This is a genomic window from Pontibacter sp. MBLB2868 (genome assembly GCF_051904785.1).
Classification (GTDB): Bacteria; Bacteroidota; Bacteroidia; order Cytophagales; family Hymenobacteraceae; genus Pontibacter.
In genome coordinates, this window is sequence record NZ_CP196710.1 from 3,861,162 (window position 1) to 3,918,832 (window position 57,671).

Genomic DNA, 57,671 nt, shown 5'->3' on the forward strand with positions numbered 1-57,671 from the left:
GGCGTATCTACCTTAAACTGGTTGATGGCAATGAAGCTGTTGCGCTCGGGATGGTCAAAATCTATCAGCTTGACAGGACGCGGATCGGCGGGGTCGTCGTGGTAATCGGCGCGAAGGCTGTTGTTGAGCAGCGTGTGCGTAAAACTCTTGTTGGCCTCCAGCAGGTGCATACGCCCGAAGTCGCTGATCTCGTTGTAGAGCTCCTCTACCTGCTTCTCGCTCAGCCAGGACTGACCGTTCTCATCTAGGTTTATACTTTGTAGAGCTTTCATCACCACGCCGGGCAGTAGCACTTCTTTGAAGTTGGTGCGCAGCGAGAGTGTAGCATCTGTGGGTATACCGGCAGGCTGCTCATATACTTGCCAGCCGAGGTTCTTCAGCTGCTTCAGGAAGGGTTGCTCTACTAAAGTATGTTCTGTCATAGGAGTGGCGTATGCTATGCTAGCTGTGCGATAATGGGGCTGGTTTATAAAACATTTCTTCTTCCACTCTTTCTATTGAAAAGTATGGGTCTGGTTTAGCTTTAAAATCGTCGATAACCAAAACTCTAGTCTTATTTAAAAAGAAGTCACTCAAAATAATCTCCTTTGAATTTGGTTCACTCTCCTTTTTCCTAATTATTTCTCTTGTGAAGTTAACTATATCAAGAAGTTTGTCTTTTTCCGTGGATGTTTGAACAATGAAAATAATCTTAGAAAAGGCATGGTGTAGGAAGCCTTTAGGATGCTGAATATATAGAGGGAGCCCCTCTACTCCATCTATACGTAGCCCTTCTGTTGCGTCTCTTTTTGTCCATCTCCATTCTCTTTCATGTGTCCAGTCATTTAAGTCATTGATGCCAGTAAGCATATATCTGTATTGCTCATTTATAGGAAGTGCTGGATTGTACATTTCATCTGATTTCAATGCTTTGACTTCTATTTCTGAAGGTGTTGATGTGCCGTAGATTACATTCCGAGTGCCGCTTCTAAAAAGTTCTTGCTTACTTAAAGCTATACCATAGCAATCAATTTTATCTCTGTTCTTTCTGTTGCTTGCATACACATTTAGCGCCCATAAAGGCATTTCAGTAAAACAAACTGCTGGTTCAGGACCAAACACCGTGCGTTTCTCTCCTCTGTATGACCATCCACTTTTAATATACCCATCATATATTATTTGTTCAAGAACTTGATAAGCTGAACGACCGTTCGCGTTTCTAGTAAAGTGTATTAGGTAGTCTGTACAGTCAATCCGTCCTATCTTTAGTCGTCTTATAGTATCAGCAGGAGTATATGTCATTTGTTAAAGTAATTAACTGTTAAAAATTAAAGTGTGAAGAATACTTTTGAGAATTTTCTAAGTACCAAAACTTGAAAATTGTTTGAGCTTTGACTGATTAATAAATAGCCCGCTCGTCCACCTGCACACGCACTTTACCTGAAAGTAAATCAGACATTAAGCCTTTTTTCAGCAATTGTAGTTTAGATAAGCTTTCCTCTTCTGATTTTATCTTTGAAGCCATAGCTTCTAACTTTTCTGATATTGCTTTGATCTCTTTGTTTTCAATTTTCGGAAAAGAGAAAGATCGAATCTGCTGATAGTTCAAGCCTTCTCGGTTTCCGCCAGCATTTAACCTGTAGATTTGGTTCTGACCAAAATGAGAGTTGAGGAAAGTAGAGGCAAAAACAGCTAACTCATGAGAAACTTCATTAAATCTAATGATACAAACGTGCTGGTTAACATTTGCTTCTCCTAAACCTGAAGGGTAGTAAGCGCACCTGCCAATTGAAGCACCTGTAATGTTAAGCAGTACATCGTTAGGTATAACCTTCGAGCCAGCCATTTTCTCATTGATGGTTTCACTTATGTATGCAGCGTCTTCAAGAGATAGCTCCCCAGTAAGGACATTCTGACTTCTAATAAAGAGAACACCTTCATTGAGGTAGACTTCACTACCACCTGTTGGAGTAACTCCACTTCCAACTTTTTCAGTTAGTGAACCAATAGACTCAATATCCCAGTCCTTCGGAATCATACCCAGCGGAGAAGGTTTGTATAGCTCAGGAGCGTCTTGGTAGCGGGGGCGGAGTTTGCCTGTGGCCACGTCTATACCACGGGTGAAGAGATCTTGCATCAGCCCTTGCTTGATGGCTTTATACTTGGCAATGATGGCCTCCGTCTTCTCAATCTGCCCATCCACCGTCCGCAGAATTTTAGCTATTTTCTGCTGTTCAGCTTTTCTTTCCGGTAAAAAGACCTTTTCAGAAGATAAGTAGTCTTCAAGCTTAAAATTTATCAAACCAGTTGTCTGCTGCTGGTATTTTAAAACTTTAAGTTCTTGATAGTTTTGAAACAAAGTATAAAACAAATACCTACTATCTACTTCATCTATAGGTTCGAGTCTTTGTATGAAATTAGAGCACGTATAATTCCCAGAACCTTCCTCAAAGTATACAACTCTACCTACTGGTTGATCAGGGCTGCCACCAGACTTTTCAAGTAGAATATCACCCTTATTTAGCTTTCTACTTGATATTTTAGAAGCAGGAATATTTCTTAGAACAATATCTTTTGCATTAACTATTCCCTTGTTTGTGAAGTTAGTAGAGCGAAGAACAATAAAATCTAGTTCATCGCCTATTGGCTCACTTCCCCACTCACCAGGTACAGAAGTCTTAATTAGCTTGCGAATCTCTACTTTATTCATACCCTAACTCCACTAAAAATTCTTGTAAAATAGTCTGCTCTTCTTCTCTGCTGTTCAATAGCTCCTTCAGGTTCATCTGGTACTTCTCAAACAAGTTTTCTAGCTGAGCCAGCACCTCCATCTGGTTTTGCTTCAGGTGCGTTTGCAGGCCTGCCCATAGCACATTTTGCCAACGCTGTAGTATCAGTTTTTCGGCATCGGCAGGCGTTATTTTCTGGCGGGCCACTTCTACCAGCTCGTCTTTATTTTTCTCTATCGTGTTGATGTCGGTTTTCAGCGTCTTTAGCTCTTTTGTCAGGGCCTCGTGCTTCGCCACCAGCGCTTTTATACTTTTGTCGGTCTTGGCTTTTGCCTTTAGGTCTTTCAGCTGATTTTTAGGCAGGGCACCGCTTTCGCTGTTTTCCCAGTCGTAGTCTTCGCTTTCGGCTTCTTCCAGGGCGGCTTCTATCTCCGCTATGCGTGCCTTATATTGCCCTATCTTCTCCAGCTGCTCCGGAAACTGCGAGGCCAGTATATCGGCATCCGGTATAAGCTCTGGTCCCCAGCCGCTGGCCGCCACCGATTTCAGGTCACTGTTCAGGTCGCTCCAGAAGCCGGCAAAAGCACCGCGCAGCTGCGAGTCGCTAAGCATCGGCAAAGGCTGGAAGAACTCCACCAGCGACGTATAGCCCTGCTGCTTTACCTCGTGCAGCGGCTTATCGTTTGGCAGTTGCTGCAGCTCCTGCTGGTACTGGCTCCACCACAGGTTAAACATTTTGTCGTACTGCTGCAGTACTTCGGCTACACCTGTATGAGCCTCCACCAGCGGCTTTATACTTTCCTTTTCGGTTATGTGCTCCTGGAACTGCAGGTAGTTCGGTTTCAGGTCGCAGAACAAATCTTCTTTCAGGCCCTTGTAGTGCTCCATACCGTTCTGTTTCAACGCCTCCACCTCGCTGGCAGGTATGCCGCCATTCAGGTGCGCGTGCACGTCGTGCGGCTCCGGGGCAGGGGAGTTGTCCACGTAACGGCGGATGTTCAGGTTAAAGTCTTCCTGCGCCAGCTCCAGGTGCGAAACCAGCCTTGCGTACTTCTCCACCTGCTGGCGGTTATGGTACACGTAGCTGATCTTCTCAATATCTTCAGGGCGCAGCTTGTTCTGAGCCTTGCCCTCTTTGTATTCTTTGTCGGCGTTGATGAACAGCACCTCTTTGCGGTCCGTAGCATCTTTCTTATTTACCACCAGCACGCAGGCAGGTATACCGGTGCCGTAGAACAGTCCCGGCGGTAGTCCGATTACGGCCTCCAGCAGTCCGCTCCGCACCAGCCAGGTACGGCAGGCTTTCTCCTCACCGCCCCGGAACAGCACTCCGTGTGGCATCACCACCGCCATACGGCCTGTGGTTTTGAGTGTGCTTACCATGTGCTGCACAAACATAAAGTCGCCTTTCTTGCCGCTCTCCGGCATCCAGTACTTAAAGCGGTCTTTGTGCAGCATCTCTTTAGAAGTGTAGTTCTGGCTGAACGGCGGGTTAGCGATCACGCGGTCGTAGCGGCGCAGTTCCCCGTTCTCCTGCAGGTGCTGCGGGTTCTTCAGGGTGTCTTCGTTGCGGATGTCGGCAGAGTAGAAGCCGTGCAGCAGCATGTTCATGCGGCAAAGCGCCCAGGTAGTGCCGTTGAGCTCCTGCCCGTACAGCGCCAGGTCGCGGGTGTTACCGCCCATATCCTCCACATAGTTCTTGCTCTGGATCAGCATACCACCTGAGCCCACCGTAGGGTCGTAAATACTCATGCCCTGTGCCGGCTCCAGTATGGTTACCAGCAGGCGCACCACCTCGGCAGGCGTATAGAACTCGCCGCCTTTCTTGCCTGCACTGTCGGCAAAGTACTTGATCAGGTATTCGTAGGCAGCACCCAGCAGGTCCGGAAACTCAAAGTCAGAGTCCTTAAGCGGGATGTTCTCGAAGTGCTGGATAAACTCAACCAGCTTTGCATCGTCCATCGCCTTCTGGCCGATCTTCTTGTTGTAGTTAATGCCTTTCAGCACGTCCTGCAGGGTGTTCGGGTTTGCATCCTCAATGGCTGCCAGCGCTTTATTGAGTGATGTACCCACATCCTTCTTCAGGTGGCGGATGTTCTTCCAGAGCGACTGCTCCGGAATGTAGAAGTTATACTTGTTCGGGTTATCGAGCTGCTTCTGTATCAGCTCTTCGCTCCAGCCCTTCGCCTCGTACTCTTTCTTCAGGTTGGCTCTGTCTTCCTCAAACTTGTCAGACAGACGCTTCAGGAACAGCATCCCGAAGATATGCTCCTTAAACTCAGAGGCATCCATGTTGCCTCGCAGAATGTCGCAGGCCTTGAGTAAAAGGGACTCTAATTTTGGTAGGGTAAGTTTATGTTTAATCATTTTACTTTCACGCTTTATAGCGTGAAAGTACAGGAAATATAGGTGAATTAATAGTTGATATTTTTATAGTTTGTTGTATTATGTAGTGGCCTTAGCATAAAACTGACTTAGACATGTTAGGGTTTTTCTGATGTCTCAACCTAAATAGTAAATCATCAATTTGCTCTAGTTTTGATTGTATAAATTCAATGTTTTGATCTTTATTTATAAGGCTCTTAGATGGATGGGCTACTGAATTTCTTAGTTTATTCATTGAATACAGTTCTTCCCATTCTTCATTTGAAGTATACCCTAAAATAAGGTGAAGATTAAATTCTTTAATTATTTCAAAAAATTGCCTAAAGTATAAGCTTTCCGTTATACTATTTTCATAATCTTCGGATAGTAGCTTATTATAATTTTTTACTAATGATCTGATTTTATTATCATATTTAGCTTTCTCTTTTAAGTTTTCTAGTAGCACTCCTTCTTCTATATTATCCTGAATAAATTCACTTAATGTTCTTTCTAACTCGCACACCAGACTAAAAATATATACTTGTGCGCTCCTGGTGTTTAAATTACTCAGAGAGACCAAGCCTGAAACTTTTCCATTTAGGGTTAAAAAAAAGTGGCTTTTAGACATATAGCCAAACTTGAATATGAGCTCCTTTATACTTGTATCTAGCGTGATAGTGTCTTTATATGTAATGATTTCGCGAGTAGCAGCACTGTAGTCATTTAGTGATACCGATCTAAAGTACTCATATGCCTGACCATCAGATGAAATTATTGGGAGAATATTGAACCTGTTCTCCTGCATGATAGTGAGATAATTGTTACCATCAATTTCACTATCTTTTATTGCTACCCATTTATTTTTGCTAACACCTATCGTTGCAGCGGTGATGTTTGGATTTATTACGTCGTGATAGTAAAGTTCTTCAATCATAGCTTTATCTGTATAATTAAGTATCAATCTCTTAGTTGGAAACCATTGTTGTTAGAAAGCCATCAATATTACATTCTTCCAGATAGGCTTTTGCTTCACTCCATAGATCAGCTATATATTGTTTTCTAAAAGAAGGGTCTGCTATTAGTAAGGTTCTCTTATCAGAGAATGCTTCAAAATTTACAGGTTTACTAAAATACTTTTTTGCAACCCATCGTTCGTCTTTTCTTTCGATAGTCGATTTACACATTAATGCCAGTTGGTCGTACTCAGAACTGCTGCTTTTATGTCTGTCTTTGCCGTTGCCCAGCACAGTTATACCGCAGTATATGTTTCTAGTACCTCGTCTGATGTACAAGCAGATTATATCATCCTTATGATGCGCTAACTCAATCATAATTCCGAACCAAGGGTTACGGTTTCTATTTTTATGAATTACACTATTCAGCTTTTGTGCATCAAACTTCTCATTCGGGAGTATACTGAAGCCGTCATTGCTAATCTCAGCTTCGAGTTCATTCCAAAAGTCCCACTCCGTGTACCATTTAATGTGCTTCCAGTTCTTTACTATTTTAGAAGCTTTTAAAATGTTATCGTTTTCTGAAAGCAATTCTTTTATCTCAATTCGTTCTTCTGCAGGCATAGAGTTACCAGTAAGTTCTTCAATTAATTTTTTGTATTGGACGATAGTTTCTCTAAGAGTGGGCTTTGTAGAAACCTCCTTTAGGCATGAATCCAGCCAAGGGAGAATCTCATTGCCATAGGAACATAGAAAGAGTTTTTTATAAAGTTTAGGATCAGTCTTTAACGCACCAAGACTGAAGTCACTCGGCTCCTTTCCATCCAATGTGAGGTAAATAATCTTGATTTCCTGTGCACCTTCAGCTTCCATAATCTCATGATACCTGTCAAGCTGTCTCTTCTGATCTCTGGCCCAGATCTTATTCTCAATAATTATCGCCTTTATGCCACTTCTTATTAGGATGTCAATGTCGTTGTATTCCTTGTGTACTCGTGCATTTGGGTATTGAGTTACTGTCAAATTAAACAGTTCGAGAAAGCTTTTTAGGAAGGTGTCACCTAGTCTATGGCTACCTGTCGGATTAAGTAATTCTGCAATGAATCTCGAGTGAATCCTTACTTCATCAGTTTTACTCCTGAGTATGCCGAAAATATTAAAATCATCCTGCTCGCGCAGCTTTTTATATTTGAAATCTATTACTCCAATTTTATCTAGAAGTGTTTGCATGTAAATCAGCTTGTTTTCGTATCCCATAAAATTACAATATAAATTATGGCATATATAGTATAATATCAAAGTAATAGAAGATGAAAGAAGATAGCTTGTCAACGAAAGACATGTTGCTAAACATCGGCTCCATGAGAAATAAAGCCCATAGCCTAATCGGAAACGGAAAGGGATATGAGGACCTTCTAAAATGTATACTTGCAAGAGACTTTTATCATGACGAAGATATTCCGGTGCCTTCACTAAAAGAACTAAGTGAGGCGAGCGGGGTAAAGTATGGGAAAGTAAGGAAGCTTATAGAGGCCATATACGATGACCTTGTGATGAATTATGAGGCACGCCCGGTGTTTACCTTTCATAAATTCCGTTATGAACTCTTGATTAGAGGGTATAGTAAAAACAAGTTCTTAAGCATGGAGGTTGATCAGTTGCCTATCATGCCCAGAGTAGGGGAGGAGATTTCCTTACCATTCTTCTCGGCGTACCTGGAGACATCCCACTTCTTTGTCGAAAAGATAAGCTATGAGCTTGAAGAAGAGGTGCAAGTGGTTCAAATATGGCTACAGGCAGGATACTACAACTCCTATTGGCATTACAGGAAGGATAAAGCTAAAGAAGAGCATGAGCTTGGTTTGATGGACTTTTTCCGTCTGGATGAGTTTGAGTTAAAAGAGAAGCTGAAAGTTGGGTTGTATAGGTAAAGCCTTAAGCCGCCTGACTTCTATTTAGTAGAATTAACCTATTTTAGCTCTTACAAAGAAAGAACAGTTATGAGGTCATATACCCAATCATATACTTATTAAGCTTTAGCGGAATCAGCCGGATTGGGTGTTACAAGTTGTAACAAAAAGTAATAAACAATTATAACAGATGTGTGGCAGGTATTCCGTAACCATTACGGTAAAAGATAAGAACAACAAAGCTTCCCGTATAGCACGATTGCTGGAGAAGTTGAAGATGGATTCGTACTACAATGCCGCACCTTCCCAGCTGTTACCGGTTGTAACAGGGGATGAGCCGGAGAAAGCACAGCTCTTTTCCTGGGGATTGTTGCCGCATTGGGCTAAAGACAATAACTACAGAAATAAGGCAGTCAATGCTCGTGCGGAAACGCTTTTGGAGAAGCCAAGCTTCCGGGAATTGATCAACCGCAGGCGCTGCCTTGTTCCGGCAGACGGATTTTACGAATGGCGGAAAAATACCTTACCGCTTCCTCCTTAAGAGCGAAGAACTGTTCACTTTTGCCGGACTTTGGGATGAGTGGACGGACACCGAAACAGGTGAAGCACAGCAAACTTTCACTATCATTACTACGGAAGCAAACGATCTTGTAAAGCCGACTCACGACCGGATGCCGGTAATCCTTACGCCGGAAAAAGAAGAGGCTTGGCTTGATGTAACAAAAAGTAACAACTTGTTACAGGAAATCTTACAGCCTTTTCCGGTAGCAGAGATGAAGTCTTATGCCGTTTCTCCGCTAGTTAATTCTGTAGCTAACAATACACCTGCTGTTTTAGCTCAGGCGCCGGAACAGGGTAGTCTGTTTTAGAAGAGTTACTAGTTGTAACAAGAACATTCCATTAAACAAGTTTACTTAAAAAAAATAACTTCACCGCTATGCTTATATTACTTTAAGCAGCCCTACCATTTGATTTATAGAACTAATGATTTTAGTTGAAAATATCATCTATTTCTTTATTTGCAGATCTCCCATTTAACAAATTATCAAAATTTTGAAGCATCTCTTTATCACTAAATTCTATAAAAGTATCATAGCTGCTATTGTATGGCTTTATCATTAACTCAAAGGACCCATCTTCAAAGCCTTTGAACAACAACACTATTTCAGAAGTGATCTGATCTACATATCCATGGAATTTGTACTGTTCTTTATCCATGACTTTAAAGCGACAGATTTCTTTTTCGAAGGCTTTCTGATGCAATTCATTTAACTTGACCCATTCAAGAGCCTTTTTTATTCCTTGTTTAAGAGTTACCAGCGCACCTGGTCCTAGCCTGTAAGCCTTATCAAGTCTCAACTCGTCACCAAAAGACTTGCTATAAGTTTCTATGTAAGTATCTGCCCCGTTGATAGAAACGCTAATTTTCTCTTGTGAATAAACAAAGTGGATTTGAAGTAAAAACACGATTGTTATTGTTAATGCTTTTAAGTTCATGATGCTAACTTTATATGTTGGCGATAAGCTTTTATTAGTTTATTAAGTTAAAGTCATGCTTGGGTTACCTTTTGGAGTAACACATAATAATTACCAAATCCACTGTGGGCAAATAACTTTTCTGCGGTTGTTCAGTTTGAACCCCACAACAATTTCATGGCTATTGGCACTCACTCGATTAATATCAGACGTAGTAAAATCATAAGAATAACTCACATCAGCGTAATAGCCCAGATGCACTCCTGCCATTACTGAAGTCGCGTCTTTATGCCTGTATGAAAGCCCTGCCCAGACCCGCTCAACAAAGATGGCTTTGGCATTAACATCTACAGTAGTTAATCCACCCTCGGCCATTTTCACCAGAACAGAGGGTATTACATCTAAGCTATAGGACACAGGAATCCTGAAACCGCCCGTGGCATAAAAGTGTGGCTGCAATGAAGCACGCGGACTGTTATTCACCTCTATATCATTCTTGCTCTTCACCAGTTGAAGCCCGGAAGCCCCAACATAAAAGTCACGGCTGTACAGCCAGAGGCCGACCCCTAAATCAAGCTTATTGATACTCCCAACGTCACCTGCTAAGTAGGGGTCGTCTGGCGTGGTTAGGTCTAGGTCATTTTTATTTAGCCGGTACTGTACCAAACCAGTGGAAACTCCACTGGAGGCATACACCCCGTCAGCGATAGGTAAATGAAAGGCATAACTCACATTCACAGATGACGTGGTGAGCAGGCCGGAGCGGTCCATCTGGATTACAGCACCGACACCATGATGCGGCTGTTTATAAAATCGGTTGTTTTTATTTGATTTTGAAATTGGCATAAACTTACCAGCATTATATGCCCGAGCCTTACGTACAGGAACATTCCTATCATTCTTGTTAAGGGATGTATGGATGCTGGAATAGAAGGTCAAAGGAGCATCCTCCAGTCCAATCCACTGACTCCTGAACCCTAAACGTGCATCGGTGTAGCTCTCGATCCCACCTACTGCTGGGTTCAGCAAGTAATTATTTTGAACGTACTGACTGAACTGCGGCCGTTGCTGCCCAATCGCTGTTAAGCACATGCAGCAGAAAATTAAAACTGTAGTTAAAGACTTCATGTGCCGTTATTTAATAAGTGTAACACTGCCAGAAACCGGCTTCTCATTCGCTATTCCCAGATCAATGATGTAAAAGTAGGCTGCCATCGGCAAGAGCTTTCCGTTATGGGTCCCGTTCCATGGCTCCTTATAGCCATTTGACTCAAAGATCAAGGCACCCCAACGGGTATAGATCTGTACACGGCAGTTTGGATAATGCTCTATGTTTCGGATCTCCCACCAGTCGTTTATGTTATCACTATTCACGGTGATAGCATTTGTCGGGTCGATGCGTGGAAGCACATTGACTGTTACCTCATCGGTATAAGCACATCCTTCCTTCGTCGTGACAGTCAGGGTATAAGTGGTGGTCTCTTGTGGAGCTGCCACAGGGAAGGCAATGCCGGGATCAGACAAGCCTGTTGCTGGTGACCATTGATAGGTTTCACCTCCTTTTCCACGGAGGCCTGTACTCTGGCCTTTTATAATGGTCACATCCTGTCCTGCATTAGCAGTAGAGGGTAATACAGTAGCCGTTACTTTCACACGTGTATCACTGGCACAGCCAAAGTTATTTACCGCCTGCACATAATAATCAGTGGTAGTCGTTAGAGCATCCGTAACATAAGTGTTCCCCTTATGCAGCAGTGTACCGTCTGTAGGTTGGTCATACCATTCCAAACTTAAGTCAGCCGCTTTGGCTGATGCCTGGAGCGTAGCCGTGGAGCCAGGACAAATTGTAGCACCCGTTACTGTTGGCGCCTCTGGTAAAGGAATTACGGTAATGGCAATGGCTGTGCTTGTGTTGTCCGCACAAGGCAAAGAAGTGATCACACGTCTGAACCAAGTCGTTTGTGTCAGCGGACCGGGCTGATAGCTGGCTGTGCTGTTTGTGCCTGGTGCCGCCGTAAAGCCTGCCGTAGCGCTGGTAGTACTCTGTTCCCACAAGTACATATATGTGCCGCTTCCGCCGGATGGGGTAGTTCCCTGAAGCAGGGCCGGTTTATCACCGTAACAAACTTGCTGTGCCGAACCAATGGTGTTGTTGGCAATTGGTGCGTTTATGGTTACTTTAACTGAGTTACTTACTATTTCAGAGCAAGGAGCTGAGTAAACCACTCGACGGAACCAGGTAGTGGTGGTTAGCACACCAGGATCGTAAGCAGCGTTTTTGTTAGCCCCTGAGGCTGGAATGTAGGTAACGTTATCTGTACTTGATTCCCATAGATAAGTATAAGTACCACTGCCACCAGCCGGTGTTGTACCCGTTAAGGCAGCTGCCGTAGTACCCGCACACAAGACCTGATCATTACTAATAATGTTACCAGTGATTTGTGGTACTACAGTGATTTGTATAGCAACAGAAACATGTACACAGCCACCTGAGTACACTGCCCTACGGAACCAGGTGGTTGTAGGAAGCTGCTCAGGAGCATAGGTAAACTCATCATTTACACCATTTGCCGGAACAAAGCCAGTATTAGGTCCTTTGGTGCTGCTCTCCCACACATACCGATATTCGCCATTGCCGCCCGTTGGCTGTGTCCCAGTAAGCGGTGCCGGTGTTACTCCTGCGCATACAGACTGTGGCGTACTGATCTTGTTGTTTGCAAGCGGTGGCGTTACTTCTATTTTCACAGCATTGCTATAGCTCGGCGGGCAAATACCCGCTGTAACCACTCGCCGGAACCATGTAGTTTGAGTAATAGCTCCCGGATCATAATTACTTCCCTTGCTTGGTCCGGAAGCCGTTACAAAACCTGTGTTAGGACCTGTTGTGCTACTTTGCCATTGATACGTATAGTTACCGTCGCCACCGGTTGGCTCCGATCCGGACAGCTCTATTGGAGTGGCTCCAAGACAGATTAGTTGATCCTCTGAAACCATGTTGTTTGCGATGGGCTGGTTTACCGTAACTTTTACTTCCCCGCTCAGGGAAATACAGTTACCTGATGTCACCACTCTTCTAAACCACGCGCTCTGTGTCAGGCTAGTCGGCTGATATACCTGCCCATTGTTTTTGCCAGGCGCCACATCATAGGTTACTCCATCCTGGCTGTACTCCCACAGGTAAGCATATACACCGTCACCACCTTTTGGCTCGGAGCCACTGAATTGCGCAGGCGTATCGCCAGAGCAAACAGTCTGGTTACCGGCTACTGTGTTTTCAGTGATAACAGGGTTGACAGTAACTTTAATGGTGTTACTTATCAATGGAGGGCATGGAGCGGATAGAACCGTGCGCCTGAACCAGGTAGTTTGAGTGAGGCTGCCCGACTGATAGTTTTCGCCGTTGTTCATTCCAGTTGCTGCCTTAAAGCCACTTGTCGCGCTCTCGGTACTAAATTCCCACAGGAAAGTATAGCTACCACTGCCACCAGCTGGTGCAGAGCCTATAAGCGTTGCCGGAGCAGAGCCAGCACAAATAATTTGGTCTTCAGAAATGGAGTTGGCCGTAATGGCTCCATTTACAGTGACTTTGACAGTTGCGCTTGTATGCTCTTCACACGGGCCTGAAATAACACGCCTTCTGAACCAGGAGGTTTGCGTTAAAGCAGTCGGCGTATAATTCTGTTCCGTACTTGCTCCAACTGCCTGTGTAAAGCCCTCCGTCGCACTCAAGGTGCTCACTTCCCAAACATAGGTATATCCACCGTTACCTCCTGTTGGAAGGCTACCAGTGAGTGTTGCGGCACTGCTTCCATGGCACACAGTCTGATCAGCGGAGATGGAGTTATTGCCTATCTTCTCGTTTACTTTTATTTCAACAGTTGCTGACTGATCAGAGCATCCTCCAGAAATAACCACGCGCCTGAACCAGGTAGTGCGGGTAAGCGGCTCTGATACATATCCAGGTTGGTTGTTCTCTCCGGATGCCGGTGTGAATATTCCGGTTGAACCATTAATGCTAGCTTCCCAACGGTATGTGTAGCTGCCGTTGCCTCCCGTTGGTATAGTTCCGCTCAACGCAACAGGTGTTGCACCAGTACAGATAGTTTGCGGTGCACTGATGCTGTTGTTGGCAATTACACCATTAATCACAATCTGTACCGGGGCAGACACATCCTCACATCCCCCGGAAGTAACCCGACGTCTGTACCAGGTCTCCTGACTTAGAACAGAAACCGGGTAGTCGCGGGATGTATTAACTCCAGCAGCCGGACCATAGGTGATGTTGTCTGTACTCTGCTCCCACTGATAAGAATAACTCCCGTTACCTCCCGTAGGCACGGAACCGATCAAGTCAGCAGGCTTTTCTCCAGTACAAACCGCCTGACTTTCAGAAATGGTGTTACCTGCTAAAAGCGGATTAACCTTTACTGTAACAGCAGTTCTGGCGCTTGCACACCCTTTCTCGTCTGTTACCTGCACATAATAAGTAGTCGTGCTATTCAGCACAGGTGTCTCGTAAGTAACTCCAGTGTGCAAGAGATTTCCGGCTACTGCTTCATCGTACCATGTATAAGTACCGCCTTCATCCTTTACTGCAAGCGTAGCAATGCTGCCCTTACAGATTTCCTTTCCAGCCACTACCGGAGCAGCTGGAAGTGGTTTCACAGTAACTTTGATAGCCGGTGATACTATATCGCAAACACCTGACTTCACCACCCTTCTAAACCAAGTTGTGCTGGTAAGAGGACCGGAAGTATAGTCTTTTGCATCTTTTAATCCTGTTGCACTAGTGAATCCTGCCGTAGCGGAAGTAGTGCTCATTTGCCAGGTATACTTATAGTTACCATCCCCACCTTCCGGAGTGGAACCAGTAAGTTGAGATGGAGCGCTGCCGTAACAGACTTCCTGCTCCTGTCCTATGGTGTTGTTGGTTAGAGAAGGATTGGCTGTGATCAGCACAATGTTACTTTCACTCTGCTGGCATACTCCTGCCTTAACAATCCGCTTAAAGTAGGTATTTTCAATTAGTGCCGGTGGTGCGTAATCTGCAGTATTATTTGTTCCCGGAGCAGCTGTAAAGGTGGTGTTATCGTTACTCCAAAGCCAGGCGTAGGCGTAGTTGCCATCGCCGCCTGTTGGGGCAGTACCTGTAAGTTTGGCTGGTATAGCACCTGCACAAATTACCTGTGCCTCACTAATAACATTACCCCCTATAGGCTGCTCCACCGTTACCGTTACAGCAGCTCTGCTCGGGCTTGAGCAGCCATTCGTAACCGCCTGCACATAGTAGGTTTTTGTGGCTGATAAAATATCAGTTTCAAAGGTTGCTCCTGTGAACACAGCCGTGCCCCCTGTGGCGTCGGCATACCACTCGTAGTTATCGGCGGAACCGATGGCAGTAAGCGTAGCGGTGGAACCGGCACATATGGTCTGCCCGTTTGCTGTAGGCGCTGTTGATAGGTCTTTTACAACAACCTGCACGGCATCCGAAATTGAAGAGCAAGCGCCAGAGGTAGCTTTTCGGCGAAACCAGGTACTCTGTGTTAGGGCACCTGGGGTATAGTCCTTTAGCTTAGACTCCCCGGCAGCATTACCAAAACCGCTTGTGGCCGAAGTTACACTACTTTCCCATTGGTAACTAAACATCCCGGTTCCGTCTCCGCCTGTTGGTGTCGAGCCAATAAGTTGTTCCGGACTACTTCCGCTGCAAACAGCCTTTATGTCTGTGTTATTGATAGTGTTACCTGCTATAGGCTCGGAAACAGTAATTTTAACAGGCTCACTAAAGCTTGCATCACACTGTCCCCCGCTCACTTTTCTTCTGAACCAAGTAGTAACATCAACAGCTCCCGGACTATAGTTCTGGGTGGTGCTGGTACCAGTTGCTGTAGCATATGTGTTGCCGTCCGTGCTGCTTTCCCACGTATAAGTGTAGGCCCCACTGCCACCTGTTGGTATTGCTCCGTTCAAAGTTGCGGCACTGGCACCCTTACAGATAGTCTGATCTGCTGATATGGTATTGTTTGCCAGAGTCTTTTCAACTGTAACTTTTACGGTGTTACTTGTTACAGAACAGTTATTGGAAGTTGCTATCCGACGGAACCAGGTAGTCTGCGACATGGTACCCGGAGTGTACTCATCCCCACTCGCAGAGGTAACAGGCTGAAATCCTGTACTGGAGCTTGTAACACTGTATTCCCAGGTATAAGTAAAGCTACCCGTACCTCCTGTGGGGGCAGGGCCGGTAAGCTTAGCCGGAGCAGTATTTTCACAGATTACCTGATCACCTGTGATGGCGTTTCCTGTGATACTTTGTGTAACCTCAATTTTAATGGCGGCACTTTTACTTTCTGTGCACTGGCCTCCTGTCACCACTCTGCGGAACCAGGTCGTTTGTGCTACCGCACCAGGACTATAATCCTTACCAGTACTTGTGCCGGAGGCTGTTCCAAAGCCTACCGCTTCTGAGGTAGTGCTGCTTTCCCAACGATAGGTGTAGCTACCGCTTCCGCCTGTTGGAGTGGAGCCGGTAAGTGTTGCCGCTGACTGACCTAAACAGAGAGATTGTGCACTAGCTATAGTGTTTTGTTCTATTGGCTGCTGTACTGTTACAGTTACTTTAGTCCTTGTTGCGCTTGTACAACCGTCTACTTCTGTTTGTACGTAGTAATCAGTTGTTACATTTAGTACTGGCGTGGTAAATGTATTGGTGTTCTCAGCTACTTTATTGTTACTAGTAGCACCATCATACCAGGTATAGTTACCACCAGGTGCTGTTGCCGTTAGGGTTGCTGTTCCTCCTTTGCAGATGGTCTGCCCTGCCACAGTAGGCGCTACAGGAGCAGTCTTAACGCTTATCTCTACAGCTGTAGATTTAGAAGTACAACCGCCTGAGATAACTTCCCTTTGATACCAAGTTTTTACAGAAACTGCACCAGGATTTAAATTTTGAGCTGTCTCATTAGGGATTACAGTAAAACCACTTGTTGAATTTGTAGTACTCTTATACCACTTGTAACTGTAGGCCCCGTTACCTCCTTTTGGGCTTTCGCCTGTAATTGTAGCCCCATTGGCTCCGGCACAAATACTTTGATTAGCACTTAGGGTGTTATCAGCAATTGGCTGGTTAACTTGTACCTTTATTGTAGACCGAGTAGTACTGATACAGCCGGTTGTATTGATAGCTTCTAAGTAATAAGTTGCGTCAGTTGTTAATGTTGGAGTGGTAAAGCTCTGCCCTGTTTTTAAAGCTGTACCCCCCGTAGAAACGTCATACCACTTGTAAGTAACTCCAGAGACAACAGGTGCATTGAGTGTAGCAGTTGAACCTGAGCAGATTTCTGCACCTGCTACTGTAGGTGCTACTGGGCTGGCTTGAACAGTAATAGTAACATCATTACTATTACTCTCTCCACAAACTCCTGACTTTACCACCCTTCTAAAGGTGGTAGTTTGAGTTAATACCCCAGGAGCATAATCTTTTTCATTTGCTGTTCCACTAGCAGTTACATAGGCTCCATTACTACTTTTAATTTGCCAGGTATAAGCAAAACTACCATTACCACCTGCTGGAGTTGATCCTGTTAAAACTGGTGCTTCTGTATTAACGCATATGGTCTTAGCAGATCCAATAGAGTTACTTGTTACAGGTTGGTCTACTGTTACTGTAACAGCTGTTCGTGTAGCGCTTGGGCAGCCTGCGGCATTTGTGGCTTCTACATAATAGGTAACAGTAGTACTAACATTGCTTACATTGTAGGTATCTCCAGTATAAAGAGCTATACCCCCGGTTTCAGATGAATACCATCTATAAGTTGGTCCACTGCCAGTTGCTTTCAAAGAAGTAGAAGCGCCCTTACATACTGTAACTGAAGTAACAGTTGGTGCAGCTGCGGGATCGCTTATTGTTATAGTTTGTGTAGCTGCAGTAGAAGCACCACATTCATTAGTTGCTTTAACAGTAACTGTGTAGCTACCTGCTTTGGGGAAATTAATTTCTGGGTATTGAGATGCGCTAGTTGTACCTCCTGTAAATGCAGCTTCGCCAGTTACTGTCCAGGTATAGGCTGTTATAGTCCCGTTATTAACGGTATACATAGGCTTATGGAATGTACTGGCAGCATCAAACTTTATTGTTTGTGGGCCACAGTAAGATTTAGCACTAGGTAACGTGACAGCAGGTACATCTTTTACCGTTATTTCTTTTGTGGCCGTGCTAGATCCACAAGAGTTCTTTGCTACTAAACTTATGGTATATTTCCCTACTTGCGTAAAGTTAAATACCGGATTTGCGCTTGTAAGCGTGCCACTTGTTAATGAATAACCTGAAGTAGGACTTACAGACCAGGTATAAGTTAAACCTTCTCCCGTTGAAGTATTTATCGGAGTAACTGTTAAGCTTTTACAGCCTTCACCACTTGCTGGATTGACTGAGAAGGAAGCTTGTGGAGGCTCATTTATAGTTACAGTTTGCTCAAATAAAGTAGAACCACATGCATTCTCTGATTTTAGGCTAACCATATAAGTTCCTGCCTTCGTGAATACATGGGATTGGTTGCTCTTATCAAATACCTTCTTTTTAGCACTCCCATCACCAAAGTCCCAGGTATAGGTTGATGACTTACTACAATCAAAATTAGACCCTTCAACCGTGGTATTCTCGAAATTAATGGTTGTATTAACGCACAAAATGGTGGTAGTAACTTCAAACTTTGCTTGTGGGTTTGAATATACTTTGATACCACCAACGGCGGCAGGCGTTTCTCCACAAGCATTCTTTGCAGTGATTGTAAAGATATAAGCATCTGCAGGAAACGTTGGAGGACTTCCTGGTGATCCACAAGAAGACTTTGTATAAACGTGTGTTACACTTGGTGGCGCAGGATGGTTGAAGGTTTGTTTCGGTGAACCATCCCCAAAATCAATTGTATATACAGTTGATGGGTGGTTATCTGCAACATTAGTAATAGGGAAAGTAATTGTTAAAGGGCCACAACCAGTAGTATTTCCTGAACTTGTCGCAGAGACAGCTGGATTTGTGATGTTATAGACTGATATTTCTTTACTTACAACACAGTCATTTTTACCCTTAATTGTATATTTCAGCTTATAAATTCCAACAGGATAACTATGAGCTAAATCTATTGGGGCCACATTTGATTGATACGGCGCTGTACCATCCCCCCAATCTATCGTGTACTCTTTCGCATCTGGTGATGCTGAGTTATCATCAACAACCAAGTTAAAGGTTTGACCAGTACAGTTCCTGAAGTTTTGAACATTTCTCAAATCAATTGCAGGAACTTCCTTTACCTTAACTGACTTAGTGATGACATGCGAGCACCCTTTATCTGTTGTTACAGTTAAAGAAACGTTGAACGTTTTTGTCCCAGATCCCTTCGCAGTAAAAACATGAGTAGGTGATTGAACAGTACTTTTAGTGCTCCCATCTCCAAAGTCCCAGCTATAGGAAAGCCCAGTGCCTGAAGAGGCGTTTGTAAACTTTATCGTTGTACCAGAACAATCATTGTCATTTGTGAAGGTAAAATCTGCGACAGGGTTTGGATAAACAGTAATGGTAATGTCTACTTCATCTGACTTTACATTGTTCTCCTTACATTCATAGGCATTATCTACTATTACTGCGTATTTCCCGCTTTCTTTAACAGTAAGCGAACTATTTTTCTGGCCAGTTATCTCTACATTGTCTTTATACCAAGTGTAAGTATAACCTGCACCTGTTACACTGGCTTTCAACGTCACACTACCTCCAGGACAAAAAGAAGTCGAACCAACGACTTCTATAGCAGGCTTACAAACTGGATCTGCTGCAAGAACACTAAAAGAAAAGTTTCTATACTCTTTTGTCAGTGCTAGTACGGAAAAGAGAGACAGTAGGAAAAGCGTAGTGGTGAGAACAATTCTGTGTTTCTGTAAACGTATACCCATAAATGGCCCTTTTGCTAAGTTTGTTTTCTAAAAAATCACACCAGAACATGAAAGGACGCTTTTCCAGCAGGTCTTCTCCTCGTATGTCCGGTGTTAGAAATTGAGCACAAAAATAACTATATATAGTTAACTTTATATACAGTCATAGCAAAACAACTCAAAAAGAGTACAAAAAATTTATCCCTTAGTCCTGTACAGGCGCTGCATATCTTTTTAGCGTTTTTAACTAAAAAAGGAAGAGCTATTCTACTATCAGATGTATAACTACCTATTGAATAGCTGACAAATATTTCTTGCTTACATACCCCTCCTTAAGCACCACAACACCGTTCACAATGGCCATGAACTCTATTCGTACCCAGGAAGAAGACAAACTGGAGGCAACTTTTACTGTTTGACCTTTGGCGACCCTCTCTATAACAGCATAATCAGATCCGGGACCGCTTCTTACGTTTAGCTGGTCCACAATAACCACATAGCTTCTGTATGTAGAGATTGAGCTGCTTGAATATGCTGTATTAGTTGCTGATGTAGAGTAAGAATTACTCTGTGAAGAACTTCCCCCTCCACACACTCCACATGAACCGCCACTGTTACAGTGGTTGCAGTAGTTACAACTTGAGCACGCTGTGCAGTTTACTTTGCCCGTACACCTTCCCCTATGCCCTTCTCCAATACCCGCCCTGGAAATATTGAAGGCAACTACAACTATTATGAGGCAAATGACTGTTTTAATGCGAGAGGTCATTTTATTAAAATGCTAACTTAAACATAGACTTAGAAGCCTCACAAAGCTAAGAAATACAGAGTTATCTTAATATTTTATTATGTTAATATTTGCTGAGACACTGTCCTGTCTTTCACAACTTTAAAAGAAACAGGGAAACGCATGTTTTATTTATTATCTAAAGTTCTCCTGCCTTACTTCTTGACGCAATTGTGCCTGAAGGTTTTACCATCACAATTATTAATGCTGTTGCATAGCCACATTTGTTCCAATACTTATCAAAGCTTCAAGTCTATTGTAGTATTGCAATAACCATTACTCATTATTAAAAGGAGAGGCGTAACGACATATTTGCAACTAATGCAATAAAGTTTATTAAATTTTATTTTTAACATAATTTGCATGTAATAAAAAGTTGCATACCTTTGAAACCAATGAAAGACATTAACAGCAAAATCAAATCAATTAGACTCCTCAAAAAGCTTAAACAAGAGGATGTAGCACAAGCTCTAGGCATGAGCAAGGCGAACTACAGCAGAATAGAAAAGGGAGACGTAAATCTTTCTCCAGAAAAGCTCGAGGCCTTGCAGAGTGTTTTCGACATGAGCAGCGAAGAAATTTTCAATCATGAGACAGCAGAAGAAAGATTAGGGCTATCCAATCATGGTGTTCTGGAGGAAGTTGTAAAGCAGCAAGCCGCTCAGATTGAGAGGATGCAATTGAACACTGAACGATTCTTAGAGGCATTGATTAAACACCAACAAAAGCCTTCAAGTGATACTTTAGCGGTGAATGACACGAATGTGGCTGATGCCATCGCATCAGTGTTTGCCATTGATGGCGTGGACTACCTTTTGAACAAGGAGAACTTAAGAGAAGACTACCCCTTGCTGGATGCTTACAAAGATTTTAGAACCAGCACTCTCGCTTATGGCATTAGTTTATTCATAGATGCTCTTACCAAGGAAACGACTAAAGCTTTAGGACTAAACAAGAAAAAATAAACCTAATGAAAGACATGCACTCAAGCCCTTCATACTTTTTCCCAAAGAATAATGTCAGAGAGTACTTAAAAAGAACTTCTCTTACTTTGGCTAGCATAGGGGTTGATCCGGACTTTTATAAACTACTACAGAAAAACAAGATAGTGTCTTCCAAAGAAACTTTAACCATCTCAGACGCTGCCTGGCTGTACATCATAGCTCATCTGTTATTAACAAGCTATCCAGTCAAAGACATCCCCAAACTTAAAGGCCTTCTCTTCGCAAAGCTTTACAGAATGAATGACTCCTCTCAGATGGATGATATTAACTGGAAAGGCGCTCCATACTTTATTGATGAGATCCTTCACTACATTATCACAAATCATGAGGACATTCTTATCAATTTGTATTCAGAAGGCAGTATAGAATTTGTGTGCACCAATACTGATCTCACAACAGCTAAGCCTAAGAACGAACACATTATTAGAACATTCTCATTTCATCAAATTTTAACAGAAATCCCTTCGCTTAGAAATGTACCAGCGCTTAAATCAAACCAAACAGTAATAAGCAAAGCAGAGGCTGAGCTCCTGAACTTTCTCAGATCCTCTGACTGGACAAACTGCAAATTAAGCAAAGACAAAATTCACTGGCAGCTGGAGGCAACCATTAATAAAACCATGCCTAAAGCAGAGGCAACCAGCTTAGTCGCTCGAATTAACAAGAACTTGGAAGTAAAAATCAAAGGTATTGACCAGTTGAACCAAGTATCTTGCTCAATCACTAGAAAAGAAAGAGTGCTTCTGTAGCACCCTTTGACCAAGTCTGACAACTTCAGATTTGCATATTTCGATTAGGCAAACAGATAGAGAACCTATCCCGCTGCCACACCTAGTAATTAATTGAAAAAATCAAATCAAAAAGAAAAACAACATGAACCATTAACAATCGACTGGTTACGCACCTACCCAGGATACGAAAACATCTCCGACGTCGAGGCAGAAAACACCATCCTGACATTGAGAACGCTTGCGCAAGCAGCAGTTAGAACACTTAAGGAAAAGCAACATGAATAATCTAGAGCAGTTCAAGCGCTTTACTAAAAACAAGGCTACAAACACCACAGATAGTGATAACAATTATGCCGTTATCTATACCAGGGTCTCTACCAAAGAACAGGCAGAGAACAACCAAAGCCTTACTGTCCAAAAGAAAGTGTGCGAGGAGTTCGCCAAAAGCAAAAGCTTCCGCATCGTAGAATATTTTGGAGGAACCCATGAGAGTGCTAAAAATGATGAAAGAGCCCAGTTTCAACAAATGCTAAAGTATGCCCGAAGTAAAAAGGTTGCCAACATCATTATATACTCAATTGATAGATTCTCAAGATCTGGCCCTGAAGCTGTAAAGATCATGGAGGACCTTAGGAAGGTTGGCATTTATGTATGGCCAGTGATGCAGCAAATAGACCCAAAATCAAACAGTGGAGCCTTACACCAACTTTTTCTTCTCGGCTTCAGCCATTTTGATAACCAGGAGCGAAGAGACAAAACAATGGCGGGCACTAAGGAGCGCCTGGAGCAAGGGTATTGGGTAACCAAAGCACCTCTCGGGTTTAGCCATACAAGGAAGAATGGAGAACAACATATTGTCGTCAATGACACAGGCCGTCTTATTCAAAAAGCTTTTCTCATGAAAGCCAATGAGGGACTAAGCAATGTTCAAATAGTAGAGAGGTTACGGAAGCTGGGACTAAAGATTTACAAGCAAAAGTTATCTGAAATTTTCAGCAACGTTTTTTACTGTGGCCTCATTTCGCATCAAATGCTGGGAGATAAGATTGTACAGGGGAAGCAGGAAACACTCATTTCTCAGGACATCTTTCTCAAGGTAAATTCGCTCCAGTCCAAGAACAACAGCGGCTATAAGCACAAGCAAACCGATGAGGCCCTGCCCTTAAAGCGTTTTGTCAAATGCGCCAAGTGCGGCACCACCATGACTGGCTATGAGGTCAAGAGCAAAGGCAAACACTATTATAAATGCAACAAGAAAGGGTGTGGCAGCAACAAAAGCGCCAATCACATGCATGCAAAATTTTACCAGCTCTTGAGCAGCTTTGAGATCGAAGACAGGGCTGTTGCACCTTTACGCGATTCAATAAAAAAATTACTAAAAAGTGTCTCAGAGCAACAGCAGGAGGAGCGAAAAGACTTTAAAAAGGCAATCAAGGAGCTTGAGCAGAAAATTGAAAATGCTCAGGAAAGACTTTTTAACGGCAGCATACCTCCTGAGGTTTACAACAAGTTTATTCGCAAGTATGAGCAGGAGTTAGAGGAAATAAAGGCTGAATCCTCCAAAGAGGCTTTAGAATTATCGAACTTGGAAAAATCCATTGACCTAGCCCTTTCTATTTCCGTAAACATCTCTGAATCATGGGTTTTAGGAGATTTCCACACCAAGCAATTGTTACAAAAGATGCTGTTTGAGGAGGGGATAGCTTATAATACAGAAAAAGACGACTATCGAACCGACAGAACCAATCCAGTTTTCACTTTAATTCACACTATGTCAAGCATTTACAGCGCTAAAAACAAAAGACCGACCAGCAAAAAAGCTAATCGGTCCTATTTGGTAGCGGGGACAAGACTCGAACTTGTGACCTTTGGGTTATGAGCCCAACGAGCTACCAACTGCTCCACCCCGCACTGTAATACTCTCTAAGAGTATGATGCAAAAGTATACTTTTGTTTTATACCATGCAAGCTATATTTACTATAAAGCGCAAAAAAAGTTACTTATGCCTAAAACTTACTGGTTATACCAAAGTGTATCTTTGAATACTTAAAAGATAGGGGCTGCTGCTCTGATTTACCCAAAGAATAGACCAACTGAAAAATACCGACCCCGGTGCTGAAGCTGATACCACCTCCGATGCCAAAAGGGAAATCCTGGACCAACGTGCTTTCCAGATCGCTACGGTAGTATCCCTGATCATAAAACAAAAGCACAAAAGAATCCTGCGCTGTAAAGAGGCGGTACTCCAGCGTGCCCACAGCGTATGAGGACGCATAAAAGAAATAATCGTCGAAGCCGCGCAATGTGTTCAAGCCACCAAGGCGGTACATATCATTCAGAAAGATCTGGTTGTTGAGCAGCGCTTCTCCGCGTACACGCGTTAGCAGGGCACTGCTTTTACCTACCCTCAGAAAATTCTCCAGGCGCAGTCCCAGGCTTAGTTGGGTTGTTTTGATATCCAAAGTATCATAAAAACTCTTCTCTAAATCTGCATTGCGCAGCAACTTTTTGTTTCCTGCAGCAAGTTGCAGCTCGACCAGCCTGCCACGTTTGGGAAAGTAGAAGTCGTCCAGGTTATTCCAGAGGTAGGTAAAGCCATATGTATTTGTGCGGGCATCAGCCAGGTCCAGTTGCTGCAGGCTCTGTGTGCTGGCCGAGGAAAGTACGCGGGAATTACGCCATTCCGTAAAAACACTTACCCTGCCATACTTTAAAGTATGATAAGCCAGTTGCAAACGAGGCTGTATGGTAATAAAGGAGGAGTCCTGCTTCAGGAGACTAAATTTGGCCCCAACCTCAAAAGGAGTTCCAAACAGGTTAGGGTGGAGGTACTCGCCGTTAAGTATAACGGAGCCTTTATTTACCCGCCGCCACTGTAGCCCCAGCTGCTTACCGGTACCCTGTATGTTTCGGATGTTCAGGTTTGCCTCCCCTGTAATCAGCAGTTTGTCCTTGCGTGCAGGATCTGGTAAAAACCCCACTACACCATCTATCTGGTTAGCCTGCCGGTCTTCCAGGAAGTAGTATACTTTAGCTTTATCCCTGGCAAAACGCACCTGTGGCGATCGTGTAGACCTGATGTATGGCAGCTGCGTGAGCATGCGTTGCGAAGCATTTATCTGGTCCTGGTTATATATCTGCCCCGGCAACAACTGCAGGTAGTGCATCAGGAACTTCGGCTGCGTCTTTGTATCACCTACTATCGCCAGCGAATCATAGGTAACTACAAAGGCTTTTTCTACCATTAAGGCCGCTGTTACTTTGTTTTCTTTTACCTGAATGGAATCCAGCCACACGGATGCAAACGGATACCCGTTGCGCTCGGCATAAGCCAGGATGCGTTGTTGCAGTTTAACATACTCTGACGGCTTAAAGGGCACATTATGGTAAAACTTTTCCCTGAACCCTGATTCAATAAGGATGCCTTCACTTAGGTTGCCATTTCTTAACTGAGCCCATTCAAACTGCTGACCTGTATTTAGTTTCACGTGGAGCGTGTCGCGGTGCAAGTATAAGCTATCTGCTGATGCCAGTAAAAAAGCATCCTGCTGCAGTTTATACACGAGTTGCAAAGCTTCCTTTGCCGCCGCTGCAGAGTCCGGAAATGCAGTGCGGTAGCTATATCCTTTTAGCAGCTGTTGACTGTAAGGCTCCCGGGCGTCCACTTGTAGTATGACCTTATTCTGGACCTCCGGTACCTGCCGCGCCTGTGCCTGTGCAGCCACTAGTAAGAGCCACAACAGAAAGCAAAAGGATAAGGCAGCTATTTTGTACATTTGTGGGATGAACTGTTAATGGGCTAAATTGTTAAGAGGTTGAGAGGCTGCAAATAGAAGCAACAGCGTTTGCACATATGTTTAAACCGATGAACAAGTTAACTATTCAACCTTTAACAAAATAACTATCAGCAATTAAATTGGCCGGAATATACCTTCATATCCCTTTTTGCAAGCAGGCTTGTCACTACTGCGACTTCCACTTTAGCACCTCCATGGGGCTAAAGGAACAAACTGTGCATGCCATAGTACGCGAACTGGAACTCCGGCAGCACTACTTGCAGGGGCAGCCTGTACATAGTATTTATTTTGGAGGAGGAACCCCTTCATTGCTAAACCAGGACGAACTGCAGCTGCTTTTAGCAACAACTAAGCGACTATTTAAAGTTTCTGATGATGCAGAGATCACCTTGGAGGCAAACCCGGATGACCTGACACCAGATAAGCTACAAATGCTAAGAACAGCCGGCATAAACAGGTTGAGCATTGGGCTCCAGTCTTTCCATGAGCCGCACCTGCAGCTCATGAACCGCGCACATAACGCTACAGAGAGCCTGCAGTGTGTAAAAGATGCACAGCAGGCTGGGTTTGATAATATAACCGTTGACCTGATTTACGGCATACCAGCGCCCGACCACAGCACATGGCAACAAGACCTGAGTACCCTCTTTTCGTTGGGGGTGCAGCACGTTTCCTGCTATGCCCTTACCATTGAACCTGATACTGCTTTAGGTCGCTGGAGCAAAAAAGGGAAGTTTATCCCCGCAGAAGATGAATTTACAGCACAGCAGTTTGAGATGTTACTGGAGCAAATGCGGCAACATGGCTTTGTGCAGTACGAAATATCCAACTTCTGCCAGCCCGGGTATGAATCCCGGCATAACAGTAATTACTGGCGTGGCGTATATTACCTCGGCGTGGGGCCAAGCGCGCACTCTTTTAACGGTTCTTCGCGTCAGTACAATGTGTCCCATAACAAGAAGTATGTAGATGCCGTTCAGGAGGGCATTGTTCCTTTTGAGAAAGAGGAGCTTACCCTGGCAGACCAGGCGAATGACTATCTGCTTACCAGCCTGCGCACTACCTGGGGTTGTGATCTAAAAAGGATGCGCGAGGAACATGACTATGATCTTACACTGGTGCACAAACCGTACCTTCTGCAGTTAAGTGAAAAGGGGTTGGCTAAGATACTGGATGATACGCTTTACCTAACAGACAAAGGCAAATTATTAGCTGACCAGATCACACTGGATCTGTTAAAATAGAGGCTTCGTTAATGAAGTTCTGAAATTTGCTTTAAGTCTTTATATTTACACAACCCATGTCTCTCATAAAACAGAATTGCTGTTTATAATCACTTTGTAATTCCGAATGCTAAAGCTAGAAACTATTTATACCTCTGAATTCTTTAAAATTGAAGTAGATACTGCCAAGGCTCTGGCTAAAACGGAGTGGTTACGGCATGTAACTGATGAAGAGTTAAAAGAGGGGGCAATGCAATTAAAGCAAGTCCTGATTAATCATGAGATAGAAATGGTGCTGGCAAATGCAAAAAAGTTAAGCGCGCTTAAAACTGAATCAAAAGAATGGCTTGCTACTTTTTATTATAACACCTTATCACAGACTCCTGTTAAGAAATTAGCACGCATATTACCTGCAAACCTTTTTCATCATATAGCCTTAGAATCTGTTATGACAAGAGCAGAAGCTATGGTTCACTTAAATTACTCCTTCAAGAATTTTGCAGAAGAAGAGGAGGCTTTAAACTGGCTGTTGACTTCGTAAAAATTAATTTAGCACGCCTGTATGACATCAGCTTCTATCACTTACAACAACAGAACTTATACTTTTAACCCGCTCGAACCACTCGACATCTCCATGCCGCTGCACGACCAGCCCCTGCAACCGGAATGCTTCTGGGCTGAGCCTGCTGAGTTTGAGACAATAAGGGTAGGTGATTTTGTTGGAAGTGTAGCAGAAGGGGGATCAACCAATTATAAGCGGATTCATGTAACACCGCATGGCAACGGCACCCATACCGAGTGCTACGGCCATATAGCCGCTGATCCAAACGCCACCATTCATAATTGCCTGAAGCGCTTCCTTTTTGTTGCGCAGCTTATAACCGTACAACCGCAGGGGCTTGAAAACGGAGATGAGATAGTGGTGCTGGAAGACGTGCAGCGGCATTTAACGGGCATGGTACCTGAGGCAGTCGTTATCCGTACATTACCAAACCCGGACCACAAGCTTACAAGGCACTACTCCGGAACAAATCCTCCTTACCTGGACCACCGCATCGGTGCTTTCCTGGCAGACCATGATGTGGAACACCTCCTGCTCGACCTGCCTTCCGTTGACCGGGAATCGGATGAAGGTAAGTTACTGTGCCATCACGCTTTCTGGCAGTATCCTTACAATACCCGCTACGGCTCAACTATTACGGAACTCCTCTTTGTGCCAAACCATATTTCGGATGGGCTTTACCTGCTCAATATCCAAATCACAAGCCTGCAGCTGGATGCCAGCCCCAGCAAGCCTGTCCTGTATCGCTTACACTAAAATTTAGGCTGGAGCTAATGCCCCAGCCTTCGGTTAGTTAGGTTTAGTAGTAGTGTAAGTGTAGGAAGTAATTCTTTAAAATAGCGCCTGCGCCACTTTTCGTACCGATTCAGATTTTCCCATTGAGTAATAGTGCAGGCAGGGCACGCCAAATGCCATTAGCTCTTTAGACTGCTGTATGGCCCACTCTACGCCAACCTGGGCAGCCGCTTTGTTATCAGCACAGTCTTCTACAGCTTCTGCCAGTTCGCAGGGGATTTCTATATGAAAAAAACTTGGCAGAACAGTAAGTTGGGATTTAGTAGTAAGTGGCTTTATGCCCGGAATAATAGGCACGGTTATACCTTCTTCCCGGCAGCGATGTACAAAGTCGAAGTATTTTTGGTTGTCAAAGAACATCTGGGTAACAATGTATTCAGCACCCAGATCGATCTTCTTCTTAAGCCAACGCAAATCGGATTTCATGTTCGGCGACTCAAAATGCTTTTCCGGGTAGCCCGCCACGCCTACACAAAAATCTGTGCCGTTATTAAATGCCTGCTCATCGTCCAGGTAACAACCATTGTTCATGCGCACTACCTGCTCAATTAACTCTGAGGCATAGTTGTGGCCGCCTGGCTCCGGCATGAACCGCTGCTCGCTCTTCACACAATCGCCGCGCAATACAAGCACATTATCAATTCCTAAAAAGTGCAGGTCTATCAGTGCGTTTTCCGTTTCCTCTTTGCTAAAGCCGCCACAGATCAGGTGCGGCACCGTGTCTACTTTATAGTGGTTTTGTATGGCCGCACAAATCCCCACTGTGCCAGGGCGTTTGCGCGTAGTGCGTTTTTCAAGCAAACCATTCTCACGCTGCTTATAAATGTATTCTTCCCTATGGTAGGTAACATCTACAAAAGGAGGCTTAAACTCCATCAGCGGATCAATGTGGTTAAACAGACTCTTCAGGTTTTCTCCTTTTAAAGGCGGCAATACCTCCAGGGTAAACAAGGTCTTGTCGCTGTTCTTGAAATGCTCTGTTACTTTCAAATTTATATATTGATTAAGTGCTTCAACTATCCAGATGTTGGTTTTATTGCCGGGTCCAACTACCCTTTTTGTAAGCCTGTCAGCCTTTTGGTAAGTATAGTGCGGTAATTAAACTGCCTGCTGCGTTACCGGTTTTGGCTCGTAATTCAGGTTCGGAGACAGCCAGCGCTCCAGCCCTTCTTTTGGCATATTCTTGCGCTGTGCAATATCAGCCACCTGGTCTTCACCAATCTTGCCCAAACCAAAATAGCGCGACTCAGGGTGCGAAAAGTATAAGCCGCTTACTGAGGCCGCCGGGTACATCGCCAGGTTTTCGGTAAGTATAACCCCTGACGTTCTTTCTGCATCAAGCAGGTTAAACAGCGTAACCTTTTCGGTGTGGTCCGGGCAACCCGGATAACCCGGTGCCGGTCGAATCCCTCTGTACTGCTCCTTTATCAGACCTTCATTGTCCAGTTGCTCTTCCGGTGCATATCCCCAGAGCTCACGGCGCACCTTCTGGTGCATCAGTTCTGCAAATGCTTCGGCCAGACGATCTGCCAGCGCTTTTACCATAATGGATTTATAGTCATCGTGCTCGGCTTCATATTGCTCCAGCAGCTTCTCGATGCCAAATCCAGCCGACACGACAAAGCCTCCTATGTAGTCTGGCAGGTCTGTGTCTTTAGGGGCTATAAAATCAGAGAAGGCCAGGTTAGGCACATTGCCCCCCTTCTTCCCCTGCTGCCTCAGCGTATGAAACTCAGTGACAACGTTTTCACGTGCATCATCAGCGTATACTTCAATGGTGTCATCAGCCTCTACGTTGGCAGGGTAAAACCCAACGACGGCACGCGCTTCCAGCAACTGCTTTTCCACAATATCTTTCAACATTTCCTGCGCATCAGCAAACAGTTTGGTTGCTTCTGCACCCAGCTCAGGGTCGTTAAGAATTTTCGGGTACTGCCGCTTCAGCTCCCAGGTATGGAAGAACGGTGTCCAGTCGATGAAAGGAATGATCTCAGAGAGCGGATAGTTCATAAATGTTTTGTTGCCGATAAAGCTTGGTTTTGTTGGCTGTGTAGTTTGCCAGTCTACTTTAAACTTGTTCGTACGAGCATCTTTTATACTTACAAAAGCACGGTCTTTGGTTCGGTTATGGTGATCTTCGCGCAGCTTCTCATACTCTGCTTTTATCTCAGCTATGTAGCTTTCTTTGTTACTGCCAAGCAAGCTGCTCACTACCGTTACACTACGTGAAGCATCATGCACGTGCACAACCGGCCCACTGTATTGCGGCGCTATTTTTACAGCCGTATGAACCCGCGAAGTAGTAGCCCCACCTATCAGCAACGGAATTTTCATGCCTCGTCGCTCCATCTCCTGCGCCACATACACCATTTCATCCAAAGATGGCGTGATCAAACCACTTAAGCCGATAATATTTACCTGCTGCTTTTGGGCTTCCGTCAGAATCGTATCCAGGTGCACCATCACGCCCAGGTCTATTACCTCATAATTATTGCAAGCCAACACAACACCCACAATATTCTTCCCGATATCGTGTACATCACCCTTTACAGTAGCCATCAGTATTTTACCTTGCGAAGAAGAGGAGGAGCCGGCCTTCTCCGCCTCCATGTACGGCAGCAGGTAAGCTACAGACTTTTTCATGACACGGGCACTTTTCACCACCTGCGGCAGGAACATCTTACCTGCCCCAAACAGATCTCCGACAACAGACATCCCTGCCATCAGCGGACCCTCGATCACATCAAGGGTTTTGGCAGCTTTCTGACGGGCTTCCTCAGTATCCTCTTCAATGTACTCTACAATACCTTTTACCAGCGCATGTTTTAAACGCTCTTCCACAGGGGCCTCGCGCCAGGCACTGTCAGCTGCTGTAGCTGTTTTACCTTTTCCTCTGATCGTTTCAGCGTAGGCCACCAGTTTCTCGGTAGCTTCAGGATGACGGTTAAAGATGACGTCTTCAATAAGATCACGGAGTTCTTCCGGAACTTCTTCATAAATGCCAAGCATGCCTGCGTTCACAATTCCCATGTCCATACCAGCCTGGATCGCATGATACAGGAAAACGGTGTGCATGGCCTCACGTACGGCATCGTTACCCCGGAAGGAGAAAGACAGGTTACTTACACCGCCGCTTACCTGTGCGTGCGGCAGGTTGGCTTTTATCCACTTTACCGCCTCAATGTAATCAACGGCATAGTTATTATGCTCTTCTATACCTGTGGCAATAGCCAGTATGTTCGGGTCAAAAATGATATCCTGGGGCGGGAAGCCAACCTCATCAACCAGTATGCGGTAAGAGCGCTCGCAGATCTCAATGCGACGCGGCAGCGTATCTGCCTGCCCCTGCTCATCAAAAGCCATTACTACCACAGCGGCTCCATACTGCCGCACCTTGCGGGCCAGTTTCCTGAAAGCATCTTCGCCTTCTTTTAAGCTGATGGAGTTAACAATGCTTTTTCCTTGTACACACTTCAATCCAGCTTCGATCACGCTCCATTTAGAGGAGTCGATCATAATTGGCAACCTGGAAATGTCCGGTTCGGAAGCTATCAGGTTAAGAAAGTTCGTCATGGCCTGCTCCGAATCGAGCATCCCTTCATCCATATTCACATCAATGATCTGCGCCCCGCCTTCTACCTGCTGCTGCGCTACCGATAGGGCTTCTTCAAATTCTCCATTCACGATCAGGCGCGAGAATTTTTTAGAACCTGTCACGTTGGTTCGTTCGCCAATATTTACAAATAGTGTTTCAGGGGTGATGGTGAGGGGTTCGAGGCCGCTGTAACGTGGGAGAGGGGGAACCGGGGAGGGAATGTGCGGCTTATACTTTTGAACAAGATCGGAGATAACTCTGGTGTGCATAGGCGTAGTGCCACAACAACCACCAAGAATGTTTACCAGGCCTTCCTTCAGGTACTCCTCCACGATACCCCCCATCTGCTCGGCTGTTTCGTCATAGCCGCCAAAGGCATTGGGCAAACCGGCATTTGGGTAGGCGCTGATGTAACAGTCAGAGATACGCGCCAACTCCTGTATATGGGTTTTTAGTTGGCGGGCACCCAGTGCACAGTTAAAGCCAACACTTAAGATGTTTGCATGCGCGATAGAGTTCCAGAAGGCTTCCACTGTTTGGCCGGACAGGGTACGGCCACTGGCATCGGTAATAGTACCGGATACCATGATCGGAAGCTCTTTACCACCATCCTGCACGTACTGCTGTATGGCAAACAGGGCGGCTTTACAGTTCAGGGTGTCGAATACTGTCTCTACCAGCAGCAGATCGGCACCACCATCAACTAAACCACGCACCTGCTCATAGTATGCCTCTACCAGCTGGTCAAAGGTAACGGCGCGGTATCCGGGGTTATTTACGTCCGGAGAGAGGGAAGCGGTCCGGTTTGTCGGGCCAATGGCACCTGCCACAAAGCGGGGTCTGCCAGCCACTTTTGCCTCTATTTCATCTGCTGCCTCACGCGCTATTTTTGCTGATTCGTAATTCAGTTCATACACCAGGTCTTCCAGGTGATAATCGGCCATGGCTATACTGGTGCCGCTGAAAGTATTTGTTTCTACAATATCAGCTCCGGCCTCTAAATACTCGGCATGTATGGATTTAATGATATCGGGGCGGGTAATTGAAAGCAGGTCATTGTTACCTTTCAAATCACCTGGATGATCATTAAAACGTTCGCCCCTGAAATCTTCTTCTGTTAGCTTGTAACGCTGAATCATGGTGCCCATAGCGCCGTCAAGCACTAGGATGCGTTCTTTCAGCAGTTGATGAATAGGATGGTTGTGCTTCATGTCCGGTGTCTTTCTTCTCGTAAGTCTTCTGCATTAGCTTATCAAGAAGGACACCCTGCCGGGAGGATGGACATTCTTATCTTTTCCAGACGCTTTTTGCGATTGGAAGGGAATTAGCACCAGGCTTTAACAAGGTTGCTAAGACGTCATCGGGCCCTATCCCTCGGTCTTTCTTGATAAGAAGCTGTAAATTATATACATATCCGGTAAATACAAAATTTTGTTGCTCCGGACGCCTTTTTTCATGCTATAAGTATATATAAACAGAAAGGGACACTATAAGTGTCCCTTTCCTATAGAATCTTTTTCGCTTATTAGCGAATCCGACCCTATGATAGTATATACGTCCTCTAAAAAGGGCGGTTGCAGTAAAACCAACTTTAAATAAAAAAAGGGACACCTTTCGGCATCCCTTTTTTATTGCATCAACAGTGCCTGGAATTAAGCTTCTGCTTCTACCTTAGGAATTACAGAAACGTAAGAACGGTTCTTCTTACCTTTTCTGAAAGATACGATGCCATCAACCAACGCAAATAGTGTGTGGTCTTTACCCATGCCTACGTTAGCGCTTGGGTGATGCGCAGTACCTCTTTGTCTTACAATGATGTTACCAGCGATGATATCCTGGCCACCGTAAATCTTAACACCTAGTCGTTTAGAATGCGACTCGCGGCCGTTATTAGAACTACCAGCTCCTTTTTTGTGTGCCATTTTTTTAAAATTTAGTTCAGGTTAGCGGGGGCGTCCCCTGAAAAGATTCTTCGATTAATTTCTTCTTACTGCTTAACCAATGCTCTCGATCAGGACCTTTGTGAAGTGCTGGCGGTGACCATTCTTCTTACGGTATCCTTTTCTTCTCTTCTTTTTGAAAACGATCACTTTGTCGCCTTTCACGTTGCCAAGGATTTTACCAACCACTTTAACACCGCTAACGAAAGGAGCACCAAGTGTTACAGTGCCATTATCATCAGTAAGAAGAACATTGGTGAACTCAACGGCGTCACCCTCATTGCCGGAAAGCTTGTTAGCGTAGATGAACTTGCCGTTCTCTACTTTGGTCTGTTGACCTGCGATTTCTACAATTGCGTACATCAGCTTCAATGTATAATTTAAAATTAGTCTGCAAAAGTACGGTACATATTTTAATTATGCAAAGGCTTGTTTTATAATTTGTAAAAACAGAGCCAACACTTACACATATTTATGTGGATAACATTGTTGACATCTACATGCATATTTGAAGCACCTGTTAAAAAACCACAGAAACACCTCAGGATTAACACGATACGGCGCCACTTAGTAATCCACATTTTCCACACCACCTGTGTAAATCTCTGGGTGCATTTACATTCCTTACCCATTGCGCCTCATTAAAAGCAAAATAAAACTCCTGAATCGCAGGCAAATCTGACACAAAACGCTTATAACACACCAAAAAAGGCATCTAACATATATTTAATAGTTTCTTAATAATATAATAACAAAACTATATAGTTGATAACTCATGTGGATAACCATGTTTATACACGCGTAATAATCAAACAGCCAATCAGTTAACCAAGTGTGCATAAATTGAACAACTTTAACCCCTGAAATCAAGTTCATTTCTATATATTTGAAGTCATGATATTCTGCTACACTTACCAGGTGTTACCCAGAACAATTGATCCCATGGGGTGTTTTCTAAGCAAAATGCTTACCCCTTCAACCAATAAAACGCTTATTTAATTGATTATGGAGCCAATTTTACAAGAGAACCCAAACCGCTTTGTCTTATTCCCGATTCAGAACGATGCAGTGTGGCAGATGTATAAACAAGCAGAAGCCAGTTTCTGGACAGCTGAAGAGATTGACCTGAGCCAGGATCTTAAAGATTGGGAAAGCCTTAATGATGGTGAGCGACACTTTATCACGCATGTACTTGCTTTCTTTGCAGCCTCTGATGGCATTGTAAACGAGAACCTGGCCATTAACTTCATGCAGGAGGTGCAGTTACCGGAGGCACGTTGCTTTTATGGCTTCCAGATCATGATGGAGAATATCCACTCTGAAACATACTCTCTCCTTATAGATACCTATGTAAAGAAGCAAAGTGAGAAAGACCACTTGTTCAATGCTCTTGAAACGGTGCCTTGCGTGAAGAAAAAAGGGGAGTGGGCATTAAAGTGGATCAACAGCGAGAATTTTGTAGAGCGTTTGATCGCTTTTGCGGCTGTGGAGGGTATCTTCTTCTCGGGCTCTTTCTGCTCAATCTTCTGGCTTAAGAAACGTGGCTTAATGCCTGGTTTAACATTCTCTAACGAGCTTATCAGCCGTGACGAAGGCCTGCACTGCGATTTTGCCTGCCTGCTGTACTCTATGCTGCAAAACAAGCTGTCGGAAGAGCGCGTGCATGAGATCATTCGCGATGCCGTGAGTATTGAGCAGGAATTTGTTACAGATGCTTTGCCAGTAGATCTGATTGGTATGAATTCTAAGCTGATGAGCCAGTACATCGAGTTTGTGGCTGACAGGCTTATAGTAGCGCTTGGCTATCAGAAGATCTATAACGCTACAAACCCATTCGACTTTATGGAAATGATCTCGCTTCAGGGCAAGACAAATTTCTTCGAAAAACGCGTAGGCGAGTATCAGAAGGCTGGAGTTTTAGGAGACAAAGACAAAAACGTTTTTTCTCTGGACGAAGACTTTTAACATATATAGAGAATTCGTATGTTTAGGTAGCCAAAGGGAAAAAGCTCATCTTCTTTCCCTTCCTTTACCTAATTATATTTAATAGCCTACCGCTCGGTCTACCACCAAAATGCACGGTTTAGCAGCCTGAGCGTAATCTTAGCTGGCACCTCGCCAACTAAAGGGGTAACTCACTCCCCTATATAGTTAAAGCATTTAGCTTTACTTACAATCATTTGTACTACAACGGTTTATGCTGCCAACAGCGTATTGCCTGCTTGTATACTTCACTATAGAACAACCGCCTCCTGCAAAGGCAGGGGCTCCTTATATATCCTATTAATAAACCGGGCCCTTGACACCCGCTAAATGTATATGCTATGCTAGTAGTAAAACGAGACGGCCGCCGCGAATCCGTCAAATTTGATAAGATCACTGCAAGAATCGAGAAGCTGTGCTATGGCTTGCACATGGACTATGTGTCGCCGATTGAGGTAGCCAAAAAGGTGATTGATGGCATCTATGATGGCGTTACCACTGTAGAGCTGGATAACCTGGCCGCTGAAACAGCTGCTTCGCTTACAACCAAGCACCCGGATTATGCTACACTAGCGGCGCGGGTAGCTATTTCGAACCTGCACAAGGTTACAAGCAAGTCGTTCTCTAACACCATGAAGCGCCTCTATACCTATGAGGACCCTAAGACAGGTGAGAACGCATCGCTGATAGCCAAAGATGTGTATGAGATCATCCGTAAGCACGCGGCCCTGCTCGATTCAACCATCATTTATGACCGCGACTACAACTATGATTACTTTGGATATAAGACACTGGAGCGCTCTTACCTGCTTCGCCTGGATGGCAAGATCGTAGAGCGTCCGCAGCATATGTTGATGCGTGTGGCCGTGGGTATTCACAAGGAGGACATCGAATCTGCCATCGAGACTTATAATCTCATGTCTGAAAAGTGGTTTACACACGCCACACCAACATTATTTAACGCAGGTACACCAAAACCGCAGTTATCATCGTGCTTCCTGTTAACCATGAAGGACGACAGCATACCGGGCATTTACGATACCCTGAAGCAGTGTGCACAGATATCGCAGAGTGCCGGAGGCATTGGCCTGAGCATCCACAATGTACGTGCAACCGGTTCTTATATAAAAGGCACAAACGGCACGTCCAATGGTATCATCCCGATGCTGAAGGTGTTTAACGACACGGCCCGCTACGTGGACCAGGGTGGTGGTAAGCGCAAAGGCGCTTTCGCGATCTACCTGGAGCCCTGGCATGCTGATATCTTCGATTTCCTGGAACTGAAGAAGAACCACGGTAAGGAAGAGAATCGCGCCCGCGACCTGTTCTATGCACTCTGGACGCCAGACCTGTTTATGCAGCGCGTAGAAGAGAACGGCGACTGGAGCCTGTTCTGCCCGAACGAAGCACCCGGACTGGCTGAGTGCTGGGGCAAAGATTTCGAGCGCCTGTACAATAAGTATGAGCGTGAGGGACGTGCCCGCAAAACAGTAAAAGCGCAGGAGCTGTGGTTCCATATCCTGGAGTCGCAGATTGAGACAGGTACTCCATACATGCTGTACAAAGACCACGCAAACCGCAAGTCTAACCAGCAGAACCTTGGCACGATCAAGAGCTCTAACCTGTGTACGGAGATCATGGAATATACCAGCGAGGACGAGGTGGCAGTATGTAACCTGGCTTCTTTAGCACTGCCTCGTTACGTGAAGGAAAATCAGGATGGAAGCAAGGAGTTTGATCACCAGAAGCTATTTGATGTAACATACCATGCTACTGTTAACCTGAACAAGGTTATCGACATAAACTATTACCCGGTAAAAGAGGCGCAGAACTCTAACATGCGTCACCGCCCTATTGGTTTAGGTGTGCAGGGCCTTGCAGATACGTTTATCCACCTTCGCATGCCATTCGAAAGCGATGAAGCACGCGGCCTGAACAAGGATATCTTCGAGACGATCTATTTTGCAGCCATGACGGCTTCTAAGGATCTGGCGAAGAAGAATGGTGCATATGAAACGTTCAAAGGCTCTCCGCTGTCAGAGGGTAAATTCCAGTTCGACCTGTGGGGCGTAACGCCTGAATCTGGCCGTTGGGATTGGGAAAGCCTGCGCAAAGATGTAATGGAGTATGGTGTACGGAACTCACTGTTAGTAGCGCCTATGCCTACTGCTTCTACGGCACAGATCCTGGGTAACAATGAGTCGTTTGAGCCTTATACTTCTAATATTTACCTGCGTCGTGTATTGTCTGGTGAGTTTATGGTTGTAAACAAGCACCTGCTGAAGGACCTGATCGCGCTAGGCATCTGGAACGACAGATTGAAGCAGGATATCATAGCAGCTAATGGCTCGATTCAGGATATACCGAACATCCCGCAGCACATCAAAGACCTGTATAAGACAGTGTGGGAGATAAGCCAGCGCACAGTAATAGATATGAGTGCTGAGCGTGGTGCTTACATCTGCCAGAGCCAGTCGCTGAACCTGCACGTACAGAACGTGAACTTCGGCAAGCTGACCTCCATGCACTTCCACGCCTGGAAGACCGGCTTGAAGACAGGAATGTATTACCTGCGCACTAAGTCTGCCGTAGATGCCATTAAGTTTACTGTAGAGAAACAAGCCGCCGAAACCCTTTCGCCGGTATACAACCAAGAGCAGAATCGCAGCGACATGAGTTGCAGTCTGGATAACCCGGACGCTTGCGAAGCTTGCGGATCGTAAATAACTAAAGAAGGAGGGCTGATTGTCCTCCTTCTTATTTTTCCTACCTATAAAACACCTCTGTGACTGCAGGCGTCCTGCCAGCGGATAGAATACTGTTGCTTATACTTTGTCTGCTCACAATGTCTTTCTTGAATAGCAGATACTATAATCTATCAAAAACAAAAAATGAAATTTGATTCTCCTCGACTTGCAGAAAGAAGGCAAGGACAGAACACTCTAACATATTTACTACACCAACGAACTAAGATTCGTGTAATTCACTATGCTTGTGAAGCCTTCATAAACCCCTATAATAGAACCCCTAGAATTACATCAATATCTGTTTATGATCTTGACAAAAAACAAGTTGAATCATTCTCGCTACACCTTTCGGCTCAAGAAATGGGGCTTATAGATCAAGAGTTAAAGGAACATGAGTTAGATATAGTAGAAAAAGATTTCCTTAATAAATTCTTTAAGTACATAAGATCTAACAAGTCATGTAAGTGGGTTCATTGGAAGATGAAAGACTTCACCTATGGGTTTCAAGTTTTAGAGTTACGATTCAAGTCATTAAAAGGGAAACCTGCGAGAGTTCAACATGAAAGTAAATATGATCTTTCAGAAATTTTGAAACAGCTTTATTCAAATAAATATGAACCAAAAGGGGATATAGGGAAACTGTTATCACTTGCTAAAAGGAATGGGTTTAAGCCTGTTAGAGCGCTTACAGGAATAGAGGAGGCTGAAGCATATATTCAAAAAAATTATCATTTACTACATCACTCTACACAGAAGAAAGTTGAGTGCCTAGCATTCATTTTGGAGGAAGCGGCCTGTGATAAATTAAAAGTAGCTGCACGTTTTTACCACATTTATGGCTCTGATTTTACGGGCTTTGTAAAATGCGCTATGGAACACCCTACTTATTCTGTACTTAGCATGCTGGCTACTTTTTATCCATTCTACTCTAACTTACTTCCGTCTAAGCAAATTTTAGTTTCAGGTGTAACACCTGTTTTAGGAATTATGAAAGAGCTTCTTGGTTTGTGAAACCATACCCTAAAACTATTTGTAAACAAACATTCATGACCTCGCGGCGTCTTAATGCCCCGCGAGTGTCTTGCTTTTCTGCTACGAAACATAGCCTTTATACCATCTGCATGAACTGCAGTCTAAATTTGGCAATTCTGATTATACTCTACAATAGCGCCAAAATAATCTCCCTTGCTCAGGGCTTCGTTTTAACTGTCTTGGTCTCTAACAAATTCCAGAACATTAGTTGAGTTGAAGGGCAGAAGTTCCCCATCTCCCTTCTGTATGTATAGCAGCGATTTACCACCTGTAGCATTGGGTAGTTTACTATAGCCATTAATGCTACCTACAATTGTCTGAAAAAAACCAATGATCACCCTTGGGCTCCCCCTTTATCTCAAACTCGCCCCATAACCGAACAACAAACTGGGTCTGGATAAACCGTCACTTTTTCGCCGAAGACTTTATAGCTAAAGTAATGCTTGCCTTTATCTGAAAGTATACGTGTTTCAGCTATATCCTCGGAGCCATCTTTGAAAACAATTCTGTACATACCCTTAACAGGCATTTTCCCGCCGTAGTTGGTGTTCTCACCAACTACTAAGTTGTAACAACGAAGCAGCAAATATCTACCCCCTCAACGACTTGTTATCCACAGCAAGAGAAACGTAAGCTACTGCTAGTAACAAATCTAAAGAAGTTGTTGGTGAGAACACCAACAACGGCAGAATAAGTGAAAAAATAATTGATTCTTTTTCAGCTGATTAATAAATCATCATAGTTGCTATATAAGATAAGAAGCGTAACGGCGGATAAGAAACAAGCTAAAGAAAAGCCGCTGATTCACCATCAGCGGCTTTTCTTTAGATTGTTTCTTATTTATTGCTCACGGGTCACTACCACAACCGCTACACGGCGGTTTAGCTGGCGACCTCTGGCTGTTTCGTTTGTAGCTCTTGGCGCTGTTTCACCCATTGCTTCTATTGATAAACGGCGGGCATCAATATTGCCTTTGTTCTGCAACCAATCCTTTACAGCATTGGCACGCTCTGCAGAGAGTTCTTTGTTATATTCGTTACTTGCACGGGCATCTGCATGGCCAAATACCCGAATCTGACCATTTTTAGGCAGGTCCTTTATTTCGTTTACAATTTCCTGAAGCTTCTCTTCGCCCTCAGGCCTGATCTGAGCTTTATCCGTGTCAAACAGCAAGCGGTCATCCATGGTGTAGATGTTATACTCATTATCGGAGCGCATTTCTACATTGGCAGCTGTCATCTCCGGATCTTCTACAACCGGAGCGTCCCAGTTAATGCCGGCCCAGAAGTCTTCTCCTACATCTACTATCTCGGCACCGTCTGCCTCTACTACTCCACGTTCATCATCATACATCACAGCCGTATCGGCAGTAGCGTCAGAGAGTGAGTCGTTTTCTACAGTCCCTTGTGGGTCGTTGCAGGCACTCATTACGCCAACACCAAGGATCATTATTATTGTACTTTTTTTCATAGTTGGTTTGTTAAGTTTCATACTAAGAGGTACGGAGCAGGCCAATTGCGGTTCTACATCTGCTACCTGGCTGCAAACAGAAGAGAAATAGACATCTAACCATACCCTTAGCTGTTTCTTACCAGGCTGGCAACGCAATAGCAATAAAAAGAGGATCAAAGCCTCTCTTATCGGAGGCAACGAAGCAAAAGAATCTATAGACTCAAAAAGACTAAGCCTGGCACCAGTTGAACCAAAGCTACTCCTGAGGCTGACCAAACAGGATATCGTTGAAAACAACATCGGCTTGCACGATAAGAACTTTAAGGAAACTAAAAAGCCATTGAAAGTATATCTCAACGGCATTTCATATATAGGTATCAATGTGAAATAAAAACTAGAGTGGCTCCATTAACCATGCTACAGCTTCCTCCTCGCTTCCAAAATCCTTAAAAGTGAGATGGACTTCACCAGCCTGCCCTTCACGTACCATCCGGTCTACAGCCTGCCGATTTTCCATAAACTGTGAAGGGAGCCGTGCTAACCTGCGCAGCGAGCTTTTTGCAAGGCGTGGAACAAACACCTCCATACTCCAGGCCAGATCATCAGGGTCAATGGATTCCATCAACCGATCATCTCCCAGCCAACGGGTTAGGTAAAACCGATCGATCATGTCCAGAACTAGCAGGTATGCCTCCCTCAATTCTGCCCCACGCAGTTGCCCCTTCCAAACCGCTTTGCCTAACCGCAACTGCTTGTCGTAATAAAAAGCAACAAAGCTATTTTTGAAGTAAACTTCCATCACTAAAATGCTTTGTATAAATCTTTAAAAACCATCGCAAGCCTAAAGATAGTTCTAATTTAATAGCTTTTAAAGCCTCTTTTCTTGAAAAAGTTTAATTCCCACAGTCACTTCAAGTTATGAACGCAGTAGTTATATCTGCGGCCAGGTATCAGCACCGTTGATATCCAACAAAGCGCATTTACTTTGTATCTGCGATGCTACCGCTAACTATATTCAGGCTCAGAACAAATAAAATTTTCAACCAAAAAAAAGCAAGCTGACAAACACATAAGTGCAGGCCAACTTGCTTTGTAGCTTTTAACTAAATCTATTCGAACGCGGCATGCCAAATTAACGGTCTTCCACGCCTGTTCATGTAGTTTTACTTTTTCACAACTACAATCTCTACTCTTCTGTTTTGTTGCCTGCCACTTGCTGTTTCGTTTGTTGCCTCAAACATATGTTCACCTACAGGTACTAATTTTAAACGAGTAGTATCTATTCCGCTATTGTTACGCAACCAGTTTTCAACAGCCTGCGCTCTATCCATGGCAAGTTTCTTATTATATTGGTTACTTGCCAGTGAGTCAGTAAAGCCATACACTCTGATTAAACCTTCCGGATTTTGCTTTTTAATAGTATTTGCAATTTCCTGTAACTTCTGCTCTCCACTAGGGCGAATCTGAGCTTTATCAAGATCAAACATTATATCTTCGCCTACTGTGTAAATACGGTAATCATCTGTACCACGCACTTCTATTTCTTTTGCACGCAAAGATGGTTCCTCCACTACAGGAGCGTTAAAATCAACTTCTTTAAATTCTTCCTCATCTGCCTCAAGTACACCTCCTGCAAGGTTATCTTCACTATACATTACCGCTGTATCTTCAGTGGCAATTTCGCGTACTTCGGCGGCGCTATCTACATTATCTTCTTTTACCTCGTTACAGCTTACCATCAAGCCTGTTGCTGCTAACATGGCTACTACAGTTAAGTTTAGTCTCATTTTCATTCATATTTTGGTTCAATAGGATGTACGGGCATCAGAAACACATCGTTTTTGATTTACTAAAATAGCAGGTTATCTTACTAGTAAGCACGATAGTTTTAAAGGTAGAACAGGTACACAGGATCATAGACATACTCAACTTGCCAGTATCTTTTACAAAACTGTAATTGCCAGCTCACTCATATGTTTTATCCAGCTGTGCGGACACTTTAAATAGTACTTTAAAGTGCTCGGACCAGCCTATTTACTGTCATTTTGGCTAAATATTTACTTCTACTAAACACTCCTACGACAATATGTCTCACTAAATAAGCATGTATAAAAGCGATTTGAATTGAAGGTGGTTTGGCACTTCATTTGCACTATTCCATATGAAAAAGATAGAGGAGATAGAAAAATGAAAATAATAAAAGATAAAAAGTTTTTACGCAATATAGCGCAGCAGCTCGACCTGTTTAATACAATAGGCGGTGGAGTAAGTGAGACTTATGTGGATGTAAAGAAGTATAAAAAAGGAGCAGTAATTAATATCTGGGCCGCAGGAGTAAACCCTGAAGCTTTTAAAGTTGTGTTACATAACAATCAGCTTACAGTTTATTCTGTGCTACACAGCGAGCATAATCCGCAGCTAGCAGCTCCCTTGTTCAATAAGGTATTTATGTTGCCTCCGGCAGTGAACTTAGGCAAGATAGAGGCATTGTACCAGGAAGGGCAATTAAAAGTTAAACTTCCGTACTACGAGTCAGTAGGAGAGCCAAGAGAAATAGAAATTAAGCAGCTGTAATACAAAAGAGGCACCGTAAATGGTGCCTCTTTTGTATTACAGTATTTTTGCCTGCCCTATCCAGAACGCTTGAACGGCTATTTAAAAAATTTAGCCTTTATAATGGAGGTGAGGAAGTCATGGACCTCAACTGTTTCCTTATCATAAATAAAGGTATTATATATTTCGGCTGAAGTTTGCTTAATCCGGCAGTCGTTTTGAATCATCATAAAAATCAGTTCCCGCAACCGGTAAGGGTGACCAGCAATGTTTATCACACACTCCATGTCACTGCTCTCTACATGCAGAAACATGTGTTGCACATGATTCACATCTGTCATTACATTTTGATCAGACATAAGTATAGCATTTGTTCTTTGGCTAATATAATGCCTGTTACAGCTAAAAAAGTGCCAAACTGCTTATTAAAATTGTTGCTTTTAGTCAAAAAACACACAATACTTCATCCCATACTTGGATTGGTACAAAATAAGCAGCGCTCTTATCGCCTCGGATGCTCCTTGCGCCAGCCTACAACAAAGATTATTATCCAGATGGGGTAAAGAGGAGACAGAACTGATGCAAAATAAGGATCTACAGCAAAGAAAAGGATCACTTGCAGCAGTAAATTAATTACGAAGCCAACTAAAGCGATAGCATAATACTTGTTCCGAATATTCATGTAAGAACTATACGACCCGAGGGTAGCTTTTGGGAGTTAATTGGTACGAAAGGTGGGCATGTGGGTAATGTGTGAGGTTTGAAGCAACATCCTGCGCCCTTTCGTTAATGCTAACCAGGCAAAGAAAGAAGAACAGGAGTAAAAGTGATCAAGGAAATTTAAAAATAGAATTACCGCAAAAAAAATACCCGGTTAAACTTTACAACCGGGTATTCATTAATCTGAATGCTTCAGCCCTGGAGATATTCTTTTCGAGTATCAACGGAGGATCATCGTCTTTTGCAACAACCAGCGTGTAGTTGTTATCTGTATCCTGATAGTATATGAGAGTCGTCAGATCTTCGTAACCTATGCTGAAGATCTTTCTGGGCTCTTTACCATGATAGTACTTATAATTATCTAATTTTATGTTCTTCAATAACCTCATATCCAACACCTTTCTCGTATTTTAACGATAAGGCAGCCTAAGAATGTTTCAAATTTCGGAGTTATACAGCTAGATTCTTATAATATTCATAGGTTCATTACCCTCATAATTAAATTTTATTCTCCTTATATTGTAAAAGTGTTTACCTGTAGCCTTATATATTTATCATAAAAAAGGCCTTAAAGCAGAAATCAGCATATTATAAAAACCCTCGCACCATGAGCAGCAACGGGAAGAGCAACTGGATAGCCTGGCTACTGTATTTTATACTTTTTGAAGTTGTGGTATTCTTAGGGCTACAATGGCTGCTATCGGGTATGGGTATGGGAAACCAGCTACAACCAGAAAACACTGTTGTGCCCAATTGGGTTAAGGCGGTAACGTTTATTCTGCTATACATTTTGTGCCTTTTATTCGTTGTGATGTTAATCAGCAGCTTTGTACCCAGCAAACACCGCGGGCAGCTTATGCGTTGGGTATATCTGGCACTTGTGGGCATGGTTATAATGCTTTTCATGCTATTTTAAATATCCGCAGGCAAACCTGCTTCTACTTAATAAATCAATAAGAAATGAAACGTAATCTTCTCTCTTTGCTGCTTTGCCTCCTGTTAGGCACTACAGCAGCGTTTGCGCAAATCGGAGATAACCAGCCGGCAAAATATTTTCTGCAGTTACAGAACGGAGAAATTGTATATGCCAGGAAGTTGCAGCTGAAGTCACCGCTTTTTAAGTCAAACCACTTCCTGGTAAACGACTCGTTGAAGTATAACCCGAGTATGGTGGCAGCTTATCAAAGCGATGAAGGTTATTTTGCCCGCGTAGAGGCCGGCAACAGCTACGACGACTTTGCCAAACGCGTTTTGGATGGCCCCCGCATCGACAAGTTTTACACAACGCGCACTATGTATGATTATAGCTACGGTTACTCGCCTTATGGATATGGTGTGCCACGCTCCAACCGCAAGCGGATCTATTTCTTTTCCAAAGACAATGGCCCGCTTTACCTCATGGACTATAACAACCTGCAGCAGGCGCTGGCTGATAATGCAGCAAGCATGGACCTGCTAGGCAAATACAAGCGCGACAAGCTGATAAACACCGGGGTATCCATTTTAGGTGCGGGCTTGTTGGCAGCAGGAGCTTTAGTGTCTATTGATAACTCACAGGATCCGAATACAGGTGTTAAGGTGTCTCCGCTGATGTATGCGGGTGTTGGAGTGCTTGGTGCCCAGTTTGTTATAAACCTTTTCCAGAAGGATAAACTGACGCAGGCCATGGAAGTATACAACTACCAGATCAGGCAATAACCTTTGCTGCATAAGGCATTGTAAAACACCTTCATGCATTATCACATAGCTTTTGGGCCTGCCTTACCCGGACATATATGGTCGGGTAAGGCAGGCTCTTATCTCAATACCTAAAAACACCCCATGGAAAACCTTTTACTTTTACACGGCGCTTTAGGCTCTGCTGCTACTTTAGATGCGCTGAAAAAGGAGCTACAGGCCCAATACAACGTCTTTACGTTAGACTTTTCAGGGCATGGAGGCCGCCCTCTTCCGGAAGTACCTCTAACTATGGATCTTTTTGCTGGTGATATTTTAAAGTTGCTGGAGCAGGAGGGGCTTAAACAGGTACACATTTTTGGTTATAGTATGGGCGGTTATGCTGCGCTTCATTTTGCGTTGCATCACCCGGAAAGTGTAAAAAGCATTTTTACCCTGGCTACTAAATTTGCCTGGTCTGCTGAGGCGGCCGCCCATGAAACAAAGCTGTTAGATCCGGATAAGATTGAGCAGAAAGTACCTCATTTTGCCCGTTCTCTGGCTGAACGCCACGCCCCTCAGGATTGGAAAAAAGTGATGCACCAAACAGCTGCATTGATGCGGCAGCTCGGAGATGCCCCTGCGTTACATGAACAAAACTTACTAGGGTTAGGCCTGCCTGTGCAGGTGGCCATCGGCGACCATGACACAATGGTAAGTATAGAAGAAACTATCTGGGCCTACCGCCTGTTACCCTCGGCCAGTTTACTTGTGCTTCCAAACACGAAACACCCCCTTGAACTCGTTCCTACAGCAAGATTAGCCTATGAGATCAGTCAGTTTATCGGCACAACCACATTATAGCCCTGAATTTATATTTATGTATTTTACTTTCACTTCTTTAGGATCATTTTCTTATTACTGGTTCAAGCGTAGCATCGTAGCAATAGCAGTGGCTATCGTTTTAACGTCTTGTGCCGGCTCTTCGCCAGCGTTTGGAGAACGGGGCTACACAGAAGAGGGAAAGGCATCCTACTACAGCCCAAAACTACAGGGGCGCAAGATGGCAAACGGGCAGCCTTACCGACGTGGTAAATTAACGGCAGCACACAAAAAACTTCCGTTTGGCACTAAAATCAAAGTTACCAACCTGCAAACAAATAAGTCGGTGAAGGTGAGGGTTACCGATAGGGGGCCATTTGTTAGAGGCAGAGTGGTAGACTTATCTGAAGCCGCAGCAAAACGCATCGGATCCAAGCAAGCCGGGGTTGTTCCTGTTAAGGTAAAGGTGCTGCGATCAGCAACAAAAAACTAAATATATAATTCTTACTATACAACATATAAGATATAGTTACGTTCACCTGATAAGATCAGCGGTTCTCTAAATTATACAACTGATTTCTTGATTTTTATAAATTAACCAGTTACTTTTGGGTATGACAATGTTGTGGCAACACGTACGTGGATTTATGCTTTTAGCGGTTATAATACTGCTAAGCAGCTTTGCTATACCTGCTGCCCAGGCAAATGGTAACGGCAATGGCAGCACGACCACTACTACTGTTCAGCCACAATCTACGCAGCAAAGCAATGCAACTGCAGTAAACGCTGGAGACCAGAAAGGCACTAAGCCTAAGGCTAAAGTCACTACCAAGCCACGTAATAAGTCTGTTTTGGATGCTGAGGTGCTGGATAGCCCGATCGCTTATTTCAAAAATGCCTTTACCGCTGAAGAAGATGATTCAGAGGCTGCACCAAACTCCGGTGCTGTCATGATCACAGTGAAAGCTCTGATTGCCACGCTGCTTTCCACTATTATGTAATCTCCTCTTTCCCGTAGTTTAATACTCTTTTTGTACATCCCACTTTTACACTTCGCTTCTGAAGTGTTGTTTCCCGCGCAGTATATCAAAGAAAAGCTTAAAGTCTGAGGCCAGGCTATAAAAAGGGTATTTGAATGTAGCAGGCTTGTTGCGTTCAAAGAAAAAATGCCCGACCCAGGCAAATCCATATCCAATAACAGGCACCAGGATCAGCCATTTGTAAGCACCCGCCACCAAAGCTGTGATCGCTACTATAATTAACAACCCTGTTCCAATAAAATGTAATATCCGGCTGGTGGTATTCTGGTGTTCTGAGAGATAGTAGGGATAAAACTCTTTAAAAGTAGTATAGCGGGGTTCTGTCTGCTTATCCATATTTATGTGTCGTTTAGCTACATAAGTTAAATAAAAGCTATTCCATTATCAATTACTAAAACATCTTTAAACAAAAAGCATGTTCAGTAGTTTACTAGTTACCAAGCTGAAAAGCTTACTAACTATTTCCCCGTGTTTGTGTTTAAGGTGTTGAAACAGACCAGTGTATAAAGCACTGGTCTGTTTTTTTATGTATACTCCCATAAGAAAACAGCTTAGCCCCTTGCCGTGCTGTTACTGTTTTTATATATATTTATACTTACTGCAGACATTACCGGAAGTCAGCATATACAAACTTAGATATTATATGAAAAGCATTTCTTTACTAGGCTACTTGCTGCTGCTTTCCAGCGTTGCGATGGCACAGGAAGCCTATACTATAAACCTTGACCTGAAGAATGTATCTGAGGACAAAGTAAAGGTGGTTGTGAATACACCGGAAGTTAAGGAGAACAAGATCACTTATATCATCCCGAGTGTAATACCAGGCTCTTACGCCCAGAAAGACTATGGCCGCTTTATCAGTAAGTTTAAGGCTTATGATGCCAAAGGGAGACGACTAAAAACCAGGCAACAGGGTAAGAACCTTTTTGAAATAGAGAAAGCGCGTAAACTAGCCCGCATTGAATACCTGGTAGACGATACCTGGGATGTCAGCAAGGATAATAATTACATCTTTCAGCCTGGCGGAACAAACATTGATGCCGGCAAGAACTTTTTGATCAACCATTTCGGGTTCTATGGCTACCTGGAGGGTTACAAGATGCTGCCCTATACGGTTCAGGTAGACAAGCCGGAGCAATTATATGCAGCGACATCCCTGCCTGTAAACCATGTATCGCCAGAGCGTGATGAGATAAGCGCTACTGACTATGTGCGCCTGGCGGATGCGCCAATCATGTACAGTCGCCCAGACACAGCCAGCTTTCGCACTGGCAATACCACAGTGGCTGTATCTGTCTACTCTGAAACAGGAATGGTAAGGGCCGGGGAGGTGCGTGAAATGATAAAGCCCCTGGCATCTGCTTTAACTAATTTCTTCGGGGGTATGCCAGTAAACCGTTACCAGTTTATCATGTATTTCCCACAGATGGCAGATAACAAGGTTACCAGATTTGGTGGTTTTGGGGCACTGGAGCACTCTTACAGTTCTATGTATTTCCTGCCAGAGCAAACAGGAGAAGACCTGCGTAGCATGGTGTTGGATGTAGCTTCCCATGAGTTCCTGCACATTCTTACCCCCCTGAATGTGCATAGCGAGGAGATCGAGTATTTTGATTTTAAAGACCCTAAGCTTTCACAACACCTCTGGCTTTATGAGGGTGTAACAGAGTATTTTTCACAGTTGGTACAGCTGCAGGAGGGATTAAAAACATACGACGCTTTCCAGGAGGAAATAATGGGAAAGATGCGCGAGGGCAGCAGCTATAAAGACGTGTCTTTTACTGAAATGAGCCGCCGTATTATTGAGCCGGAGTACCAGGAGATGTATAACAATGTGTATGAAAAAGGAGCCCTCATTGGCTTTATGCTCGACATACGACTGAAGGAGCTCAGCAACGGGAAAATGGGTCTACGTGAACTGATGCTGAACCTCTCCAGGAAGTATGGCCCAAACAAGCCGTTTATTGATTCGGAACTGATAGATGTGATCGTTGCGGATACATATCCTGAAATGCGACAGTTCTTTGATGACTACGTTATTGGTGACACGCCTTTGCCTTACCAAGAATACTATACCAAAATAGGGTGGAGCTTTACTGATAAAAAGCCTGGCACAAAGTATACTTTTGGCGAGTTCAGGCTGGGTTTCGAAAAGATGCGAAAGTTCTTCTGGATTGCAGAGCCTATGAACAATGCCTTTGGCCTGCAGAAGTATGATGTGCTGTATGCTGTAAACGGCGAGGTACTAACCGAAGAGAATATTTACCAGCTCCTGAAGGCTGTGCTAGAAGTTAAGTCAAAAGACGCGTTGGAAATTTCATACATACGCCAGAACAAGATGTACAAGAAGGTTTTCTCACCGAAGGAGGAAAGTGTTGAATTGAAATTTGTAGTGGAGGATAATGCCAATGCTACTCCCGGGCAACAGCAACTGCGCAGGCAGGTGCTTGAGGTACAAAAGGAAAAAATAGAGGCAGGGCAGTAGATAGATTAAGCCCTTTTACCAGCTATTTGCTTAAGGTCAGATTAAATAAAGTCGCTGATCAGTGCCAGTACCAAACCCAGGAGTGTGGCCACCAGTTTGTTGCGGTTAAAACGATGGTCCGGGCTTGTCTCAAACAGTATCGTTGTGGAAATGTGCAGAAAGTTACCTGCCACCAGCCCTGTTAATGCTGTATAGATAAGCCCGTTCGGTGCTTCTTGCGCCAATACCGTATTACTAAAGATTATACCCAGCGGAGAACCTAACGCGAAGATCAGCAGCCACAGAAAAGCCTTTTTAAAGTTTTCTAAACGGAACAGCAGGACAGACATTAGCGCAAAAGCTGCCGGTATGTGATGCAGAGTAACCCCTAGCAGCACCAGGTAAAAACTATCGCCACCGTGGGCGTGCCCGGCCACAGCAGGGTAACGCTGCTCCACCAGTATACTGCCCTCTAAAAAGGAGTGTACAAATAAAGACCCGAGCAGCAAAAATGGCATTGAACCTACGCGTCCATGGTCGTGGTGATGTATATGCCCATGCTCTACACCATGTGAGAAAATCTCCAGCACCAGCTGCAGAAAGAAACCTGCCAGCACCCAATACCCAACGCCATATCCGCTACCGTTGCTTTCCATCAGCACATCGGGCAGCAAATGAATAATGGTAATAGTAAACAGGTAAGCGCCACTAAAAGCCAGCGCCATTTTAAGCCACTTGGTATTATGCGGCGGAAAAACTTTTACCAGGAAACCGGAGAATACTACGGTAAAGAATAAAGCAAGTATAGCTATGATCATGCGCGCTGCTTATTTCTTTAGGACAAAGATCATACGATCACTTTTTTCACGATCATAAGGGTTCAGGTTATAATCGCCCAACACTTCTACCAATCGTAGCTGTGTCATACGGAAATACTCCATAAAGTCCTCTTCCCGTAGCGCCCTTACGCGCTCTTCAAAATGATAATCCTCCCCTTTGTCGCTAAAGCGGATCGTTTTCACGATAAAGTCGTTCTCCAGTTTGCGGGTTATTCTGAACCTTATCCCCTGTACCACTTTTTCTTCCTCCGCCACAAGGTGCTCAATAGTCTTATCGGTGTTCATAAAGTCGATGACAATCTTTCCGCCGTGCTTCAGGCTTTCAGTTGTGGCGCATAAGGCCACTACGTTCTCTGTCTCGTTCTCGAAATAGCCGAAGCTGGTAAACAGGTTAAGTATAAAGTCAAAATACTCTGGCTTGTACACCTGCCGCATGTCATGCACATCAAAATGTAGCCTGTTGTTTTCAAACTTTTTTGCAAAGGCTATACTTTGCTCCGAAAGGTCTAAACCAGTCACGTCATATCCGTTCTGGTTCAGGTATACAGAATGGCGGCCTTTGCCACAGGCAAGGTCCAGGATCTTCTCGTGCGGTTTCGGGTGCAGGTATGTCAGCAGCCTGTCCATGAAGCGCTGTGCCTCGTCCAGATCACGATCTTTATACAAAATGTGGTAGTATGGTGAATCGAACCACGTACTAAACCACTCTACTTCCTGTTGAGCCATTAATTTCATAAAAGCAATAATGTTGCAAATATAGCCGAATTATCTGAACACGACTAAACACGCGGGAAAGGCAGACACACAAAAAAACCTGCCGCTGATGCTATGCACAACAACGGCAGGTTTACTTATGTTGTTTTATACTAGTGGCGGGTTGCGCCTGCTTCAGTATTGGTTTCAGTTACTTCTAATACACTGTCACCTTTTTGTATTGTGTTACCACCCAGGTCACGATCCGGCATTACCTGCTCGTGCTCTACTTTGCTTTGCTGTACTGCACCATGAGCTACCTCCGGAGAGCCTGCATCAGAAACATTGTACGTATCGCGTGTTCCCGGAGGCACCATCTCTGTTGATACTTTTTCACCTGGTCTTAGATCTTTTGGCGTATCGCACGAAGCCATTGCCAAACCACATACAGCGGCAAATACTACTATTACGTTTTTATTCATTTTTGTACGTTTTTTACTTTTTATATAGCCACTTCGCATTTAAAAAAAAACACAAAGCATTATCTATTAATATTTTACGGAGCAAACTCCGACTTCGGTTTTGTACTGCTAAGATATAAGATTCTTGCGGCGCATGATGCTCTCCAACAATTTTATATCATTCTGGGTGTTGAAGATGCGGTATGGCAGAAGAATAAAAATAGGCGCCTGGAACGTGCGGGCAACCCACCCTTTCCAACCTCCTGGCATTTGATCAGCGGACGGCGGCTGCAGCCAAAGCATAAATGCATCTTCCTTTCGCTGTACTTTCTGGATCATGTCCCAGGTAAGCGCCATTCCTTCGCGCTCATTGCGTTTCATCAGAATCTGGCGGTTATCGATCTCATACAGCAGTTTCTCGAAAAGCACATTACCCTGCTCAACACGCGTTACACCCATCACCTGCGCCGAACGAAGCAGCACGAATAATAAAGTTACCACTACCGCAATCGCTACCCACCACCACGAAAAGTCGAAAATAGCCGGTATCATAAAAATAGCGAAAGGGATCAAAGCATACCACCACTCTTTCTTCCATACCTGGGTGACAGCTATGCGCGTGAACATGTCTTTATCTAACTGGTATTTTTTTGTGCGAATAGCTCCTGGGGCTGCGCCCTGTTGCATCCGGTGACCTCTTTGATTTGGTTGCTGCATAATAATTAAAAATAAAACTCTCTGTTCTCCTTCTGCTCTCCGGCCATGCCTGTTATGAGAGTATAAGAATATAATAATCTCCTGCCGGTAAAGCAGAAGCACATTTAACTTTAATAAGCCTTCAGGCTCAGGTCCATACTTTTGATGGAATGTGTCAGGGCACCTACCGATATATAATCTACGCCGCATTCTGCCACTGCACGAATAGTTTCTTCGGTAATACCTCCGGAAGCCTCCGTTTCATACTTGCCCCCGATCATCGTTACAGCCTCGCGCATCATGGCCGGTGTCATGTTATCCAGCATAATACGGTCTACACCGCCAGTATCCAACACCTGCTTAACTTCTTCCAGGTTGCGGGTCTCTACTTCTATCCTCAGGTTTTTTCCTTTTTCCTTTAGGTAGCGCTTTGTAGCCTCAATTGCCTCACGAATACCACCTGCATAATCCACGTGATTATCTTTCAGAATGATCATATCAAACAGGCCAAAGCGGTGATTATGGCCACCTCCGATCAGCACAGCCCATTTCTCCATAATGCGGAAGTTAGGGGTGGTCTTGCGGGTATCCAACAGTTTAGCGCCAGTACCTTCAATCAGGCTAACCATATGGCTGGTATAAGTGGCAATGCCGCTCATGCGCTGCATACAGTTTAGCACGAGTCGCTCTGCAGTAAGTATAGACTGCGCCTTGCCTTTCACGGTTAAAGCCACATCCCCATATTTTACACGGGCACCATCCTGCAACAGTACTTCTACCTGCAGGTTTGCATCCACAGCTTTGAAGATATAACCTGCGAGCTCTACACCCGCCAATATGCCTTCTCCTTTTACCAACAGGCGCGCCTGGTTTTGCGCGTCCTCCGGAATAGAGGCAAGAGAGGAATGATCACCGTCGCCAATGTCTTCGGCCAGTGCCAGCGAGATAAACTCGTTTATACTTTTTTCGGTTAGGTATGTCGGTTTCACGGTGCAAAAATAAAAAAAGGCTCGGTATAAACTCCGAGCCTTCTTAAAAATCTCATTATTATCTGCTTAATCTTTGATAAAGTTCATGGATTGTATCAAATACTTGCCTCCGGACTCCTTCATACGCACCAAAACGGTGTAGCTTCCAGACTTTGAGGTGTAAGTACCGATCGCATAACGCTGTCCTTTATCAGAAGCTCCCTGGTGGCTGTAAGAAAAATCCACCGGGGGGTTCTTGCTAAAGAAGTTCTTCATCACGAACTCAGCTTGTGTGCTGCTGTAATTCGTAGCCTCGCCACCATCCAGGGTAATTTCTACTACACTGCTGAAGTTACGGGCAAGGTCTTTAGATGAGCCTACTTTGATAGCTGACTTTACGCCACCCATAGCATCGCCCTGAGCTGCAGCGCTACCCGCAGTAAAAAACACTGCCATTAACAACAACGAAAATACTACTGCAATCTGTTTAATGTTTTTCATAAAAGATATTTGTGATCTCGTCCTTGTATTAGCTAAAACTATGCCACATAGTACAGGGCGCGGAATTACAGCTACAAAGTTAAAAGTATCTTCTAAAGATAATAAAATTGCCCTTATACTATTAACATAAGTTTTGCTTTGGCGTGTTAAAAACTAAATAGATGTTTAATCAGTAGCCGTATAGAAGCATAGCCGGCACAAGCTATAAACTGCCATTGAAAGATTATACCTATATTTGCACCATGAATAAAAAGGTTCTCTTAGTGATTTTAGATGGGTGGGGAATTACCACCAACCCAGAGGTTTCAGCTATAAAAAAAGCTAATACACCTTTCATTGACTCCATTATGGAGAAGTACCCTACTACGCAGCTCCAGGCATCCGGGGAGGCTGTTGGCTTGCCAGAAGGACAAATGGGCAACTCTGAAGTGGGGCATATGAACATTGGCGCCGGGCGTGTAGTGTACCAGGACCTGGTACGTATAAACAAATCCATCGCAGACCATAAAATGCGTTCCATGCCAGCTCTGGCTAACGCTTTTAGCTATGCCAAAGAAAATAAAAGACCTGTACACCTGATCGGCCTGTTATCAGACGGAGGTGTTCACTCGCACATCAACCACCTGAAGGCACTTTGTACCGCCGCTTTCGACCAGGAGCTCAACGAGGTGTACATCCATGCGTTTACCGATGGTCGTGATACAGACCCGAAGGGAGGCGTAAAGTATATAAATGAACTGGAAGAGCACCTGGAGAATACCACTGGCACGATTGCCTCTATAGTTGGCCGTTACTATGCCATGGACCGCGACAACCGCTGGGAACGCGTTAAACTGGCTTACGACGTGATGGTAAAAGGAGAAGGTAAGCCTTCGCAGAACCTGATCAAGTCAATGCTGGAGTCTTACAACGAAGGGGTAACCGATGAGTTCATTAAGCCAATTGTTAAGGTAAATGATGAGCAGGAGCCTATTGCCACAATTAAAGACGGAGACGTGGTGATCTGCTTCAACTTCAGAACCGACCGTGGACGTGAAATTACGCAGGCCCTGACGCAGCGCGATTTCCCGGAGCAGGACATGCACAAACTGGACCTGCGCTATATTACCATGACCAATTACGACGATACGTTTAAGGGCGTCGAATCCATATTTGATAAAGATAACCTGAATAATACCTTAGGTGAGGTGCTGGCCAAGGCTGGTAAAAAGCAGATCCGGATTGCCGAGACGGAGAAGTACCCACACGTTACATTCTTCTTTTCAGGAGGCCGCGAAACGCAGTTTGAAGGCGAGAGCCGCCTGCTGTGTCCGTCGCCCAAGGTAGCCACTTATGATCTGCAGCCGGAAATGAGCGCTAAGGATATCCGTGATGCGATTGTGCCGGAGCTGGAGAAAAAATCCGCTGATTTTATTTGCCTTAACTTTGCTAACCCTGACATGGTTGGCCATACAGGTGTATTCGAAGCAGCGGTGAAGGCGTGCGAGGTAGTGGATGAGTGCTCCGAAAAGGTGATCAACACTGCTTTAGAGAATGATTATGATGTTATTGTGATTGCTGACCACGGCAACGCTGACATGATGATCAACCCGGACGGAACACCTAACACAGCGCACACTACCAATCTGGTGCCTTGTGTACTGGTGAGCAACGATTTTAAAGGGACATTGCACGAAGGCAAGCTCGGCGACCTGGCTCCGACCATTCTGGAGTTGATGGGCCTTGCACAACCTGAGGAAATGGCCGGAACTTCACTTATCGATAAATAAAAGAACCTGTGGCCAGACATATCCCTATCATTTTAATAGGCCTGTTACTGGCCACTACAGCTTGTGAGCGGCCAGCTCCGCCTACTTCTGCCGAGGCGGAGGCCACTTACAACCTGACTGCTTACCTGCAGCAGCAGAAACAGCGTCTTGAAGCCCAAAAGCCCATGGTGCTGAAGTCTGTAACTACAGAGAATAAGCCAACAGAAACTATCCAGACAGATAAAATTGACTGGGAAGATGAACTGGCTGCTTTTGAACAGGCTGACCTGAACCGCCCTGCACTACAGGAGTATTATACAAAGCAGGAAACCGTATTGGAAAATGGCAATGTAGCCGTTGAATACCGGAAAATTGAAGACACTGAGCCAGTGGTGCAATACCTCCGCCTGACGCTTACTCCAACTAAACAACTTCAGCAACTCGATGCGGTGCTGCAGGACAAGAACCCACTGTTTTTTTCACGCCGTACTATACAGCTTCAGGCAGACCCGGCAACCGGGAATATCTCTGGTTATAATGTTCAGGGCGTGCAAAAACTGATCTTCAGCGACTCCTTACACTACGCCGTAGACGCCAATCTTTAAAAGATAACGGCCTCCGGTAAATAGGCATAATCCCTTTCACCACTTTTTTAGTATATTGCCTATAGGTTATGCGCTTACCAGGTGTGGCCTTTTGCTGATTTCTATACTTTGCCATTACATGCGCCTTATACTACTTGTATTCCTGGCTGGTTTTTGCCTGCACTCCATTGGGTTTGCCCAGAAAACATCCTCTATAGAACTAGCTACAAAGCGTAATTGTGGCCTGGAAGCTTATATTAGTGCTCTGAAGCAGCGCAACCCTGAGTTTGAACAGATGCAGCAACAGGCGGAACAAGCCATGCAAGAGGCTTTGATGAAGCGTCAGGAAGGGCAACAGGGCGGCCAGAACTTGCGAAAAGCCACTACCATTACAATTCCTGTTGTATTCCATGTTATTTACAGCACAGATGCTGAGAACCTGTCAGATGAGCAGCTGCTTTCACAGTTAAGTATATTAAATGCTGATTTCCGAAGAAAGAATGCAGACGCAGCAAACACACCTTCTTATTTTCAGCCTTTTGCCGCAGACACAGAAATAGAGTTCTGCCTGGCGTCTTTAGATCCGAATGGCGATCCCACTTCCGGCGTTACCCGCACAAAGACCAACAAAGTATCTTTCAATTACCTCAACGATGAGATGAAGTTCTCCAGCCAGGGAGGTGTGGATGCCTGGGACCGGAACCAGTATTTGAATATCTGGGTATGCAGGATTTCTGATAACGTATTAGGTTATGCATCACTCCCGGGCTCTCCGGCCTCTACCGATGGAGTAGTAGTACATTATGCCACAGTAGGCGCGCCACCTTTCAACAAGGTATCAAGCAACTACAACCGTGGGCGAACAGCCACGCATGAAGTAGGCCACTGGCTGGGGCTATGGCACATCTGGGGCAATGGCAACTCTACCTGCTCCGACTC

Annotated in this window: 48 protein-coding genes, 1 tRNA gene, 1 pseudogene and 1 riboswitch (2 of these 51 cut by a window edge); of the genes and pseudogenes, 21 read left to right on the plus strand and 29 right to left on the minus strand. The window is 44.4% G+C overall.

From position 1 onward, the window contains the following. From ACSX1A_RS16445 to ACSX1A_RS16470, 6 genes are all read right to left on the minus strand, one after another. Positions 1–422: the start of a type I restriction endonuclease subunit R gene (locus ACSX1A_RS16445; protein ID WP_439880734.1), read on the minus strand. Its footprint begins 2,854 nt before the window's first position; the window shows 422 of its 3,276 coding nt (coding positions 1–422); its start codon is at positions 420–422; its stop codon lies beyond the left edge, outside the window. A gap of 19 nt (positions 423–441) precedes the next feature. After that, positions 442–1,281 carry a hypothetical protein gene (locus ACSX1A_RS16450; RefSeq protein ID WP_439880735.1) on the minus strand — a complete coding sequence of 280 codons (840 nt, stop codon included), beginning with the start codon at positions 1,279–1,281 and terminating at the stop codon, positions 442–444. 97 nt (positions 1,282–1,378) lie between these two features. Next, the gene (locus ACSX1A_RS16455; protein WP_439880736.1) at positions 1,379–2,689 is read right to left on the minus strand and encodes a restriction endonuclease subunit S; all 1,311 of its coding nucleotides are present in this window, start codon (positions 2,687–2,689) and stop codon (positions 1,379–1,381) included. Then, a complete protein-coding gene (locus tag ACSX1A_RS16460; protein WP_439880737.1) occupies positions 2,682–5,075 on the minus strand; it encodes an N-6 DNA methylase in 2,394 nt (797 codons plus the stop codon). Before ACSX1A_RS16460 ends, ACSX1A_RS16455 begins: the two co-directional genes overlap by 8 nt. Before the next feature lie 91 nt (positions 5,076–5,166). Beyond that, positions 5,167–6,006 carry a hypothetical protein gene (locus tag ACSX1A_RS16465; RefSeq protein WP_299818095.1) on the minus strand — a complete coding sequence of 280 codons (840 nt, stop codon included), beginning with the start codon at positions 6,004–6,006 and terminating at the stop codon, positions 5,167–5,169. A 31-nt stretch (positions 6,007–6,037) separates the two neighbouring features. Then, on the minus strand, positions 6,038–7,282 hold the full coding sequence (locus tag ACSX1A_RS16470) for a PD-(D/E)XK nuclease family protein (protein ID WP_439880738.1): 1,245 nt from the start codon (positions 7,280–7,282) through the stop codon (positions 6,038–6,040). A gap of 53 nt (positions 7,283–7,335) precedes the next feature. Between ACSX1A_RS16470 and ACSX1A_RS16475 the strand changes: the two genes are divergently transcribed. Both ACSX1A_RS16475 and ACSX1A_RS16480 read left to right on the plus strand, forming a co-directional pair. Further along, a complete protein-coding gene (locus tag ACSX1A_RS16475) occupies positions 7,336–7,956 on the plus strand; it encodes a hypothetical protein (RefSeq protein WP_439880739.1) in 621 nt (206 codons plus the stop codon). A gap of 169 nt (positions 7,957–8,125) precedes the next feature. Beyond that, positions 8,126–8,804 (plus strand): annotated as a pseudogene (locus ACSX1A_RS16480) (SOS response-associated peptidase). Between the two features lie 121 nt (positions 8,805–8,925). Here ACSX1A_RS16480 and ACSX1A_RS16485 read toward each other — a convergent pair. The 4 genes from ACSX1A_RS16485 to ACSX1A_RS16500 all read right to left on the minus strand — a co-directional run bounded on the left by ACSX1A_RS16485 (position 8,926) and on the right by ACSX1A_RS16500 (position 19,825). Further along, entirely contained in the window at positions 8,926–9,432 is a 507-nt protein-coding gene (locus tag ACSX1A_RS16485) for a hypothetical protein (RefSeq protein ID WP_439880740.1), read from the minus strand. A gap of 90 nt (positions 9,433–9,522) precedes the next feature. Further along, positions 9,523–10,539: a PorP/SprF family type IX secretion system membrane protein gene (locus ACSX1A_RS16490; RefSeq protein WP_439880741.1), complete on the minus strand. Its 1,017-nt coding sequence runs from the start codon at positions 10,537–10,539 to the stop codon at positions 9,523–9,525. A 6-nt stretch (positions 10,540–10,545) separates the two neighbouring features. Continuing rightward, a complete protein-coding gene (locus tag ACSX1A_RS16495) occupies positions 10,546–19,167 on the minus strand; it encodes a PKD domain-containing protein (protein ID WP_439880742.1) in 8,622 nt (2,873 codons plus the stop codon). 460 nt (positions 19,168–19,627) lie between these two features. Continuing rightward, positions 19,628–19,825 (minus strand): SH3 domain-containing protein, encoded by a 198-nt coding sequence (locus tag ACSX1A_RS16500; RefSeq protein ID WP_439880743.1) that lies wholly within the window; start codon positions 19,823–19,825, stop codon positions 19,628–19,630. Positions 19,826–20,520: 695 nt separating this feature from the next. On the opposite strand from ACSX1A_RS16500, the gene ACSX1A_RS16505 reads away from it, so the two are divergent. The 4 genes from ACSX1A_RS16505 to ACSX1A_RS16520 all read left to right on the plus strand — a co-directional run bounded on the left by ACSX1A_RS16505 (position 20,521) and on the right by ACSX1A_RS16520 (position 23,739). Continuing rightward, entirely contained in the window at positions 20,521–21,090 is a 570-nt protein-coding gene (locus ACSX1A_RS16505) for a helix-turn-helix domain-containing protein (protein WP_439880744.1), read from the plus strand. 5 nt (positions 21,091–21,095) lie between these two features. After that, entirely contained in the window at positions 21,096–21,878 is a 783-nt protein-coding gene (locus tag ACSX1A_RS16510; RefSeq protein WP_439880745.1) for a hypothetical protein, read from the plus strand. Between the two features lie 93 nt (positions 21,879–21,971). Further along, complete coding sequence (locus ACSX1A_RS16515) at positions 21,972–22,145, plus strand: hypothetical protein (protein WP_439880746.1); 174 nt, start codon at positions 21,972–21,974, stop codon at positions 22,143–22,145. Next, a complete protein-coding gene (locus ACSX1A_RS16520; protein WP_439883564.1) occupies positions 22,138–23,739 on the plus strand; it encodes a recombinase family protein in 1,602 nt (533 codons plus the stop codon). Before ACSX1A_RS16515 ends, ACSX1A_RS16520 begins: the two co-directional genes overlap by 8 nt. Here ACSX1A_RS16520 and ACSX1A_RS16525 read toward each other — a convergent pair. Both ACSX1A_RS16525 and ACSX1A_RS16530 read right to left on the minus strand, forming a co-directional pair. After that, positions 23,696–23,771 (minus strand) — tRNA-Met (locus ACSX1A_RS16525). The two genes, ACSX1A_RS16520 and ACSX1A_RS16525, sit on opposite strands and share 44 nt — an antisense overlap. A gap of 96 nt (positions 23,772–23,867) precedes the next feature. After that, a complete protein-coding gene (locus ACSX1A_RS16530; protein ID WP_439880747.1) occupies positions 23,868–25,637 on the minus strand; it encodes a BamA/TamA family outer membrane protein in 1,770 nt (589 codons plus the stop codon). A gap of 140 nt (positions 25,638–25,777) precedes the next feature. Between ACSX1A_RS16530 and hemW the strand changes: the two genes are divergently transcribed. The 3 genes from hemW (at position 25,778) to ACSX1A_RS16545 (ending at position 28,199) form a co-directional block, all read left to right on the plus strand. Further along, complete coding sequence (hemW, locus tag ACSX1A_RS16535; protein WP_439880748.1) at positions 25,778–26,902, plus strand: radical SAM family heme chaperone HemW; 1,125 nt, start codon at positions 25,778–25,780, stop codon at positions 26,900–26,902. 106 nt (positions 26,903–27,008) lie between these two features. Beyond that, positions 27,009–27,422, plus strand: coding sequence for a hypothetical protein (locus ACSX1A_RS16540; RefSeq protein ID WP_439880749.1), 414 nt, complete (start codon positions 27,009–27,011; stop codon positions 27,420–27,422). A gap of 21 nt (positions 27,423–27,443) precedes the next feature. Continuing rightward, positions 27,444–28,199, plus strand: a complete 756-nt coding sequence (locus ACSX1A_RS16545; RefSeq protein WP_439880750.1) for a cyclase family protein — start codon at positions 27,444–27,446, stop codon at positions 28,197–28,199. Between the two features lie 75 nt (positions 28,200–28,274). Here the strand turns inward: ACSX1A_RS16545 and metF are convergent, their stop codons facing one another. The 4 genes from metF to rplU all read right to left on the minus strand — a co-directional run bounded on the left by metF (position 28,275) and on the right by rplU (position 34,136). Further along, complete coding sequence (gene metF / locus ACSX1A_RS16550) at positions 28,275–29,228, minus strand: methylenetetrahydrofolate reductase [NAD(P)H] (protein ID WP_439880751.1); 954 nt, start codon at positions 29,226–29,228, stop codon at positions 28,275–28,277. A 108-nt stretch (positions 29,229–29,336) separates the two neighbouring features. Beyond that, a complete protein-coding gene (gene metH, locus ACSX1A_RS16555; RefSeq protein ID WP_439880752.1) occupies positions 29,337–33,044 on the minus strand; it encodes a methionine synthase in 3,708 nt (1,235 codons plus the stop codon). 73 nt (positions 33,045–33,117) lie between these two features. Then, positions 33,118–33,227: riboswitch (SAM riboswitch) on the minus strand. 258 nt (positions 33,228–33,485) lie between these two features. Then, positions 33,486–33,755, minus strand: a complete 270-nt coding sequence (gene rpmA, locus ACSX1A_RS16560) for a 50S ribosomal protein L27 (protein WP_439880753.1) — start codon at positions 33,753–33,755, stop codon at positions 33,486–33,488. Positions 33,756–33,827: 72 nt separating this feature from the next. Further along, positions 33,828–34,136: a 50S ribosomal protein L21 gene (rplU, locus tag ACSX1A_RS16565; protein WP_439880754.1), complete on the minus strand. Its 309-nt coding sequence runs from the start codon at positions 34,134–34,136 to the stop codon at positions 33,828–33,830. A gap of 642 nt (positions 34,137–34,778) precedes the next feature. Between rplU and ACSX1A_RS16570 the strand changes: the two genes are divergently transcribed. From ACSX1A_RS16570 to ACSX1A_RS16580, 3 genes are all read left to right on the plus strand, one after another. Next, on the plus strand, positions 34,779–35,738 hold the full coding sequence (locus tag ACSX1A_RS16570; RefSeq protein ID WP_439880755.1) for a ribonucleoside-diphosphate reductase small subunit: 960 nt from the start codon (positions 34,779–34,781) through the stop codon (positions 35,736–35,738). A gap of 359 nt (positions 35,739–36,097) precedes the next feature. After that, positions 36,098–38,479: a ribonucleoside-diphosphate reductase subunit alpha gene (locus ACSX1A_RS16575; protein WP_439880756.1), complete on the plus strand. Its 2,382-nt coding sequence runs from the start codon at positions 36,098–36,100 to the stop codon at positions 38,477–38,479. A gap of 168 nt (positions 38,480–38,647) precedes the next feature. Beyond that, positions 38,648–39,514, plus strand: a complete 867-nt coding sequence (locus tag ACSX1A_RS16580; protein ID WP_439880757.1) for a hypothetical protein — start codon at positions 38,648–38,650, stop codon at positions 39,512–39,514. Between the two features lie 861 nt (positions 39,515–40,375). Here ACSX1A_RS16580 and ACSX1A_RS16585 read toward each other — a convergent pair. The 3 genes from ACSX1A_RS16585 to ACSX1A_RS16595 form a co-directional block, all read right to left on the minus strand. Further along, on the minus strand, positions 40,376–41,005 hold the full coding sequence (locus ACSX1A_RS16585; protein ID WP_439880758.1) for an OmpA family protein: 630 nt from the start codon (positions 41,003–41,005) through the stop codon (positions 40,376–40,378). Between the two features lie 376 nt (positions 41,006–41,381). After that, positions 41,382–41,786 carry a hypothetical protein gene (locus ACSX1A_RS16590; RefSeq protein ID WP_439880759.1) on the minus strand — a complete coding sequence of 135 codons (405 nt, stop codon included), beginning with the start codon at positions 41,784–41,786 and terminating at the stop codon, positions 41,382–41,384. A gap of 364 nt (positions 41,787–42,150) precedes the next feature. Then, positions 42,151–42,780: an OmpA family protein gene (locus ACSX1A_RS16595; RefSeq protein WP_439880760.1), complete on the minus strand. Its 630-nt coding sequence runs from the start codon at positions 42,778–42,780 to the stop codon at positions 42,151–42,153. A gap of 394 nt (positions 42,781–43,174) precedes the next feature. Here ACSX1A_RS16595 and ACSX1A_RS16600 point away from each other — a divergent pair, with 394 nt between their 5' ends. Continuing rightward, positions 43,175–43,561 (plus strand): Hsp20/alpha crystallin family protein, encoded by a 387-nt coding sequence (locus tag ACSX1A_RS16600; protein ID WP_439880761.1) that lies wholly within the window; start codon positions 43,175–43,177, stop codon positions 43,559–43,561. Positions 43,562–43,638: 77 nt separating this feature from the next. Here ACSX1A_RS16600 and ACSX1A_RS16605 read toward each other — a convergent pair whose 3' ends face one another. From ACSX1A_RS16605 to ACSX1A_RS16615, 3 genes are all read right to left on the minus strand, one after another. Continuing rightward, positions 43,639–43,899 carry a hypothetical protein gene (locus ACSX1A_RS16605; protein ID WP_439880762.1) on the minus strand — a complete coding sequence of 87 codons (261 nt, stop codon included), beginning with the start codon at positions 43,897–43,899 and terminating at the stop codon, positions 43,639–43,641. 143 nt (positions 43,900–44,042) lie between these two features. Then, positions 44,043–44,222: a hypothetical protein gene (locus ACSX1A_RS16610; protein WP_439880763.1), complete on the minus strand. Its 180-nt coding sequence runs from the start codon at positions 44,220–44,222 to the stop codon at positions 44,043–44,045. 199 nt (positions 44,223–44,421) lie between these two features. Beyond that, entirely contained in the window at positions 44,422–44,649 is a 228-nt protein-coding gene (locus ACSX1A_RS16615; RefSeq protein WP_439880764.1) for a hypothetical protein, read from the minus strand. A 571-nt stretch (positions 44,650–45,220) separates the two neighbouring features. On the opposite strand from ACSX1A_RS16615, the gene ACSX1A_RS16620 reads away from it, so the two are divergent. From ACSX1A_RS16620 to ACSX1A_RS16635, 4 genes are all read left to right on the plus strand, one after another. Next, the gene (locus ACSX1A_RS16620; RefSeq protein WP_439880765.1) at positions 45,221–45,958 is read left to right on the plus strand and encodes a hypothetical protein; all 738 of its coding nucleotides are present in this window, start codon (positions 45,221–45,223) and stop codon (positions 45,956–45,958) included. A 123-nt stretch (positions 45,959–46,081) separates the two neighbouring features. After that, positions 46,082–46,780: an alpha/beta fold hydrolase gene (locus ACSX1A_RS16625; RefSeq protein WP_439880766.1), complete on the plus strand. Its 699-nt coding sequence runs from the start codon at positions 46,082–46,084 to the stop codon at positions 46,778–46,780. Between the two features lie 16 nt (positions 46,781–46,796). Next, positions 46,797–47,231 carry a septal ring lytic transglycosylase RlpA family protein gene (locus ACSX1A_RS16630; protein ID WP_439880767.1) on the plus strand — a complete coding sequence of 145 codons (435 nt, stop codon included), beginning with the start codon at positions 46,797–46,799 and terminating at the stop codon, positions 47,229–47,231. Between the two features lie 121 nt (positions 47,232–47,352). Then, positions 47,353–47,739 carry a hypothetical protein gene (locus ACSX1A_RS16635; RefSeq protein WP_439880768.1) on the plus strand — a complete coding sequence of 129 codons (387 nt, stop codon included), beginning with the start codon at positions 47,353–47,355 and terminating at the stop codon, positions 47,737–47,739. 45 nt (positions 47,740–47,784) lie between these two features. Here the strand turns inward: ACSX1A_RS16635 and ACSX1A_RS16640 are convergent, their stop codons facing one another. Then, positions 47,785–48,114 carry an Mpo1-like protein gene (locus tag ACSX1A_RS16640; RefSeq protein ID WP_439880769.1) on the minus strand — a complete coding sequence of 110 codons (330 nt, stop codon included), beginning with the start codon at positions 48,112–48,114 and terminating at the stop codon, positions 47,785–47,787. Positions 48,115–48,421: 307 nt separating this feature from the next. Here ACSX1A_RS16640 and ACSX1A_RS16645 point away from each other — a divergent pair, with 307 nt between their 5' ends. After that, positions 48,422–50,263, plus strand: a complete 1,842-nt coding sequence (locus ACSX1A_RS16645) for a M61 family metallopeptidase (RefSeq protein WP_439880770.1) — start codon at positions 48,422–48,424, stop codon at positions 50,261–50,263. 41 nt (positions 50,264–50,304) lie between these two features. Here ACSX1A_RS16645 and ACSX1A_RS16650 read toward each other — a convergent pair whose 3' ends face one another. The 6 genes from ACSX1A_RS16650 to ACSX1A_RS16675 all read right to left on the minus strand — a co-directional run bounded on the left by ACSX1A_RS16650 (position 50,305) and on the right by ACSX1A_RS16675 (position 54,400). Further along, positions 50,305–51,060 carry a ZIP family metal transporter gene (locus ACSX1A_RS16650; RefSeq protein ID WP_439880771.1) on the minus strand — a complete coding sequence of 252 codons (756 nt, stop codon included), beginning with the start codon at positions 51,058–51,060 and terminating at the stop codon, positions 50,305–50,307. Positions 51,061–51,069: 9 nt separating this feature from the next. Continuing rightward, positions 51,070–51,816, minus strand: a complete 747-nt coding sequence (locus tag ACSX1A_RS16655; protein ID WP_439880772.1) for an SAM-dependent methyltransferase — start codon at positions 51,814–51,816, stop codon at positions 51,070–51,072. 131 nt (positions 51,817–51,947) lie between these two features. Continuing rightward, positions 51,948–52,256, minus strand: coding sequence for a hypothetical protein (locus tag ACSX1A_RS16660; RefSeq protein WP_439880773.1), 309 nt, complete (start codon positions 52,254–52,256; stop codon positions 51,948–51,950). A gap of 108 nt (positions 52,257–52,364) precedes the next feature. Further along, positions 52,365–52,952, minus strand: a complete 588-nt coding sequence (locus tag ACSX1A_RS16665) for a hypothetical protein (RefSeq protein ID WP_439880774.1) — start codon at positions 52,950–52,952, stop codon at positions 52,365–52,367. A 110-nt stretch (positions 52,953–53,062) separates the two neighbouring features. Further along, positions 53,063–53,920, minus strand: a complete 858-nt coding sequence (gene nadC / locus ACSX1A_RS16670; protein ID WP_439880775.1) for a carboxylating nicotinate-nucleotide diphosphorylase — start codon at positions 53,918–53,920, stop codon at positions 53,063–53,065. Between the two features lie 66 nt (positions 53,921–53,986). After that, positions 53,987–54,400, minus strand: coding sequence for a DUF4783 domain-containing protein (locus ACSX1A_RS16675; RefSeq protein ID WP_439880776.1), 414 nt, complete (start codon positions 54,398–54,400; stop codon positions 53,987–53,989). A 242-nt stretch (positions 54,401–54,642) separates the two neighbouring features. Here ACSX1A_RS16675 and gpmI point away from each other — a divergent pair, with 242 nt between their 5' ends. From gpmI to ACSX1A_RS16690, 3 genes are all read left to right on the plus strand, one after another. Continuing rightward, the gene (gene gpmI, locus ACSX1A_RS16680) at positions 54,643–56,169 is read left to right on the plus strand and encodes a 2,3-bisphosphoglycerate-independent phosphoglycerate mutase (protein ID WP_439880777.1); all 1,527 of its coding nucleotides are present in this window, start codon (positions 54,643–54,645) and stop codon (positions 56,167–56,169) included. Positions 56,170–56,177: 8 nt separating this feature from the next. Further along, positions 56,178–56,753, plus strand: coding sequence for a hypothetical protein (locus tag ACSX1A_RS16685; RefSeq protein WP_439880778.1), 576 nt, complete (start codon positions 56,178–56,180; stop codon positions 56,751–56,753). A gap of 118 nt (positions 56,754–56,871) precedes the next feature. Next, a protein-coding gene (locus tag ACSX1A_RS16690) for a M43 family zinc metalloprotease (RefSeq protein WP_439880779.1) crosses the window boundary here: on the plus strand, positions 56,872–57,671 show its 5' portion. It continues 727 nt past the right edge of the window; 800 of the gene's 1,527 nt are visible here — the first part of the coding sequence; its start codon is at positions 56,872–56,874; the stop codon falls past the right edge of the window.

Bases quoted from the DNA above. Each gene is read 5' to 3' on its own strand.
- ACSX1A_RS16450 (WP_439880735.1), bottom strand. From the start codon at position 1,281: ATGACATATACTCCTGCTGATACTATAAGACGACTAAAGATAGGACGG.
- ACSX1A_RS16455 (WP_439880736.1), bottom strand. From the start codon at position 2,689: ATGAATAAAGTAGAGATTCGCAAGCTAATTAAGACTTCTGTACCTGGT.
- ACSX1A_RS16460 (WP_439880737.1), bottom strand. From the start codon at position 5,075: ATGATTAAACATAAACTTACCCTACCAAAATTAGAGTCCCTTTTACTC.
- ACSX1A_RS16465 (WP_299818095.1), bottom strand. From the start codon at position 6,006: ATGATTGAAGAACTTTACTATCACGACGTAATAAATCCAAACATCACC.
- ACSX1A_RS16470 (WP_439880738.1), bottom strand. From the start codon at position 7,282: ATGGGATACGAAAACAAGCTGATTTACATGCAAACACTTCTAGATAAA.
- ACSX1A_RS16475 (WP_439880739.1), top strand. From the start codon at position 7,336: ATGAAAGAAGATAGCTTGTCAACGAAAGACATGTTGCTAAACATCGGC.
- ACSX1A_RS16485 (WP_439880740.1), bottom strand. From the start codon at position 9,432: ATGAACTTAAAAGCATTAACAATAACAATCGTGTTTTTACTTCAAATC.
- ACSX1A_RS16490 (WP_439880741.1), bottom strand. From the start codon at position 10,539: ATGAAGTCTTTAACTACAGTTTTAATTTTCTGCTGCATGTGCTTAACA.
- ACSX1A_RS16505 (WP_439880744.1), top strand. From the start codon at position 20,521: ATGAAAGACATTAACAGCAAAATCAAATCAATTAGACTCCTCAAAAAG.
- ACSX1A_RS16510 (WP_439880745.1), top strand. From the start codon at position 21,096: ATGAAAGACATGCACTCAAGCCCTTCATACTTTTTCCCAAAGAATAAT.
- ACSX1A_RS16520 (WP_439883564.1), top strand. From the start codon at position 22,138: ATGAATAATCTAGAGCAGTTCAAGCGCTTTACTAAAAACAAGGCTACA.
- ACSX1A_RS16530 (WP_439880747.1), bottom strand. From the start codon at position 25,637: ATGTACAAAATAGCTGCCTTATCCTTTTGCTTTCTGTTGTGGCTCTTA.
- ACSX1A_RS16540 (WP_439880749.1), top strand. From the start codon at position 27,009: ATGCTAAAGCTAGAAACTATTTATACCTCTGAATTCTTTAAAATTGAA.
- ACSX1A_RS16545 (WP_439880750.1), top strand. From the start codon at position 27,444: ATGACATCAGCTTCTATCACTTACAACAACAGAACTTATACTTTTAAC.
- metH (WP_439880752.1), bottom strand. From the start codon at position 33,044: ATGAAGCACAACCATCCTATTCATCAACTGCTGAAAGAACGCATCCTA.
- rpmA (WP_439880753.1), bottom strand. From the start codon at position 33,755: ATGGCACACAAAAAAGGAGCTGGTAGTTCTAATAACGGCCGCGAGTCG.
- rplU (WP_439880754.1), bottom strand. From the start codon at position 34,136: ATGTACGCAATTGTAGAAATCGCAGGTCAACAGACCAAAGTAGAGAAC.
- ACSX1A_RS16570 (WP_439880755.1), top strand. From the start codon at position 34,779: ATGGAGCCAATTTTACAAGAGAACCCAAACCGCTTTGTCTTATTCCCG.
- ACSX1A_RS16575 (WP_439880756.1), top strand. From the start codon at position 36,098: ATGCTAGTAGTAAAACGAGACGGCCGCCGCGAATCCGTCAAATTTGAT.
- ACSX1A_RS16580 (WP_439880757.1), top strand. From the start codon at position 38,648: ATGAAATTTGATTCTCCTCGACTTGCAGAAAGAAGGCAAGGACAGAAC.
- ACSX1A_RS16585 (WP_439880758.1), bottom strand. From the start codon at position 41,005: ATGAAAAAAAGTACAATAATAATGATCCTTGGTGTTGGCGTAATGAGT.
- ACSX1A_RS16590 (WP_439880759.1), bottom strand. From the start codon at position 41,786: ATGGAAGTTTACTTCAAAAATAGCTTTGTTGCTTTTTATTACGACAAG.
- ACSX1A_RS16595 (WP_439880760.1), bottom strand. From the start codon at position 42,780: ATGAAAATGAGACTAAACTTAACTGTAGTAGCCATGTTAGCAGCAACA.
- ACSX1A_RS16600 (WP_439880761.1), top strand. From the start codon at position 43,175: ATGAAAATAATAAAAGATAAAAAGTTTTTACGCAATATAGCGCAGCAG.
- ACSX1A_RS16605 (WP_439880762.1), bottom strand. From the start codon at position 43,899: ATGTCTGATCAAAATGTAATGACAGATGTGAATCATGTGCAACACATG.
- ACSX1A_RS16610 (WP_439880763.1), bottom strand. From the start codon at position 44,222: ATGAATATTCGGAACAAGTATTATGCTATCGCTTTAGTTGGCTTCGTA.
- ACSX1A_RS16615 (WP_439880764.1), bottom strand. From the start codon at position 44,649: ATGAGGTTATTGAAGAACATAAAATTAGATAATTATAAGTACTATCAT.
- ACSX1A_RS16620 (WP_439880765.1), top strand. From the start codon at position 45,221: ATGAAACGTAATCTTCTCTCTTTGCTGCTTTGCCTCCTGTTAGGCACT.
- ACSX1A_RS16625 (WP_439880766.1), top strand. From the start codon at position 46,082: ATGGAAAACCTTTTACTTTTACACGGCGCTTTAGGCTCTGCTGCTACT.
- ACSX1A_RS16630 (WP_439880767.1), top strand. From the start codon at position 46,797: ATGTATTTTACTTTCACTTCTTTAGGATCATTTTCTTATTACTGGTTC.
- ACSX1A_RS16635 (WP_439880768.1), top strand. From the start codon at position 47,353: ATGACAATGTTGTGGCAACACGTACGTGGATTTATGCTTTTAGCGGTT.
- ACSX1A_RS16640 (WP_439880769.1), bottom strand. From the start codon at position 48,114: ATGGATAAGCAGACAGAACCCCGCTATACTACTTTTAAAGAGTTTTAT.
- ACSX1A_RS16645 (WP_439880770.1), top strand. From the start codon at position 48,422: ATGAAAAGCATTTCTTTACTAGGCTACTTGCTGCTGCTTTCCAGCGTT.
- ACSX1A_RS16650 (WP_439880771.1), bottom strand. From the start codon at position 51,060: ATGATCATAGCTATACTTGCTTTATTCTTTACCGTAGTATTCTCCGGT.
- ACSX1A_RS16655 (WP_439880772.1), bottom strand. From the start codon at position 51,816: ATGAAATTAATGGCTCAACAGGAAGTAGAGTGGTTTAGTACGTGGTTC.
- ACSX1A_RS16660 (WP_439880773.1), bottom strand. From the start codon at position 52,256: ATGAATAAAAACGTAATAGTAGTATTTGCCGCTGTATGTGGTTTGGCA.
- ACSX1A_RS16665 (WP_439880774.1), bottom strand. From the start codon at position 52,952: ATGCAGCAACCAAATCAAAGAGGTCACCGGATGCAACAGGGCGCAGCC.
- ACSX1A_RS16675 (WP_439880776.1), bottom strand. From the start codon at position 54,400: ATGAAAAACATTAAACAGATTGCAGTAGTATTTTCGTTGTTGTTAATG.
- gpmI (WP_439880777.1), top strand. From the start codon at position 54,643: ATGAATAAAAAGGTTCTCTTAGTGATTTTAGATGGGTGGGGAATTACC.